General features: G+C 56.5%; 38 protein-coding genes and 3 tRNA genes. 16 read left to right on the plus strand and 25 right to left on the minus strand.

What is annotated here, in order from left to right:
* Window positions 1-52 precede the first annotated feature (52 nt).
* Entirely contained in the window at window positions 53-997 is a 945-nt protein-coding gene (locus HQL63_06445) for a hypothetical protein (protein MBF0176473.1), read from the minus strand.
* 99 nt (window positions 998-1,096) lie between these two features.
* Window positions 1,097-1,462 carry a hypothetical protein gene (locus tag HQL63_06450; protein ID MBF0176474.1) on the minus strand — a complete coding sequence of 122 codons (366 nt, stop codon included), beginning with the start codon at window positions 1,460-1,462 and terminating at the stop codon, window positions 1,097-1,099.
* A 558-nt stretch (window positions 1,463-2,020) separates the two neighbouring features.
* Here HQL63_06450 and HQL63_06455 point away from each other — a divergent pair.
* The 4 genes from HQL63_06455 to HQL63_06470 are packed head-to-tail and all read left to right on the plus strand — an operon-like array spanning window position 2,021 to window position 4,402.
* Window positions 2,021-2,224, plus strand: coding sequence for a hypothetical protein (locus HQL63_06455; GenBank protein ID MBF0176475.1), 204 nt, complete (start codon window positions 2,021-2,023; stop codon window positions 2,222-2,224).
* Window positions 2,221-2,673, plus strand: coding sequence for a DUF2924 domain-containing protein (locus HQL63_06460; GenBank protein MBF0176476.1), 453 nt, complete (start codon window positions 2,221-2,223; stop codon window positions 2,671-2,673). Before HQL63_06455 ends, HQL63_06460 begins: the two co-directional genes overlap by 4 nt.
* On the plus strand, window positions 2,670-3,998 hold the full coding sequence (locus tag HQL63_06465) for a recombinase family protein (protein MBF0176477.1): 1,329 nt from the start codon (window positions 2,670-2,672) through the stop codon (window positions 3,996-3,998). Before HQL63_06460 ends, HQL63_06465 begins: the two co-directional genes overlap by 4 nt.
* Window positions 3,995-4,402 (plus strand): hypothetical protein, encoded by a 408-nt coding sequence (locus HQL63_06470; protein MBF0176478.1) that lies wholly within the window; start codon window positions 3,995-3,997, stop codon window positions 4,400-4,402. Before HQL63_06465 ends, HQL63_06470 begins: the two co-directional genes overlap by 4 nt.
* A gap of 356 nt (window positions 4,403-4,758) precedes the next feature.
* Here HQL63_06470 and HQL63_06475 read toward each other — a convergent pair.
* The 10 genes from HQL63_06475 to HQL63_06520 all read right to left on the minus strand — a co-directional run bounded on the left by HQL63_06475 (window position 4,759) and on the right by HQL63_06520 (window position 17,041).
* Window positions 4,759-4,834: transfer RNA gene (locus HQL63_06475), tRNA-Ile, on the minus strand.
* A gap of 30 nt (window positions 4,835-4,864) precedes the next feature.
* On the minus strand, window positions 4,865-6,991 hold the full coding sequence (gene rpoD, locus HQL63_06480; protein MBF0176479.1) for an RNA polymerase sigma factor RpoD: 2,127 nt from the start codon (window positions 6,989-6,991) through the stop codon (window positions 4,865-4,867).
* A 52-nt stretch (window positions 6,992-7,043) separates the two neighbouring features.
* Complete coding sequence (locus tag HQL63_06485) at window positions 7,044-8,927, minus strand: DNA primase (GenBank protein ID MBF0176480.1); 1,884 nt, start codon at window positions 8,925-8,927, stop codon at window positions 7,044-7,046.
* A 22-nt stretch (window positions 8,928-8,949) separates the two neighbouring features.
* Window positions 8,950-9,399: a GatB/YqeY domain-containing protein gene (locus HQL63_06490; protein MBF0176481.1), complete on the minus strand. Its 450-nt coding sequence runs from the start codon at window positions 9,397-9,399 to the stop codon at window positions 8,950-8,952.
* A 369-nt stretch (window positions 9,400-9,768) separates the two neighbouring features.
* The gene (locus tag HQL63_06495) at window positions 9,769-10,281 is read right to left on the minus strand and encodes a hypothetical protein (GenBank protein MBF0176482.1); all 513 of its coding nucleotides are present in this window, start codon (window positions 10,279-10,281) and stop codon (window positions 9,769-9,771) included.
* A gap of 283 nt (window positions 10,282-10,564) precedes the next feature.
* Entirely contained in the window at window positions 10,565-11,482 is a 918-nt protein-coding gene (gene bla, locus HQL63_06500; GenBank protein ID MBF0176483.1) for a class A beta-lactamase, read from the minus strand.
* A gap of 115 nt (window positions 11,483-11,597) precedes the next feature.
* Complete coding sequence (locus HQL63_06505) at window positions 11,598-12,416, minus strand: OmpA family protein (GenBank protein MBF0176484.1); 819 nt, start codon at window positions 12,414-12,416, stop codon at window positions 11,598-11,600.
* 251 nt (window positions 12,417-12,667) lie between these two features.
* Window positions 12,668-13,699 (minus strand): tetratricopeptide repeat protein, encoded by a 1,032-nt coding sequence (locus HQL63_06510; protein ID MBF0176485.1) that lies wholly within the window; start codon window positions 13,697-13,699, stop codon window positions 12,668-12,670.
* A gap of 218 nt (window positions 13,700-13,917) precedes the next feature.
* Window positions 13,918-15,909, minus strand: coding sequence for a hypothetical protein (locus HQL63_06515; protein ID MBF0176486.1), 1,992 nt, complete (start codon window positions 15,907-15,909; stop codon window positions 13,918-13,920).
* Between the two features lie 292 nt (window positions 15,910-16,201).
* Entirely contained in the window at window positions 16,202-17,041 is an 840-nt protein-coding gene (locus HQL63_06520; protein MBF0176487.1) for a hypothetical protein, read from the minus strand.
* 342 nt (window positions 17,042-17,383) lie between these two features.
* Here HQL63_06520 and HQL63_06525 point away from each other — a divergent pair, with 342 nt between their 5' ends.
* From HQL63_06525 to HQL63_06550, 6 genes are all read left to right on the plus strand, one after another.
* Window positions 17,384-17,959 carry a PepSY-associated TM helix domain-containing protein gene (locus tag HQL63_06525; protein MBF0176488.1) on the plus strand — a complete coding sequence of 192 codons (576 nt, stop codon included), beginning with the start codon at window positions 17,384-17,386 and terminating at the stop codon, window positions 17,957-17,959.
* A gap of 305 nt (window positions 17,960-18,264) precedes the next feature.
* On the plus strand, window positions 18,265-19,458 hold the full coding sequence (gene alaC, locus HQL63_06530; protein ID MBF0176489.1) for an alanine transaminase: 1,194 nt from the start codon (window positions 18,265-18,267) through the stop codon (window positions 19,456-19,458).
* Window positions 19,459-19,566: 108 nt separating this feature from the next.
* Complete coding sequence (locus HQL63_06535) at window positions 19,567-20,883, plus strand: homoserine dehydrogenase (protein MBF0176490.1); 1,317 nt, start codon at window positions 19,567-19,569, stop codon at window positions 20,881-20,883.
* On the plus strand, window positions 20,876-22,057 hold the full coding sequence (locus tag HQL63_06540) for a hypothetical protein (protein MBF0176491.1): 1,182 nt from the start codon (window positions 20,876-20,878) through the stop codon (window positions 22,055-22,057). The genes HQL63_06535 and HQL63_06540 overlap by 8 nt, the downstream gene beginning before the upstream one ends.
* Window positions 22,054-23,844, plus strand: coding sequence for a single-stranded-DNA-specific exonuclease RecJ (gene recJ, locus HQL63_06545; GenBank protein ID MBF0176492.1), 1,791 nt, complete (start codon window positions 22,054-22,056; stop codon window positions 23,842-23,844). Before HQL63_06540 ends, recJ begins: the two co-directional genes overlap by 4 nt.
* Window positions 23,845-23,931: 87 nt before the next feature.
* Window positions 23,932-25,257, plus strand: a complete 1,326-nt coding sequence (locus tag HQL63_06550) for a 2Fe-2S iron-sulfur cluster binding domain-containing protein (GenBank protein MBF0176493.1) — start codon at window positions 23,932-23,934, stop codon at window positions 25,255-25,257.
* A gap of 201 nt (window positions 25,258-25,458) precedes the next feature.
* Here HQL63_06550 and HQL63_06555 read toward each other — a convergent pair.
* Window positions 25,459-25,533: transfer RNA gene (locus HQL63_06555), tRNA-Thr, on the minus strand.
* A gap of 162 nt (window positions 25,534-25,695) precedes the next feature.
* Here HQL63_06555 and HQL63_06560 point away from each other — a divergent pair.
* Window positions 25,696-26,211, plus strand: a complete 516-nt coding sequence (locus HQL63_06560; protein ID MBF0176494.1) for a YbjN domain-containing protein — start codon at window positions 25,696-25,698, stop codon at window positions 26,209-26,211.
* A 101-nt stretch (window positions 26,212-26,312) separates the two neighbouring features.
* A tRNA-Val gene (locus HQL63_06565) sits at window positions 26,313-26,387 on the plus strand.
* A 173-nt stretch (window positions 26,388-26,560) separates the two neighbouring features.
* Here the strand turns inward: HQL63_06565 and HQL63_06570 are convergent.
* On the minus strand, window positions 26,561-26,932 hold the full coding sequence (locus tag HQL63_06570; GenBank protein MBF0176495.1) for a hypothetical protein: 372 nt from the start codon (window positions 26,930-26,932) through the stop codon (window positions 26,561-26,563).
* Window positions 26,933-27,228: 296 nt separating this feature from the next.
* Here HQL63_06570 and HQL63_06575 point away from each other — a divergent pair, with 296 nt between their 5' ends.
* Entirely contained in the window at window positions 27,229-27,687 is a 459-nt protein-coding gene (locus tag HQL63_06575; protein MBF0176496.1) for a SocA family protein, read from the plus strand.
* 69 nt (window positions 27,688-27,756) lie between these two features.
* Here the strand turns inward: HQL63_06575 and HQL63_06580 are convergent, their stop codons facing one another.
* The 9 genes from HQL63_06580 to HQL63_06620 all read right to left on the minus strand — a co-directional run bounded on the left by HQL63_06580 (window position 27,757) and on the right by HQL63_06620 (window position 37,453).
* Window positions 27,757-28,008, minus strand: coding sequence for a hypothetical protein (locus tag HQL63_06580; GenBank protein ID MBF0176497.1), 252 nt, complete (start codon window positions 28,006-28,008; stop codon window positions 27,757-27,759).
* A gap of 221 nt (window positions 28,009-28,229) precedes the next feature.
* On the minus strand, window positions 28,230-28,391 hold the full coding sequence (locus HQL63_06585; protein ID MBF0176498.1) for a hypothetical protein: 162 nt from the start codon (window positions 28,389-28,391) through the stop codon (window positions 28,230-28,232).
* 156 nt (window positions 28,392-28,547) lie between these two features.
* The gene (locus tag HQL63_06590; protein ID MBF0176499.1) at window positions 28,548-28,829 is read right to left on the minus strand and encodes a hypothetical protein; all 282 of its coding nucleotides are present in this window, start codon (window positions 28,827-28,829) and stop codon (window positions 28,548-28,550) included.
* A gap of 5 nt (window positions 28,830-28,834) precedes the next feature.
* Window positions 28,835-30,088, minus strand: a complete 1,254-nt coding sequence (locus HQL63_06595; GenBank protein MBF0176500.1) for a tyrosine-type recombinase/integrase — start codon at window positions 30,086-30,088, stop codon at window positions 28,835-28,837.
* A gap of 441 nt (window positions 30,089-30,529) precedes the next feature.
* Window positions 30,530-31,465: a class I SAM-dependent methyltransferase gene (locus tag HQL63_06600; GenBank protein ID MBF0176501.1), complete on the minus strand. Its 936-nt coding sequence runs from the start codon at window positions 31,463-31,465 to the stop codon at window positions 30,530-30,532.
* Window positions 31,466-31,538: 73 nt separating this feature from the next.
* The gene (locus HQL63_06605) at window positions 31,539-32,534 is read right to left on the minus strand and encodes a glycosyltransferase (GenBank protein MBF0176502.1); all 996 of its coding nucleotides are present in this window, start codon (window positions 32,532-32,534) and stop codon (window positions 31,539-31,541) included.
* 89 nt (window positions 32,535-32,623) lie between these two features.
* On the minus strand, window positions 32,624-33,751 hold the full coding sequence (rffA, locus tag HQL63_06610; protein ID MBF0176503.1) for a dTDP-4-amino-4,6-dideoxygalactose transaminase: 1,128 nt from the start codon (window positions 33,749-33,751) through the stop codon (window positions 32,624-32,626).
* Between the two features lie 399 nt (window positions 33,752-34,150).
* Complete coding sequence (locus HQL63_06615; protein ID MBF0176504.1) at window positions 34,151-34,849, minus strand: GNAT family N-acetyltransferase; 699 nt, start codon at window positions 34,847-34,849, stop codon at window positions 34,151-34,153.
* A gap of 519 nt (window positions 34,850-35,368) precedes the next feature.
* The gene (locus HQL63_06620; protein MBF0176505.1) at window positions 35,369-37,453 is read right to left on the minus strand and encodes a hypothetical protein; all 2,085 of its coding nucleotides are present in this window, start codon (window positions 37,451-37,453) and stop codon (window positions 35,369-35,371) included.
* Window positions 37,454-37,869: 416 nt separating this feature from the next.
* On the opposite strand from HQL63_06620, the gene HQL63_06625 reads away from it, so the two are divergent.
* On the plus strand, window positions 37,870-38,193 hold the full coding sequence (locus HQL63_06625) for a hypothetical protein (GenBank protein ID MBF0176506.1): 324 nt from the start codon (window positions 37,870-37,872) through the stop codon (window positions 38,191-38,193).
* A gap of 51 nt (window positions 38,194-38,244) precedes the next feature.
* Here the strand turns inward: HQL63_06625 and HQL63_06630 are convergent, their stop codons facing one another.
* A complete protein-coding gene (locus HQL63_06630) occupies window positions 38,245-39,957 on the minus strand; it encodes a cyclic nucleotide-binding domain-containing protein (protein MBF0176507.1) in 1,713 nt (570 codons plus the stop codon).
* The gene (locus HQL63_06635) at window positions 39,957-40,973 is read right to left on the minus strand and encodes a cytochrome C554 (GenBank protein MBF0176508.1); all 1,017 of its coding nucleotides are present in this window, start codon (window positions 40,971-40,973) and stop codon (window positions 39,957-39,959) included. Before HQL63_06635 ends, HQL63_06630 begins: the two co-directional genes overlap by 1 nt.
* A 209-nt stretch (window positions 40,974-41,182) precedes the next feature.
* Between HQL63_06635 and HQL63_06640 the strand changes: the two genes are divergently transcribed.
* Together HQL63_06640 and HQL63_06645 are read left to right on the plus strand one after the other, a co-directional pair.
* Window positions 41,183-41,473 carry a DUF1640 domain-containing protein gene (locus tag HQL63_06640; protein ID MBF0176509.1) on the plus strand — a complete coding sequence of 97 codons (291 nt, stop codon included), beginning with the start codon at window positions 41,183-41,185 and terminating at the stop codon, window positions 41,471-41,473.
* A 35-nt stretch (window positions 41,474-41,508) separates the two neighbouring features.
* Complete coding sequence (locus HQL63_06645) at window positions 41,509-45,000, plus strand: mechanosensitive ion channel (protein ID MBF0176510.1); 3,492 nt, start codon at window positions 41,509-41,511, stop codon at window positions 44,998-45,000.
* Window positions 45,001-45,144: the final 144 nt, after the last annotated feature.

Here is a 45,144-nt window from a genome sequence, read left to right on the forward strand (position 1 = left end):
AGAGCGCGGCGGCGTTGGCCGATTGCGACCCGGTCGATGGCAATCATCCGGTTCATTGAGCCACCTCCGCAGATTCCGCTTCGTTTCTCGCGTGGACGTGATTCACCAGGACCGCGAGGGGGCGTTCGACCGCGCCTTTCCGGTAGGGCGTTCCGGCCAACTGGAATTGGGTGAAGGCGGTCAGCTTCAGCGCAGAGAGTTGCCGACCCTGAACGAAGGCGTTCCAGGCCAGCGCCACGGCCTTGATGTGGTCCATGATGTTGCTGCCGCTGGCGGGCGTACTGGTCAGGTAGATCAGCAGCGTCTTGCGGGGGTCGGTGCGGCGCAGGCCATCATCGGCGGCAATCCCGTTCCAGAAGTCGTAACCCTGGTTGGGTTGCCATTTGAGGGTCTCCAGGCCGACCGCCATCACGGCGGCCCGCATCAGGACCTTCTGGTTCTGCTTGACCCCGCCGCCGATGGCCGTGTGGTAGGCCTCGATGTGCTCCCGGTAGAGGTCCATGGCGTCCAGGCGCAGATCCCGGGAATGGGCGATCTCCACATCGCGGCTGATGGGGCTGTCCAAACCGGACATGATGATGCGCAGCGCCGCCGAGGCCGCGTTCTTGAAAGAGGCCGGAACGTTGATCTCGAGGTCGCTGGCCCGGATGGTGGCCGACCAATCCCGCCGCCGGTGAATGTCATGGCGGGCGTACAGCCGTGCGACCGTCTTCATGTCGTCCACAGGGGTGGTGAGCACGGTCAGGGGAATGGTGACGCCGCTCTTCACCACGGCGTGGAGGGTGTGGTTCCCGTTGATCAGGAACTTCTGCCGGCCAACCTGGGCGAAGTGGATGGTGGTGCCTTCGATGAAGCGGCCCCGGGCCATCTCCACGGCCAGGCGCTGGATATGCTGGTCCGACAGGTTGCGCTGCTTTTCGTAGGCGAAGGTCCGCAGCCAGGCATCGGCGTGTTGGGGGGTGACCAGAGTCAGTTCGCTGGTGACGTGCTCGTTCATCTCTTCCTCCTGAAGAAGATCCTGGAAAATCCGCACGTCAGGCCCGCCAGGAATCGGGCTTTTCGGACCATGAATCCTAGACGTGCGGAACCGTGCCCTTCAGATGGCCAGCAACATGGCCACTCGGGCGGGGCGTTGTTCGACCGGCCTGTTCAAGTGCCGGAGATAAAGCTCATCGATCTGCCGGGCGGCCTGTCCGGCATCCACGCCCATCAGGTCGCAGATGAATCCGAAGCCGCCGGGCTCCATGGAACGGCAGCGGAAATACCGCTTCAGGTGGAGCACCTCGGAACGGAAGAGCGGGTTGGTCCACAGGTCCGGGTCCTTCTCCACCTTCTGCACCAGCGCCTTGGCGTCCTTCACCGCCTGGTTCAGCACCGCGATCCATAGCGCCTTCTCTGTTCCCGGGGTCCGGGCGATCTCACCAGCAGGAGGGCTGTTCACGGTGATCTGCTTGTCCTTCATGGCCTTGGCCCCTTTGGGTTCAGGGTCGCTTGCGTTGCTGCTTTCCAATCCCGGTTGGTTGTGATTGCGAGCCGGGTTTGCCCTCTATAGCGCAACCCCAATGCCAGATGACTTTTTGTCAATGAAAGCAGCTATTTGAATGCGTTTTTCCGGGCTTGGAACGGGGGCATTTTTGAGGGAGGGTGGGCTGGCGCTGGGAGGAATGCGAAATGGAACGGATGGCCTGCAAAACGGAATGGAATGGCAGCGAATTGGAACGCCATGACAACAAAATGGAACGCAAAAGCTGCAAATCGGAACGGCATGGCCCGCATGGTGGAATGGCCAAAATGCCTGGAACAGGCCATGAACACTGCGCATTTCAGGCGGAGGGGGGCGATGGGCAATGCGGGCCACAGAATGGAACGCTGTGGCCTGCAATCTGGAACGGCATGGCCCGCATAACGGGCCGTTCTCACTTGAATGAAGGGAGGGCGGACTCAGAGATGGTCCGCTTTTTGATCTATGGAACGACGTGATTGCGAGCCGCTGATTGTTCCCACATCAGAGGTGATCGCCATGAGTGCATTGAAAGGAACCGGATTCCGCCCCCCCACGCCCGATCTGATGTCCGCCGAAGAGCGGTTGGACGAAGTGGCCGGCATCCTTGCGAAGGGTATGGCGCGGGTTCTGGAAAAGAGAAAAACCGAGCATTTACCACTGGATAAGACGCCAACCATACGCCCTTATGGTCCGAAACCAACTCAAGGAGAAGGACCATGAGCGACATCGATGTAATCAAACAGGTGGCCGCCCTGCCGGGGATGGCCACGCCGGAATTGAAAGCCCTGTGGACCAAGTACAACGAGACGGAGCCGCCTCCGTTCAACCGGACGTTTCTGGTGAAGCGACTGGCGTATCGAATCCAGGAACTGGCCTACGGCGGACTCTCGGAGGAGACCGAGAAACGACTGGAGGAGATGTCTGCCGACAACGGCGAGGCCACGCCTGCGAAAGCGAACAGGGAGCAGCAGATCCTGCCCGGCACCCGGCTGGTCCGGGAGTACAAAGGCAAGGAATACGTCTGCACCGTGCTGGAAGACGGGTTTGAGTACCAGGGGCGGCGCTTCAAGAGCCTGACGGGGGTGGCCAACTTCATCACCGGCACCCGGTGGAACGGCTACATTTTCTTCGGCCTCAAGAAGTACGTGGATCCCAGGAGGAAGTCATGAGCCCTCGGAAAACGGTTACACCGAAGGTCCGGTGCGCCATCTACACCCGCAAATCGACCGACGAGGGGTTGGACATGGAGTTCAACTCCCTTGATGCCCAACGGGAATCCTGCGAGGCCTACATCGCCTCCCAGAAGTCCGAAGGCTGGTTCCTGGTTCCGGATCGCTACGACGACGGAGGTTTTTCCGGCGCGAACCTGGAGCGGCCCGCCTTGAAGAGGCTGCTCGAACAGGTCGAAGCCGGCCTCGTCAACGTGGTGGTGGTCTACAAAATCGACCGGCTGACCCGATCCCTTCTGGACTTCGCCAAGCTGGTTGAAACCTTCGACCGGCATGAGGTCACCTTCGCCAGCGTTACCCAGTCGTTCAATACCACGACATCCATGGGGAGGCTCACGCTCAACGTGCTCTTGAGCTTCGCCCAGTTCGAGCGGGAAATCGCGGCGGAGCGGATCCGGGACAAGATCGCCGCCTCGAAACGGAAGGGGATCTGGATGGGTGGGCACGTTCCCATCGGATACATCGTCCGCGACCGCAAGCTGGAGGTGGTACCGGAAGAGGCCGAACTGATCCGGTTCATCTTCAAGCGGTACCTGGAGACAGGCTCCGCCCTCACCATTGTCGAGGAGTTGGATCTGGCTGGCGCGGTTGCCCGCAGTGGCAAGCCTTTTGACAAGGGCTACATCTACCGGATTCTCGGCAACCGCCACTACCTGGGCGAGATCCCCATGGGCGAACAGAGTTTCCCCGGGGAGCATGACGCGTTGGTGGATCAGGAAAGCTGGAACAAGGCCCAGGCGCTGCTTGCCTCCAACAACCGGCAGCGGGTTCGTCGGCGGCGCAGGAAGAGCCTGGCATTGCTGTGCGGAATCATCTACTGCCGCCACTGCGACCGCTCCATGAGCCCGACCTACGTTCGAAAGCGGGGGAAGGAATACCGCTACTACCTCTGTCAGGCGGCATCCAAGAACGGCCACAAGACCTGCGCGATCTGCAGCGTGGCCGCCAACGAGATCGAGTCGGTGGTGGTTCAGCAGGTCCGCACGGTGCTGCGTTCGCCGGAGGTGGTGGTCAAGACATGGCGGGCCGGGCGCAGGGCCGGAACCGAGATCCAGGAACGGGATGTCACCGAGGCGCTGCAACGGCTCGATCCGGTTTGGGATGAGCTTTTCCCGGCGGAACAGCAACGCCTGATCCAGTTGCTGGTGGCCAAGGTGGACGTGTTCCCCGACGCGGTGAAGGTCCATCTGCGCGCCGAAGGGCTGAATACCCTGGCCCGTGAACTGAACGACCTTTGGAACCAGAAGAAGGAGAAAGCGGCATGAGAGCGGAACTGAGCAGGGACGGATCCACCATCGTCATCACCATCCCCATGCACATGCGTAAGAGAGGGGGGCGGAGGTTGATCACCGCCCCCAACGGCATGGACGACCATCCCATTCAAACCAGGGACGACACCCTGGCCCGGCTGGTGGCCAAGGCCCATCGTTGGCTGAAGGACCTGGAGGCAGGCCGGGCGAGGTCCATCCGGGCGCTGGCGGAACAGGAGAAGCTGGACGACTCCTACGTGGCCAAGGTCCTGCGCCTGACCCTGTTGGCCCCGGATATCGTGGAAACCATTCTCGACGGCACCCAGCCGGACGTCCTGACCTGGCGGGAGTTGGCCAAGCCGTTTCCGCCGGAGTGGCCGAAGCAGCGGGAGCAGTGGGGCATCTATGCGCCGGCCTGAACGCCGGCGCGTTCCCCTCGGCGGGACGCCCCGGTTTGGACCCGGGGTGATGTTGGAGACCAATGGCCGATTCGAACCGGGCATTCATAAGCAAATACTGTTATTCATTGTAATTGCATATGAAAGAGTGAGTCCGAATTTCCCGGACTCACCGGGCCTGAGTCCACAGCTTTTTGAGAATATGGGCGGAGAGAGAATAAAATGGGGGCGAGTGGCGGGGGCGAATCCGGCGACGGGTATGGCGGTCACTCCGCGCATGCATCCGCTAACCATTGGAAACATTGAAGAATTCAGGCATGAAAAAACCGCCCCGAGAGGCGGTTCTTCACCAGGGAGTTGGTCCCTGAGTTTTTGAATGGTGGGCCCACCAGGATTCGAACCTGGGACCGACCGGTTATGAGCCGGCGGCTCTGACCGCTGAGCTATGGGCCCGCTTGGGGGGACATGATCGGGGCTTTTAGGTCAGGATTCAAGGAAACTCCTGAGTTTACGGGAGCGGGTGGGGTGGCGGAGCTTGCGCAGGGCTTTGGCTTCGATCTGGCGGATGCGCTCGCGGGTGACGTGAAACTGCTTGCCCACCTCTTCCAGGGTGTGATCGGTTTGCAGGCCGATGCCAAAGCGCATGCGCAGCACGTTCTCTTCGCGACCGGTGAGCGTTTTCAGGACGCGCCCGGTGGTGTCGCGCAGGTTGGACATGATCGCCAGGTCGGACGGGGAGAGCATGGATTTGTCTTCGATGAAATCCCCCAGGTGGGAATCCTCCTCGTCGCCCACAGGGGTCTCCAGGGAGATGGGCTCCTTGGCAATCTTGAGCACCTTGCGCACCTTTTCCAGACTCATTTCCATCTGTTCGGCAATTTCTTCCGGGGTGGGTTCGCGACCGATCTCCTGCACCATCTGCCGACTGGTGCGCACCAGTTTGTTGATGGTTTCGATCATGTGGACCGGAATGCGGATGGTGCGGGCCTGATCGGCGATGGAACGGGTGATCGCCTGCCGGATCCACCAGGTGGCATAGGTGGAAAATTTATAGCCGCGCCGCCACTCGAATTTGTCCACGGCCTTCATCAGGCCAATGTTGCCCTCCTGGATCAGGTCGAGGAACTGCAACCCCCGGTTGGTGTATTTTTTGGCAATGGAGATGACCAGACGCAGGTTGGCCTCGACCATCTCCTTTTTGGCCTGGGCAGCCTTGCGTTCGCCGTTGAGAACCTTTTGATAGGTTGCCTTCAGATCGGGGATGCTTTGGTCAGCCTCGATCTCCAGTTGGCCCAGGGCACGCTGGATTTCCAAAATTTTTTCGGCATGCTGGATGAAGCGTTGCCAGGCCTGATCTGGATTGCCGGCCATTTGCCCCAGCCACTCCAGGTTGCTTTCATTGCCGGGGAAGCTGCTCAACAAGGCGTTTTTGGAAACCCCGGTCTTTTCGACGATCTCCAAAATTTTGCCTTCCAGACCCCGGGCGCGATGGACAAAATTTTTAATCTTCTGCACCAAACGATCGCGCTGTTTCTGGGAAAATTTGACTTCGGACACCACTTCGATAATGTGTTTTTTGCAGTCGTCATACTTTCTTTGCAGACGTTTCAGCTTGCGGAGATCCTCTTCAGCCTGGGCTTGTTCCATCTCCGCGAGGATCTGCTTGAGATTTTCATTTTCCCGCGCAATGGTGTCGAAAGTCTCCTGGGTCTGGCGGATCAACTCCCGCATGCGGCCACCATCGTCTGCGGCGGGATGGTCGTGGGGAACGACATCATCGTCGACCAGATCGGCCAGGACATCCAGTTCATCGGGCTCCAGGGCTGCTTCCTTGATCTTGTCTTTGGTCGGGGTCTCCTCGGTACCCTTGGCGGCTGCCCCCTTCTCCGCCATGGGTTCCACACCCAGGACATCCAAAGATGGGTCACCATCGGCATCGGGGGTGAGGGGCTCAATCCGAACATCGCCGTCGTCCCGATCCTCTTCTCCTTCTCCGTCTCCTTCTCCCTCCTCCTCTTCTTCCTCTTCCTCGTCAAGGCCGCCGCCCTCTTCCAGAGTGGGAGGCGCAATGTCGAGAATGTCACGCAGGGAGATTTGATTGTCCCGCAACTTTTCCGCCAGGCTGATCACCTCCTGGAAGGTGGAGGGGGCATCACAGATGGCCGCAATCACCTCATTGCAACCGGCCTCTATACGCTTGGCAATAACGATCTCACCCTCACGGGTGAGCAACTCCACAGACCCCATCTCTCGCAAATACATGCGCACCGGGTCATCGGTCTTACCCAGATCGATATCGTCGATACCGACTTCCAGCGGGGAGCGCTTGCCGGGGGAGTCGATATCATCGATCTCCATCTCCTCCCCTTCGAGTAATTTATCTTCACCGATTTTTTCCAGGTCTTCCGCTTTTTCCTCCAAGGAATCTTCAGGTTCATCGACCAGACTGATACCCATATTGTCCAGGAGGGCAACAACATCCTCGATCTGTTCCGCCGAGGTGATGTTGGTGGGGAGGACATCATTGACCTCATCGAAGGTGAGAAAGCCCCGCTCCTTGCCGTGCTCAATGAGCCGCTTCATGTGGGTCCGGGAAATATCGTCACTCATAGGGCCTGTCCACACTGGGGGGTTGTTGTTGCTGCGTGGTGAACCATGGCGATCAATGCACAGTGGGTGCCATGGACCTTTTTTGATCAAGACGCGCCTTTTCTTTTTTGTACCCACTCAGCTGCATAAGTTCCTGATCGGTCCATACGCCCGTTGCTCGATTCTTTTCTTCCAGGCGTTGAATATCGCGGTCGATACGCCGGCGCAGGCAGGTATCCAGGCACCCCTCCAACTCTTTTTCAAGATCATGGGGCAAGGTCTCCTCCGCAGCCAGAACTGCTTGTGCCAGGGTGCGCAGTTCCAAAGTTGGAAGCGTTTCCAGGGCCAGGGGTGAGTCGTCATTCCACTCCAGTTCAAGGTGGATACACGCCTGCAACAGGGCATTCATATGCGGATTTTCCAATTCCAGTCGCTCCAGGTCATCCTGCAACTTTTGCATAAAAAATGGGCGACGGAGCAAAATGGCCAGCAGGGCCTGCTCAAAATTGCGCCCCGACATGGCCTGACGCGGAAAAAAGGCTGGGTGCCGACCCTCCTGCGGGGAGTGGCGGAAACGAGAGGGTTGCTCCCGGGAGAGCGTTCCGGGTGGGCGAACATGGGGAGCACCCAAAACCTGGGCTCCCGACAAACCGTAGCGTTGACCGACCTTGTCGGCAAACAGATCTCGCAAAAGCGGGTCGGCAACTTTAAGCAGTCGCTGGCGCACTTGGTGTACCAGGGCAGCCATCCCTTCCGGGGTGTCGATCTGGAGTCCCTGGCCGAGAGTTTCCAGCAAAAATTCGAGCAGGGGTTTGGCTTTGCGCAAACGTCCCTGAAATCCCTCGCTCCCTTCCCGGCGCACCACCTGATCGGGATCTTCTCCTTTGGGCAGAAAGATGAAATCGACGCGACGCGACGCTTCCAACCCATCCATGACCTGTTCCAGGGCGCGCCAAGCCGCTTTCTTCCCGGCAACGTCGCCATCGAAGCAGAAGGTCAGATGGTGGCAACGCCGCCACAACAGACGCAGATGATCCGGCGTCAGGGCGGTGCCCAAGGTTGCAACGGTGTTGCCGAAGCCATATTCGGCCAGGGTGATCAAATCCATGTACCCTTCGACCACAAGCACCCGTTTTTGCCGCTGGATCGCCTCCTGAGCCAGGTTCAGCCCATAGAGGACGTGGCCTTTTTGATAAAGTTCGGTTTCGGGGGTATTGATATATTTAGGTTCACCGGGTTCGAGCAGTCGACCGCCAAAACCCACCAGGCGCTGGCGGTGATCGTGGATGGGAAAGGTGATCCGGTTGCGAAACCGGTCGTAGCGATGTGGATGAGTTCCCCGGGGGGGGGCTCCTTTGTTACGTTCAGGGGCGTGGGTCACACACAGGCCGATTTTTTCCAGGTTCGCCCCGGCAGCGGTCCCACCACCGAAATGATCCAGGAGGTTGCTCCACCCCGGAGGGGCGAATCCCAGACCGAATTTTTGGATGGTCACCTCTTTGACCCCCCGTCCGGCCAGATAGTTTCGCCCCACTTCCCCTGCCGGCGCCGCGAGTTGTGCTTGAAAGTAGCGATTCACAGCGGCGAGAAGCTCATGCAGTTGGTGCTGATGGGCTCGGTGCGCAGCGGCATGCTGTTCCTGCCGGGCGGACAATGGATCCGGGTCCGGCAGTGCCAATCCCGCTTCGGCGGCGAGCATCTCCACAACGTCCTGGAAAGATGTTCCTTGGAGTTGCATAAGGAATTCAATGGCATCCCCTTTGACATCGCAGCCAAAGCACTTGAAAAAACCACGATCCCCCCGCACGTTGAAGGAGGGGGTCTTTTCCTGGTGAAAAGGACACAGTCCCACCCAACTGTTGCCTTTTTTTTTCAGGTGGACGTGCCGACCGATCAAGTCCACCAAGTCGATCCGCTCTTTGAGCCGGTCAAGAAAGCTGTCCGGGTAGCGCGCCATCCTGGGGCAGCCCCCTACTGGTTCAGGAACCGGAAAGGGCGGTTTTGACCAGGGCGGAGATTTGACCCAGGTCAGCCCGTCCGGCCACCCGATCTTTCAAAATTTTCATGACACGTCCCATATCCTTGGGGCTGTTGGCTCCACTTGCCGAGATGACCTGTTTGACGAGCGCCGCCAGATCATCCGCTGCCATCATTTGGGGCAGATAGGACTCCAGGAGGCTGGCTTCGCGTTCTTCGCGTTCGGCCTGCTCTTCCCGACCTGCCTGGCGGAAAGCCGCGACAGACTCCCGGCGCTGCTTGATCAAGGTGCGTATGACGCCATACATGGCCGCTTCGCCGGTATCCGTCTGGCCAGACTTGTCGAGATTGAGGAGAGCGGCCCGCAACATGCGGATGGCAGAGAGGCGTTCCGCATCCTGTGCCTTCATGGCCTCTTTCAAATCCTGGGTGATACGCTGGCGAAGATCCATAACCTCTTGCCTTTTGCCCTCGTGAAGAAATATACAGGGCTGCACTGGTAAGGTGGCTGAGTCAGGCCGCATCCGGCAGCGGCAACCCCCGGCGACAACTCCGGCCTGATGCGCACTGCCAACAGGGTGGAAGCTTCAGGCTCCGTCGGCTCTGGGCGGTTCAGAATCTGCGATATTCTGCAATTCTTGAGCCATAATTGTTTCTCTTAAAGCACAAAAGCCCCTCTCCAGGGGCTTCCAATGAACCCCCTTGTCTACTCCCCCTTGTCAAGTTTGTCAAGTTTTTTAAGGAAGACCGGAGCCGCACCAAAGGTGGCTCCGGTCAAATTCCGGGGACGGGACAAAGTCACGCGCCCGGCGCCCACCAAACTACCGGCGCTTCCAGGTCTCTGGGCTGAGGAAATCCTCTCCCTGCTCAATGCAATGTCCCTTCCAACCGGTTGTGCCATCCGGTTGCATCAAGCAAATAGTCGGCTTCTTCTCGTCCGCATAGGCTATGCCCATCACACCGCCAAGTTGGAACGCAACGCCCTTACTCTTACCTTCAGAATCCTGATAATTGACGTGAAAGGCCTCCCCTTTTTTGGTCACGCTGACGACGCCCTCAAACTTGCTCTTGTCTACGGCATCAACCCCAGTTACATCGTAACTTCCGGCAATATCGGCTGAAACGGCAGGGGCAGCAGCGGCGGCAGGGGCAGCAGCGGCGGCAGGGGCAGCAGCGGCGGCAGCAGCAGGAGCGGCAGCAGCAGGAGCGGCGGCAGGAGCGGCAGCAGGAGCGGCAGGAGCATCAGCGGCATCAACCCATGCCGGCATCGCATAAAGCCCCAGTGACAAAATTGCGGCAATCGAACAAAGCCGGGATTTTTGAATGCGCGTCATAAAAAGTATCCTCCCGTTGCATGGAAAATGTGGAACAACACCTCGAAAAATCGAAACCTGGCAAGGAATCAACGAAGCAATCAACCGATGCACCGGCGCATTCTGGCACGACAACACACGCTTCAACAACCCCCGCCGATCCCGCCTGGTTGCCTTCGCAGGCGTCCTGGTCACGAACGCGGAGAGCACGATCACGGCGATTCAGTGAACATCTGCCCCTCTTGTCGCCGCAGCAGGACAAGACCACATGACGGGATGCCGGATGCAGCGATACAATTCTGTTCTACACTGGACTGAAAGCCTGCATAATGATCTTGCCAATCTCTGCAACGACCAGGTCACGGGACGCACCCTTGAGAGGCGATTCCGTATGGTAGACAGCAACGGCGATCGGTGCAGCATGGGGGGGCAGCATGATCCCGATATCGTTCCGGGTGCCATTGTCGCCTGACCCGGACTTGTCGCCTACATGCCAGTCACTCGGAAGTTTGGCTCGCAGGAGCGTACCGGTTATGGGGCTGTCCAGCAGCCAACCCTTGAGTCGTTCGCGCGATGCGTCGGACAGAGCCTTCCCGCAAAGCAGGCGGATGACGTTTTGCACCATGGCCTCTGGCGTTGTGGTATCGCGCTCATCGCCAGTCAAGGCGCTGTTCATATCGGGTTCACTGCGATCCAATCGCGTCGTTTCATCTCCAAGGGAACGGATGTATCTGGTCCAACCCGCAGGACCACCCATCAATCCGAGCAACAAATTTGCAGCAGTATTATCGCTCCAGGTCGCCGCAGCCATGCAAACGTCTTCGAGCGTCATGAATCCAGCCGCAACGCTCTTGCGTGCAATCGGCGCATACTCCAGCACCTCCGCCTGGCTGAATGGAATGCGCTGGTCCAGTTTCAAGTATCCCCTGTCCACTAGGCTCAGGATCGCTGCGGCAGAGATCAATTTGTGGGTACTGCACATTGCAAAACGTTCGGTCGGACGCAACGCAATTCTGCCCCCCGACCCGGTGTCCAGTGCGACCACACCCAACCTGCCGCCACTCTTCGCCGCAACGGCGGCGATGGCTTCCTGGGCCTGATCCACTCTTGCAGCGGATACGGACGCTGGCATGGCCGATGCCAGCCTGGCATGAAACCCTGTCACTCCATAAGCAGCGCCGGCCATGATCGCCATGGCGAAACGTCGCCGCGTGAGAGACATGGTCATGCAAGATCCTTCCCTCTTCGATGCCGAACCGCATCCATTTTGAAAAACATCGCTTTATTCGTTGCCGGGCAATGAAAGGCTGCCGGGCCGGAAACATGACAAGCCTCTTTCATGGCGATTTCCGGGTCGGAATGTCCAGGACAACCCGGCGATTCTGGGCCCGGCCAACAGGGGTATCATTCGTGGCGACAGGTTGGGTCAGGCCAAACCCGGCAGCCTGCATACGCCCGGTGACCACCCCTTGCGCCACCAGGTGATTCAGTACAGCCTTGGCCCGTTTCAAGGAGAGATCCTGGTTGAACATCTCACCGCCCACGTTGTCGGTATGCCCTTGGATTGTCACACGCAAATCGGCATTCCGCTTGAGAATATCGACCACGTTGCGCAAACTCTCGTGGGTATGCGCGGGAATGGTCCAGGATCCCGTGGCAAAATTCAAATTGGGTATGACCCAGCAACCCCGGGCGTCGACAACAGCCCCGATCGGCGTTCCCGGGCAGGCGTCCAGATGATCCAGAACTCCATCCCCATCGCTGTCCAGGGGGCACCCCACTTTGTCGACAGCAACCCCATGAGGCGTATTCGGGCACTGGTCCTGGTCATCGATGACACCATCACCATCGCTGTCGCGTGGACACCCCACAGCATCCACGGGAACACCATAGGGCGTACCCGGGCAACGATCATCATTTTCCAGCACGCCATCCCGGTCGCTGTCGATGGCACAACCGCGATTGTCGACCGCCGCTCCCGGAGGGGTTGGCGGGCAGTGATCACGCACCAGGGGAGTCTTATCCTGGTCCACATCGCTCCGACGCCAGTCGTCTCCCGCCTGCGAAGGATTGGGCGGGGCCGGATGACAGGCCGCCGTGAGAAGAGCCGATAACAGCCATGCTCCCAACAAAACCTTCCGGCTCGGCGTGACCATGCAGTGACTCCATGCGTGCTAAACGACAAGGTTGAACAGGGCTGTGGGATACTCCCTGATTTGGCCCTTACGGTCAAGCCTGTTGAGCCACTCTTTTTTGCCTCTGTTGATCACGGCCCCCCTGTTCGACGAATCCCGATATCCACATCAGCTTCGTGGAACACAGTCTTGAAGGGCGGGTGAGATCCGCCAGACAATCCATTCTGGAACGACTGAAGCCCTGTGCGAACCGGATCCCGTTTCCGAATCGATCACCCGCCAGCCTGTTTTCGATACATGGTTGCCAGCGGATGCCCCGGCTGCAAAGCCAGAATACGGTCAAAATCGGCCAGGGCTTCCCTGGAACGTCCCAACCTGGATGCGGCCATGCCCCGCCGCAGAAGATATTCAATCTGGTCGGATCGTAAAGTCACAGCCTTGTCAAAAGCTTCCCATGCGGCCTGATAGTGTTCTCTGCCAAACAGGATGAGACCCCGACTGAAATGGGCTGGAGCGGCATCGGGCTGAAGGTTAACCGCCCGGTCAAAATCCGCCAGTGCCGGATCATTCTGTCCCATCTTTTGGTAAAGTTCGGCGCGGCTTACATGGGCCTGGAACGAACCGGGAGCCAAGGTGATCGCCCGGGTATAGTCGGCGATGGCCTGGGCGTTGTTGCCCAGTTTTTGGGCCAAATCCGCCCGGGCCAGGAGTGGATCACTCTCCTCGGGGTTCAACCTGATCAGGTGTCCCAGGTCGGTGAGTGCCTGCTCGGGACGTTGCATGCCCACCCAAGCATGCGCCCGTTCTTTCAGCAACGACACGTTGTCCGGCTCAAGAGCGATGGCTTTGCTCAAATCACGTACCCTGGCCTCGGGATTGCCTTTGCGGTCCCAGTATTCGGCACGGCGCAGCAGCGGATTGATGTCACCCGGATGTGCTGCGACATCGCGATTGTACAAATCCAGTGCAACTCCGTAGTCCCTGTTGGCCAACTCCCTGCGACCCATCCTTTCAAGGACCATGGCCCGGTTCTCAAAGGCCCGGGCCAACCAAAAGGGTTTCCGGGCAATGACAAAGGCAAATTTTTGTTCGGCATCCTTGACTTGTTCCAATTCCAGGGAATAGAGGCCACTGACCCAGACGTTGCGCAATTCCTGATCCGTTACCTCCTCACTCCGGGATGCAACAGCGCTCTCTTGCGCCTCCGCCATGCCTCCTGGCAAACAGGCAAGAGCCATCGTCAGAAGAAACATCCCTTGCAGGAAAGAGGGGAAAAGCCTTTGGCGATCGTGCATATGGAACATGATGACAGCCGATTTATCCAAAAGTCGAAACAGCCCAAAAAAAAGGAAACGGATCCCCTCCCTGCCCTGCCCTGCCCTGCCGGGTATACCTGATATCCGCCAAACGAGACCGGAGAGCCAAACGAGGCCCAGAAAACTCAAGAGATCCGAGCACCGCCCCGGGGCTATTCTATCATATCGAATGTCGAGATTTGAAGTGGGTATATTTCCAACCCGACTCACGGTGGGGAAGGTTTTGCCGGAGGTCTGGGCGTCACGGATTTTATTCCCACGTGATAGTTGTGGCATTCAAGGCAGGCATCGCCTGCCTTGTTTGGCCGGTGACACTTGGAACAGGCACTCTTCTCCAATTGGGCAAAGCCGCTCAGGACGACGGGGAGTTGCCCTGCCGGACTGCCTTGGGCAAGGGTTTTGGAGAAGGGGTGGCAATCCTGGCACCGGGGTACCAGGCTCTGATGTGCCCGGTGAGAAAATTTGCGGAACCCTTTGGCATGGGGGTGGCTGACGCGCCCCTGCCAGACGGGAAAGGCCTGTTCGGAATCCGTGCTGGAACCAAAGTGACACTTGCCGCATTGTCCTGTGGCCTTTTCGGAGACAAACATTTGAAAAAGGCGCTGCGCCGCCGCAGAAGCGTTTCGCCGGAAAAAGAGCGTGTCCAACCAGGCGCGCAGGAAACCATCTTCGTGACCGGTCGGCAGATAGTAGAGTGAAAAACCCTCCCGATACCATCCGCCCCCCTCGATCCAGGCATCACCCGCGAGAGGCCGCAGGGCAGGCGCCAAACCTGTCACCGGAGTATCACGCCGGGTTCCTGGCTTCTTCCCGGAAATGGCGTTCTCCTTGTCATCACCCAGGAGCCCCCCTTTGTCATCACCCAGGAACAGCCCCCCCTTGTCACCCGAAAGTTCTCCCTGACCACCACCAGTCAGCCCCTTCTGCTGGCCAGAGGCATCTTTGGTTCCAACTTCGGGTTTGCTCCCACCCGCAGCGACCGGCGCGGGAAGCAAAACGGAATCCGCAACTGGAATGGGAACGGGTTTTCCCTGGCGATGCAGTGCGATCTCCTCCAACAGGTGGGGAAACCACTCCTTTTGGACCGAGCGGATCAACTCTGCCGACATTTGTCCGCTCAATTGCGCCAAAGAGTGATAATCAGGCCGTTCCCCCAGCAAATGCTGCAAACGATTGGCCAGCGCCGGGCGACCATGGGCCAACAAGTCAAAAACCAGCTCCTTGATGCTCCAAACCAGGGTGGAGATGGCGGTGATCTGGGCCTCCGTTGCCGAGGCAAGATTCATGGTGTCCACGTTGCTCAAAAGGGAAAAAGCTGCCATGAACTCGGGCGAACCGGAAAAAAAGCTGGGCATGAAGGGGGTCAATTCGCCATCGCTCGCCGTGGGCCACTCACCGATGGCCACCCCACGGCGCCGCAACGCATCCACATCCAAAGGCGGCAGGGAAAGGGCCTTCAACCCCTTTGGACCTGATTGAAAAACTTCACGAATCTGGTCGATGTGACAGCTACCGCATGCTGGTTGAAAACGGATCGAGGAGACCATGTTGCCGACGTTGTTTTCAGGGTGGCACGTCTGGCAACGCTGAGGTGCCTTGTCGGCAAGTTTGCCTAAAAAATGTTTTTGAAAATGGCTCCGATGATCAAATTTGATGGAGGTCTGTTCCCGGTGGGGGTAGCCCACGAATGGTGGGTGATCCTGGTCGAAACGAGCCGTCGCTTTGCGGTGGCAGGAGTTGCAACGATCCTGCCCCCACCAACTCTCCTGCAAGGATTGACCTTGATGCTCCTGATGACAAAGCCCACACTCCAGAGGCTTCTCATGGCCCAGATCCGAACCCAGCAAAGGCGCCGCCATGTGCAGGGTAACAGGCAAAACCGGGGGAGAAGGCCACTCGGAAACCCTGGGCTCAAGTTTTTTTAAAAACTGTGGATCCAGGCTGTGGGGCGATTGGGCATACTCCCCCAGGGGGTGGCATTTCAGGCAACGCAAATTGTCGGGTTGAGGGTCTGATCGTCTCACAGCCAACCTGAGCCAGCTCCGCGGACCACGCTCGGCAGCCGCGTGACAGACAGAGCAATTTTCAATGGAACTGTGAAACGGATTCAAATGCCCCGGAGAGATAAACTCCAGCACCTTGGGGCCGTAGGTCACGAAGAGGACAAGACCCAACGCAGTCAGCAAAGACCAACGCACCAACACCCGGCGCCACCCATATAAATGGCGCAGTGGTTGGCAGGTGGGTAACGGACGACCACAATGGCCATCGGGCGATGGTCCCTCCTGACACCCCCCCCCGGCAAAGGGGGGCCGGGCACAATACCACCTGTCACCCCGGCGAACGGGTTGACATTCGCTTTGGCCACCACAATGACCCCGTCGGTCCGGTCCAGAACGGCAGGCCTTTCCTTCCCGCGCACGACCGCAAACCCAGGCGTGACCTGGACGTTCGTAGCATTCCGGGCTCGATTGGGGGTCGTCCATGCGGTCAGCCCTGAAATCCCAGGACATTCAAAACGTGCCAGGCCACCAGGATCCACATGCCAAAGGTCAAGGGGAGATGAACAAGCAGCCAGATTTTCATGGCCCCCTGCAACGTGCAGTGGTAGTCCAGATCATCCTTGCGGAGGACCAACGCCTCGATACGTCCCAGCACCTCCATCTCCCGGGCATCAAGGTACCGTTCCAGGCTCTTGATCTCATTCAGGAGAACAAATCGGGAACGGTTCCAATCCAAGAGATGTTCGTGGGGGTTGCACACCCGGCTGAAAAAGTCCCGCAGGCGAAATTCGTAAAATTCCGCCAGAGTGGTTGACCCGGTGGTATGGGCCAGGGAAACGACAGCCTGTTCCACCTCGCGCCTGGCCTCTTCCCGAAAGATGGAAATTCGTTCCTGGATGACCTCGACGCCTCGACGGGTCAAACGTTTCGGCACATTCCTGTACAGGAGGAAGCCCACAACGCCACTGAGCGCCACGAACCAGAAACAGAGCGCCAGGATGGTATCGAAAGCGCCACTGGGAATCCAATTGCCGACATGGAAGAAGAAGAGAGGCATGGTCACAGAACCCACCAGAATGTGCAGGCCAGTCCAACGATGCATGGCCCCAATCGGCAGCATGCTCAATCTTTTGCGAAGGGTGTGCAGAGTCAGCAGGAGAAGTGCGCCCAGCAGGATCCAGCCCGTGACATGGCTCGTGTTGCGCAGGCTGGCGCCAAGGAACCGCACCCCATAACCCATCAGGAGCAAAAACAAGATGGCAGGAAGCAACGTTCCGAACAGAAAACGGAACAGGGGATGCCTGCGTTGCCATAGATTGCCCTTCATAATCACCTCGCCCGACTGCCCCCCATGGAAGCCTTTGGCAGGGCTACGCCCTGAACCCCATGTATGGTCCACCCCGCATGCAAGGAATGAACTCTGTTCCGAACGCCAACTTTTTTCTATAGTGGAGCCCGTCGTCAAGACAATTTCATAGTGAACCCCAAAATCTGGGCAGCATGAGTGCAGTGATCCGTATTTGCCGGACTCCGTGCCTCAAAATAGCCTTGACGTCGGAATCCACTATGCTGAACGATGACAGGAAGCCCCCCTCCACCCTCGCCCGATGAAAGTCGCTGACGCAGCTTTCGCGGTAACGGCAACAGAAGAAAGCAGAAGGATCCCACAATGCAATGGTCAAACGTCATGCGTTCAGTGCACTCCTGGATGGGAATAATCGTTTTCCCGTTTGTGTTCCTGGCCGGGGTAACGGGTTTCTACCTCAGCAATGAAGACCTGTTTCCGACATCCACAATGTTCGAACATATTGAGTCCGGAGAAGTAATATGGCCAGAAAAAAAAGATCCACTCTCCCTTGAAAAAGCGATCACTCTGGCCAACTCTCAATGGAAGAATGGCATAACCGGAAAGGTAACCAAAAAAAAGATTAACGATAGAAATCAATACATCCTCTGGGAGAAGGGAGGCAATCAACGGATCGTGATCGATATTGACAATCACTCGTATTATGTAAAAACGAGCGATTACATTAAAAGACAATACACGCCTGACGGCATTCATCTGCATACGAAATTCTATATTTATAACATCATTGAACACATACACAAAGGCAGGCTCATGCACTGGGGAGCATTCAAGGTGGCTGTGGATGTCACGAGTATTGCGCTGGTGCTTTTTGCCATATCGGGGGTATATTTGTGGATTCGTCCACGTCTGAAGCGTTACTTCAGGAACAGGAGCTGAAGTTTCCTCTGCAAAAAAGTTTTTTCATGGATATTCACATCATCTCCCATATGGGTGACGGGCCGGATGAACACCCGGGCGCCACCCTGTTTCATGGCTTTCGCGGCAGGGCAGCAGAAAAAATTCCGAAAATTCCCAACTTTTCTTTGCTCTCTTTTGCCGGGAAACCGATACTGTCACGGCGTATGCAGCTGGCAGCCCCGCCGATTGAGGAGTCTTCCCATTTTTTTCGCCTCTTCTTGACAGGGGGAACTCTCCTTTCTAGAGTCTCACAATCGTCCACTAAAACGTAACACCGGAGCCTTATGGAAGAGGAATTTTTTCGCATCAAGCGGTTGCCGCCCTATGTGTTTGCCGTCGTCAACGAGTTGAAGTCCCAGGCAAGGGCACGTGGGGAGGATATCATTGATTTCGGCATGGGAAATCCTGACCACCCAACGCCCCAGCACATCGTGGATCGTTTGAACGAGGCTGCCATGGAGGGCCGCAACCATCGCTACTCCCTCTCGAAGGGCATTCATGGTCTGCGCAAAGCGGTCTGCGGCTACTACAAGCGGCGGTTTGATGTGGAACTGGACCCGGACCGGGAAGCCATTGTCACCATCGGATCGAAAGAGGGTTTGTCGCACATGGCGTTGGCCATCACCAACCCTGGGGTGACCGTCCTTGCGCCCAACCCGACCTATCCCATTCACGTCTATGCCTTCGTCATTGCCGGCGCCGACATTCTGCATGTGCCTCTGCTCAAGGCGGAAGATTTTTTCGATGCCCTGAAACATGCGGTCGAGCACACCTGGCCACGGCCCAAGACGCTGATGATCAACTTTCCGGCCAACCCCACCGCCATGGTGGTCGATCTGGATTTTTACGTCAAGCTGGTGGCATTCGCCAAGGAACACGACCTGATCGTGTTGAGCGACGTGGCTTATGCCGAACTCTGTTTTGACGGTTACCTGGCCCCCAGCATTCTTCAGGTTCCTGGCGCCAAGGATGTCGCTGTGGAGTTCTACTCCATGTCCAAGACCTACAACATGCCTGGTTGGCGCGTCGGTTTTGCGGTGGGCAACCAGAGATTGATTCATGCCCTGACCCGGCTGAAGTCCTACCTCGATTATGGTTTGTTCCAGCCCATCCAGATTGCCGCCGCTGTTGGCCTCAATGGTCCACAAGAGTGCGTCGACGAGATTCGCGAACTGTACCGGAGTCGCCGGGATGTCCTGGTGGACGGTTTGGCACGCGCCGGATGGGTCGTCGACAAGCCCAAGGCCACCATGTTTGTCTGGGCCCGCATACCGGAAGAGTATCGCAAGATGGGTTCTCTGGAGTTTTCCAAGCTGCTTCTCCAGGAAGCTAAAATTGCCGTGGCCCCAGGGGTCGGCTTTGGTAAATATGGTGACGAGTTTGTGCGCATCGCCTTGATTGAAAATGAACATCGGACACGCCAGGCGCTGCGGGGCGTGCGAAAGTTTTTCAATGCCGGGGGAGATGTGCAAACCTGAGGGGCATCGGAACGCCACGACGCAGTCGTAAAAGTTGTCTGACGGCTCTCACGACAGGGAGGCAGAGGGGACTCCCTCGGCCCATGAACGCTGAAGAGGGTAAGAGTATTGGACACGCTACGCATCGGCCTGCTGGGGCTGGGAACTGTCGGAACGGGAACGGTACGCCTGCTGCAAACCCACGAGCGCCTGCTTTGGGAAAGAACGGGCGTGCGCTTTCGATTGGTGCGTATCGCCGACCTGGATGTGCATCGTGACCGGGGAATCTCCCTGCACACCGTGGAGTTAACCCGGGATGCGCACGCTGTGGTCGTCGCAGATGACATTGATATCGTTGTCGAGTTGATTGGCGGCATCGATCCGGCACGAAACCTAGTGGAGTCGGCCCTGCGCCATGGCAAACATGTCGTAACCGCCAACAAGGCCCTGATCGCCCAGTACGGCAACGAGCTGTTGCTTGAAGCCGAAACGCAAAATTGTGAACTGGCCTTCGAGGCGGCTGTAGCCGGTGCCATTCCCATCATCAAGGCCCTGCGGGAGAGTCTGGCCGCCAATCAGATCGATCAGATTCATGGCATCCTCAACGGAACCTGCAATTACATCCTGACCGAGATGCGGGAAAAGGCCCTTCCCTTCGGCCAAGTCCTGAAGGCGGCCCAGGAAAAGGGGTACGCCGAGGCGGATCCTTCCTTCGACGTGGATGGCATCGACACGGCCCATAAGTTGGCCATTCTGTCGGCCATTGCGTTTGGCACCCCCATCAACTTCAAGGGTATCAGCGTCGAAGGCATTCGCCAGGTCACGGAAGTCGATATCGCCTGGGCCAGGAAGATGGGGTATCGGATCAAGCTGTTGGCCATAGCCAAACGCAACCCGTCGGGGCTGGAACTTCGTGTCCATCCAGCCATGGTGGCGGCTGACAGCATGGTTGCCACCGTCGAGGGGGTCTTCAATGCGGTGTTTGTGAACGGCGACTTTTCCGGAACGACCATGCACTCTGGCCGCGGAGCCGGAGAGAAGCCCACGGCCAGCGCAGTGCTGGGTGACCTCGTTGACATGGCCCGCAATCTCAAGGCCGGCATACGGCGGCGGGTACCTCTGTTGTCCACACGCACGGAACACCTGCAAACCATGCCGGTTCTCTCCATGGATGACCTGATTGGAGAGTACTATCTCCGTCTGGCCGTTGTGGACGAGAGCGGCGTTCTCGCCGAGATTGCCGATGTGTTCCGCCGGCATGCCATATCCATCAAGACCATCCATCAGGAGGGGCGTTCCAGCCAGGCGACGGTTCCTGTCCCTTTGGTGCTGGTCACCCATGAGACATCGGAACGGCGCATCCGCGCCGGATTGCAGGAGTTGGAGAGGATGGGATCAGTCCTGGAAAAACCGCATCTGATTCGCATCGAGAGCATTTTTGCCTGAGATCGCCAGGGAATCGGGTCGGACCGCCGTCGTCATTGTCATCGAAGGTTTGTCCGTCCAGGAAGATCCTCCCCTGCACACCCTATGCCCTCCGCTGGGCCGTTGGGTCTCCCGGGGTCGGCGTGGCATGTTGGCATGGCCTGCGGCAGGGTCGGATGCGACTCTGGAGAAACCGGGTCTGTTCGCCTTGTTCGGGTTGTTGCCGGAAGTTCTCTCTGGAAGGGATCTTCCGTCCGGGTATCACATGGCACGCGCCATGGGTCTGGCCGACGACGCAGGGCTGGGTTGGGCTGTCCTCGGCTTCACCCATCTGCGCCAGGTTCAGATGGATCTGCATGTCGTTTCCAGGCAGAGGACGGGACAGAACCAGGCGGAAGTCGCGGCCCTGGCACAGGCATTGGCGGAAGAGTACCTTCGGGAGGGTTGGCGGATTCATCCGGGCATGGGCATGGAGTTGCTGCTCTCGACAACGCTTCCTCTACAGGTTCGCACCTTCCCCTTGGCCCACCTGGAGGGGCGACGCACCCTGGATCTCCTGCCTCAGGGTGCCGATGCAGCTTCGTTACTCCGGCTTTTGACCACCGGGCAACTCATCCTCGCCCGTCACCCCCTGAATCAAGAACGCCAGGCGCAAGGTCGATTGCCCCTGAATACACCTTGGATCTGGGGCGTAGGCCGGGATCATGGGGAGAAAACGCCTCCCCCACCAACGACCCGGGGAGTATGCTGGAGTGCAGAACCTTTGGTGGCCAGTCTGGCACACAGCGACGGTTGGCGCCCCTGTCTCCTGGATGACGAAGAACAAGTGCCGACAGCGCTGCTCCCGGACATTTTGGACCAGGTTGCCCGAGGTGACCGTGCCCTGGTTCACCTCCAGGCGCCGGCCTTGCTGGTACAACACGGTTTGCCATCGCAACGAAAAAATCATTTGCGCATGCTCGGCGATCTTTTGCTTGCGCCTTTGGCGGCTGCCTTGCGTCCGCTCGCCGTACCTCTGGTGGTTCTTTCCGGGCCATGCCTGGCGCCTGATGGGATGGTTCTCCCCGAACCATCACCCTGGCTCATGCCACCCGAGGAAACGAGATCCACAAGACCTTGGTTTTGGCCAAAATGGAGTGGGAGAAGAGGAGACATTCTCGCCATGGCAAACTTTCGACAAGCGTGGATGGCATGATCGACGATCCGGCCACAACGCCCGGCGCGTCATTTCAGGGGCGCCTCTGGGAACAGCGGGAGCGTGCCGGATTGCACCACGAACATGTGGCGCGGGAATTGGGTATGTCACCGCTCCTGGCGCCGCTTTTGGCCTCACGCCAGATTGAGACCGTCGCGGGCGCCCAAAATTATTTACGGCCCGCCCTGGGCCAACTTGCAGACCCCTCTCTGCTGCGGGATATGGATCGTGCCGTCACCCGCGTGGCCCAGGCCCTACGGGAGAAGGAAGCCATCGCCATCTTTGGGGATTACGATGTGGATGGAGCCACATCCTCTGCGTTGCTGGTCCGCTATTTCCGGGCCCTGGGTGTATCTGTTCGTGTCTATGTTCCAGATCGGCTGGATGAGGGGTATGGACCCAACGTTCCCGCCATGCGGCAACTCGCCGCCGAGGGAACACGACTGATCATCACCGTGGATTGTGGCATATCCTCCTTCGACGCCATGGAAGAGGCCTCCCGGTTGGGCATGGATATCGTTGTCACCGATCACCACCAACTGGTCGATGATCGGCTGCCGGTCGCTGTCGCGATCATCAATCCGAATCGACGAGACGATACCTTCGCCCACAAGGAGTTGGCGGGGGTCGGTCTGGCTTTTTACCTGGTCATGGCCCTGAACCGGTATTTGCGCCAGCAGGGGTTGTTTGGCGGTCACCTCCCCGAACCCGACCTCAAACCTTTGCTGGAGTTGGTGGCCGTGGGAACAATAGCCGACGTGGCCCGCTTGACCGGCATGAATCGACTCCTGGTGGCCGTCGGCTTGCGGGACAGCGCCCGGATTCGCAACCCGGGGTTGCAGGCCCTGGTTCGCCAGGCGGGCCTCTCTCGAACTTCCGAGAAAGGGCTTTCGCCAGGACAGATCGGTTTTCAGCTGGGGCCACGCATCAATGCCGGGGGTCGCCTGGGTCAAGGCATACTCGGTTCGGAGCTGTTAAGCAGCGATGATCCGGAACGCATCGAGGAGATTGCCCATATTCTCGAAAGCGCCAATCGCGAACGGCAGGCCATCGAACAACGGATCCTGAACGAAGCCCTGACCATGATCGGCGAACAGGATCTGATCAACCGCCGGATGGGGTGGGTATTGGCAAGCCCGAACTGGCACCCCGGGGTGGTCGGTATCGTGGCATCACGCATCACCGAGCGCTTTTATCGACCCACCATGGTTGTCGCCCTGGACGCGACCAAGGGAGAGGGCAAAGGTTCGGGGCGCTCGGTGCGCGGGGTGAATTTGTTCGCCGCCGTTGCCGCTGCCGGCGGATTTTTACTGCGTTTTGGCGGACATCACGCCGCCGCCGGCCTGACCATCGCCCTGGAGCAACTTGACCCTTTCATCGAGGCCTTTGATCAGGCGGTGCGGACCCAAAATGATCCCAGACTGTTTCAACCCGTTCTCAAGTTTGATCTTCTCCTCTCCCCAACGGCCATGCAACAGGAGCTGATCCGGCACATGCAACGCTTTCAACCCTTCGGCATGGGCAATCCCGAACCGGTTGTCGTTCTGCCACAGATGCGCATCGAGTCATCGTCAGTCCTGAAGGAACGCCATGTCAAATGCCAGTTGGTCGACAACAAGGGGGGGCGCGTGGAAGCGCTCGGTTTTGGTTTGCTTCCAGGCCCTTTGGGAGAGCGGCTATTGACGGAACGCGGTACCGTCGATGTGGCAGGAACCCTTTCGATCAGCACGTTTCGAAATCGGGAAACGGTGCAATTGCACATCAAGGATGCACGTCTGGCCATGTGACCATGTGCGTACCTGGCCAGGCAAGAGGGCCAGGCTTGAGAACCTTCCGGAAAGGGCTTACAGTGTCGACGGGAGATTTTGTCCGATATGATGACATCCGATGCACTGACCGCTTTTTTGCAGGATCAACAAACCACCTTGCAAGGACTGGCAGGCACCCACCCCTTCCGTGTGGCCGGTTGGTTGCTGGTGGTCGGAATTGCCGTGCAAGTGGTGTTGTCCATTGCAGGGCAGATGCGTCGGTTGTCTCTCCAGGAGAAGCGGCAACGTGTCGAGATCAAACTCCTGGAGACACAGCTGGAAAAAGCAACGTCTCTGTACCACCTGGAGGTGGAGAGACAGGCCCGTTCCTGGAGCGGGGTGCGCAAGTTTCGCATCGACCGCAAGGTGCCCGAAACCCCCGGAGTCTGGTCTCTGTATCTGGTCCCACATGATGGCAAGCCTCTGCCGCCCTTCCTTCCTGGTCAGTATTTGACTTTTGTGGTGCGGGTTCCTGGTCGTGAGAAACCTGTCACCCGATGTTACTCTCTTTCCAGCCATCCCCAGCATTTGAACTCCTATCGCATGACGGTCAAGCAGGCCTTGGCCCCGCCGGGTACGCCGGGGGTTCCACCTGGAGAGGTTTCAACCTATCTTTGTACCCAGGCACAGGAAGGGGACATTTTGGATGTCAAACCCATCACGGGCCATTTCGTCCTGGATCCGGGTAAACAAAGGCCGGTGGTTCTGATTGGCGGGGGCATTGGGGTAACGCCGCAATTGAGCAAATTGATGTCCTTGTGCAGCGCCTTTGATGAGCGGGATGTCTGGTTTTTCCACGGGGTGCGCAACAGCCGGGACCATTTATTGCGGGGAGAGATTGAGGCGATCGCGGCCACATGTGACCACGTTCATGTTCGATTTTGCTACAGCCAGCCTTTGCCAAAGGATCAGCTGGGCAAGGATTTTCACCATGTTGGCCGCATCGACATGGCCCTGCTCAAGGCATCATTGCCCTCCAGCAATTACGAATTTCACATCTGCGGCACCCCCGGGATGATGCAAAATCTGGTGACCGGCTTGGCGCAATGGGGCGTACCGGATGATCATGTTCACTATGAAGCTTTTGGTCCCTCCAGCGTCAGCCGCACACCTCCAACCCCGTTGGCCGGAGCCGCGTCATTCACCGTCCTTTTTTCCCGCAGTGGCAGGCAGGTGACATGGCACCCGGAGGACGGATCCTTGTTGGATCTGGCGGAAAAAAACAACATCCCCCTGGATGGTGGCTGCCGAGCCGGAAATTGTGGCACCTGTGCGGTGGCCCTGAAATCGGGCCAAGTCAGCTACGTCCACGACCCGGGACAAACTCCCGATCGAGGCACCTGCCTGGCCTGTATCGCCGTACCCAAGGAAGATCTGGTCATCGATGCCTGAGAAAGCGCCCCCCCCCCAAAGGCGCAACCATCCAGCACCCCTTCAAGAAATGCCCGAGCACGAGGGCCTTTATCAGGGCTTCGTCCCCAGCCCACCGGAACTCCGTCCCGGACCTGCCAGGGAGCCAGACCCCGATGCTTTGCCGGGCGCTGAGTCATGACCCAAAAACAAGGAATGAGTGGACGCAAGCAATTGTTTTATTGGAGCCGCCTGTCGGAATTGAACCGACGACCTGCTCATTACGAGTGAGCTGCTCTACCCCTGAGCTAAGGCGGCGAAACGCGGGCATACTAAGCCCCGTCTCGCATCTGGTCAAGTGTTGCTCCTGCGTCAGCGGAAGAGAGAGGGTGAGAGCGTGGGTTGATCAACAGATGGAAAACGGGCAGAATGAAGGAGTGAGGGGGGAGGTGTCCACTATTTCCATGGTGATCGGTTTCCATGAGTCAGACCACGCGCAGGCCCACACCGGAGAATCCTGAAGAGCCAACGATCAACCCGATTGGCATGGTCGAGGAGTATGTGATCGATCAGGATTGGCACGCTGAGCGGATTGATGAGTTTGAACTTTGGGCCGAGATTCCCACCCAATGGGGAAATTTCCGACTTTGGACCACCTACCATGAAAACACCGGGTTTTTGCAGTTCAACTGTTACCTGACCCTGAAAATTCCTCCCCGCCTCTGGGGCCGCACCGCCGAGACCATGGCTCTTATCAACGAACGTATCTGGGTCGGTCATTTTGAGGTTTGGAACGAAGAGATGACACCGGTGCTGCGGGTCGTTCTGCCCATGCGAGGGGCACCCCTCTCCGAAGAGCAGGTCGAGGATATCCTGACCTCCATCCACCAGGATGCCGATCGTTTCTTTCCGGCCCTACAGTGGGTGATCTGGGGTGGAAAAAAACCGGAAGAGGCTGTTGCCACCGCCATGATCGAAACCGAGGGCGAGGCTTGATTTGTGACCCCGGTTTCCGCCCTGTACGCCACGTTGTGCATGGCGCACCGGGAAGAGGGGTTGACGGCACCAACAAATGGGACTAAGTTGGCATCCGCTTTGGGCGGTTAGCTCAGGGGGAGAGCACTACCTTGACACGGTAGGGGTCAGAGGTTCAAATCCTCTACCGCCCACCATTAAAAACAAACAGTTACGGCCACTCGCAAGGTGGCCGTTTTTGTTCTAGTACCCACATAGTACCCAGTTGGAAGAAATTCACCGGACACACACGGAAACAAAAAAAGGACCGGATCGCTCCGGCCCTGTCTCGTGTCCTGGGAGGTGCCGTCCCTGGCATTCGTTGGTCAGGTCAAAGGACTTTCAGTTTCGGCCCCAGCCAGCGGTTGATCTCCATCTGCCTGATCGAAATCCCAAGGCTCACCTCGGACATGGTGGTTCCCGCCGACACCAACACGCGGTTGATGTCCTCCAGGAAAGGCAACAGTTCGTCCGGCGTGATCCCCTGACCCTGGTCCTGTCTGGCGTAAATCAACGCCTTCAACTCATCGATCAAAGCCTGGCCATCGTCGTATGTCCGCTCCTTTGAAAGCCGGTGCTTCTTCTGGTAAGGCTCCGCACCCTGGGGAGGCATCAAGTTGGCCTCAATCCAACGCATCTTGCCTTTGTCAGAAACCTGAATCGTGATGGTGCGGGGGGACTGTTTGGGTGTGCTCGTGGTCATGGCTGTTTGCTCCTTTTCGGGGATGGATGAAAAGACCGGGTGCCGAAAACCGCAAACAGTCGGCGGACTTATTCCCCCGAGGGGTATTGTATTCGTCCACACCCGGCCATGACCAAGCACGCAAGGCGCGTACCCAGATTCAAGGCGCAAAAATACCGCTGGTCTGACGGGTGCGGTGTCCGCTGTTTGGTGGGGTTTTCGGCCCCGTTCCAGGAACCTATTCCCTGCCAGGGAGGAATGCAAGTGGATTTCTGCGGATGTTGTGGGATATCTTGAGACACAGGAGGGTACAAAACATGAACGATGCCGCAGGAAACATCACTTGCCTTAACGTTGCCAACTACTTCCTTTCCCTTGCCGATGAAGAGGCAGGGGATTTGATCTCGAATATGAAACTGCAAAAGCTTGTCTATTACGCGCAAGGCTTCCACTTGGCCATGTTTGACAAGCCGCTCTTTGCGGAACCTGTTGCCGCTTGGACCCACGGTCCTGTCATTCCGTTGCTCTACCAGAAATTCAAAGAGTTTGGCTCAGGACCAATCCCAAGGCCTGAAAGGGTGCTCGCTGACCGTTTCCCGAAGGAATTGTGCGATTTTTTGAATGAAGTCTACAACGAGTATGGCCAATATGACGCCTGGAAATTGCGCAATTTGACCCATGAGGAACCACCATGGCGGGAAACCTACAACCGGGAGCCGGGGGGGTGCATCCCTCTTGATGCCATGAAGGATTACTTCAAGACCCAGCTTCAGTAGTGGTTGGATATGATCAAGCATCGCGGAGGTCAAGGGAAAAGGATCAAGCCGCCTCCAAAAGGGTCGGGGTCAACCAACCAGGAGAAGCCGGTATTCTCCCTGGTTCATCTCCAGGACGGCCACGCCCTGGATGAATGCAACCAGGAGGAAAAGGCGGCCTTTGCAGACACGCTTTACCGTCTTTCCCGGTTGACGTGGGGAGAGATTCAAAACGCCCCTCGTCATGGTCTTGGGTCTGAAATTATTTCCCGCGACGCCATCAAAGTTGGCATCCCAAACGTTATCACGCCTGATGTTCGCATTATCGCGTTCCGATGTCATGGAAAGGCCCCCATGCTCGGATTCCGAGATGGCAGGGTGTTTCATGTGGTATGGATGGATCGTGGTTTTACTGTGTACAGCCATGGCTGAACCGTAATGATTGCTCCAGCCGCCCGCTCATTTCTGTCACCTACACCCGCACCCGCGAATTCCGCGTTCTAAACGCGGAATTGTCATCACTTGCTCGCGTTTCAAACGCGACCAAGCCAAACTCTTCCAAATCAGGCGGGGGGATGCTCCTCGATCATCTTCTGCAGCACTCCTGCCGCCGTGGCTCGAATGCGTCGCGTCTCCCGCAGCAACAGAGCCTGAATCTCGGCTTGGTTGGTCATGCCGGCCAACTCGGATGCCAAGCGACCCCCCAACCCGATAGTCTCCAACACGAAGTCGATACCCTCCACCCACCAATGTCCTGACGTTGGATGCCGACAAAGGATCATCCGCCAACCGGAACAGGGCAGCGACAATGCGTTCCCTCGCTCTTTTGTCCAGTGCATCAAGTTCCTTTTGTGCATGGGGTTCAATAACAACGCGCCAACTCATCCAACGGGACCGATGCCACGGGAGCGGGCATAATCTTCAAGGGAAATCCCCGGACGGCCTTGGCGTTCCCATATCTCCAGCCTCTCCCGAATCAAACGGGAGTCTTCGGCATCCTCAACTGTTTGCTGTGCCGTATCCGCTGTTTGCTGTGCCGTATCCGCTTCGGTCAGCAGGTGGTGGAATACCATCAGGAGGTAATCTTCCAAGGTTTGCCCGCTCTTGTTGGCCATGGCCTTCAACCGAAGTTCCATTTCGTCCGGCAACGTGACAGAAAACATGGTCTTCATCCTCCCTGGTTGGCACGAATCGAGATCACTTCGGCTTTTGGGGTGCCATTCAGTGCCGCAGCGATTTGACCAGAAATTCGGTCGGCGGCCACCTTGAGTGGATCGGCACTCAGATGGGCATAGCGTTGGGTTGTGCTGGCCTGGGTATGGCCCAGGAGTGCCCCCACGATGGGCAACCCCATTCCGGATACGACGCCAATGGAAGCAAACCCGTGGCGGGTGTCATGAATGCGAACGTCACTGAGTCCAGCCCTTTCCCGAATTTTGCGCCAGATGCGGGGAAGTCCCACCAGAGGTTGGCCATGGATGGCACCAGGGAAGCAGAACGGTTGTCCCTCGATGCGTGGTAATCCAGCCAACAATTCCAATGCCGCCGCCCCTACATGAACCACCTTGGCCCCCGTCTTGGAGTCTGGCAGACGCAGACAACCCCTTTCAAAATCGACATGCGACCATTGCAAAGTCAAAACCTCCCCCCGCCGCATGCCGGTCAACAACAGCAAACGTAACGCGGCAATGGCGGATGGATTCACCCCCTCTCGTTCAGCTTCCCTCAGTGCATCTCCCAGGCGGGTGAGTTCCTCACCGGTCAAAAATCTTTCCCTGCGTTCTCCAGGGAATTTTTTGATTCCATGGGTCGGATTGTCTGCCCGGAATCCCCTCTCTGTCGCAAAGACAAAAATGGCACCCAATAAACCCATGCACCGGGTTGCAGTTCCCTTGCCTCCGGTCACGATGGCCCGGCCACGCAGACCTGTCTTGATGTCGGCAGCTGTTTTGCCTTCGGCTACGGCACTCATGAAGCGTTGCGTGTCGGTGCGGGTAACCTGATCCACGCGCTTGCGTCCCAACAAGGGTTTGATATGGCGTTCGATCCGCCCCCGGTCGATGGACAATGTAGACGCCTTTTTGGTTGCTGTTCCTTCTGCCATGTACAGGTCACACAATTCCGCCACGGATGGCATGGACTTGATTTGCGCCTTCACTTCAGCAGGGTCTTCCCCTTTTGCCACCATTCCCAGAAGTCGGACGGCTTCCGTTCTTGCCTGGTCGGGAGTCCAAGGGGAACCATGAACCCCGATCACCAACCGCCGTTTGTTCCCATTGATGCGATATTGGACCAGATAGACCTTGCGCCCGGAGGGAGTGACCTTGAGACCGAATCCGGTCAGGTCTTCATCAAAAAGGAACAGGTCTTTGTCACCGGGTTGGGAAGCATCGACAGTGCGTTTATTCAATCTGGTGGCCATGAATTTTCCCTCTGGTATGGCGAAAAATCAGGGTATTGGGAATGAATTCCAGTACCCACATAGTACCCAACCAAAAGGAAATTAGCGAAAACAAGCAGCAACGTCAAGAAAGCAAATGATTGATATTGATGACATCATAGGGTGCGCGGAAACCACGGAAAACGGTATCCCTTGCTTTGACACGGTAGGGGTCAGAGGTTCAAATCCTCTACCGCCCACCATCGGGAGCAATAAAATGACGGCCACTCGCAAGGTGGCCGTTTTTTGTTTCGATGGTGCAACTGTTCACCACCCTTGCAAGAAAAACCTGGATATGAAAGCCTTTGTCAGGGCTTCGCCCCAAACCCCACCAGGACTCTGACCTGGACCTGCCAGGGAGCCACCCCCCTGGACCCCGAGCGTGGCCAAGTGGTGAATAGTGACTCAATGGCAACCATTCACTCAGGGTTCTGTGTGGTTGCCACAGGTAAAGCTCATCGGTGTTGCCCATCCGGGTGGCACGTATTTCAGAAGACCGAGCAACCCGCACAAGCGCAACCCGCCAAGAATCCTGACGAGCATGCTCCCCCCAGGAGTGGCGTCATGACGCTTCCTGAACAACTCGTCCGTAAAGACGCGATCCATGAACCTGTGCATGAGTCCGGGCTGAAAAGTCACCTGGAGACCATGTCGATTGGCCACTCTCTGGATGCGATGGCTGGTGACAAAATTGAGAGACAGCCAAAGCTCTTGGTTTGACGATATTTTCTTGTCGAAAATCCTTCTTGTGATACCGGGAAAACCGGGAAGCAAAGGCACTCCGAAATGAGGCTCATAGGGAAAAACATAGTTGGGGCACACATGCATCATCCTCCCGCCTGGCGCAAGGCAGGCGACCATGGCGGCGCACGCTTGTTCAAGATGGTCGATATGTTCCAGAACGTTGAAGGAAAAAACGACATCAAAGCGGCCATGGGTTTCAGGGTCCAGTTGTTCTGCGGTCACATTCAAGGGCTCTCTTTTTCCACCCGCGAAACGCCGGACTTCCATGGCAATTTTGGCGAACAGGTCAAAGAATCCCGCATTGGGCTCGAGGGCGACCACGTCAAAGCCATGCAACTCGATCCAGAGGGAGAGAAAACCGATGCCGGAACCTATTTCAAGGATTCTGTGGTGTGGAGACATCTGAAGACGCACGTCAACATAATAAAAAAGCGCCTCATTCATGTACGTATCCAGGATCGACAGCAGACTGGATTTTGGTTTGTCGCACAAAATCGCCAAGCCCGCGAGAAAATCGTCCTGACGAAATCTGTCAAGCCAGGCTGCAAACTCCCCCGGTTCAGGGAGGATCTGCGTGCCGCATGAACAATGAGCGGCAGGATCATCAGCCATCATGCCCCTCGATCCGGTTGCCCTGCAAACAGCGCATGATCATTCTGGCAGTCCCTGCATCGCAAACAGCGCATGATCATTCTGGCACCCCCTGCATCACCTGGCTCTGATGGGCACCTTGATTGTCACAAGAATCGTCAAACCCGACAGTTTTCATGATGACATAGGGAGGTTTTCTTGTGCTATTGAAATGTGTGCGTGCCATATACTCCCCGATGATACCCAATATAAGAAGCTGGACACCAGAGAATATGGCAACAATCGAGGCAAGAAAGGTGAAACCAGGCACAACACTGCCAAAAAAGAGAAACCTGACCAGGACAAAACCCAGGACAAGCAGACCAAAAATAGCGAACAGAAACCCCATCAGACCTGCCAGCCGCAGAGGCAGGACGCTGAAGCCAATCAGCATACTCATGGCCAGATCCAACAGCTTGGTCAGGGAGTAGGTGCTTTGGCCGGACAAACGCCGGGCGTGCGCAACCGGTATGGCGGCAAATCGGGTTGTCCCCCAGGAGAGCAATACATCCAGCGAGACATTGGGAGCGGCAAAATCTTGAAAGGCCCGACACAGACGCGCACGAAACACGCGAAATGGACTGACGGACATGGCATTCTTTGCACCCAAAGCAGGAACCATGGCACAACGCACCAGGGCTGAGGAGAACCGGCGCCATAAAGATTGTTGGTAATCCTGTGGGTAGCCATAAACCACGTCACAACCTTCTTCCATGGCCCTCAGCAATTTTTCCAACTCTTCTGGAGGATTTTGCAGGTCGTCATCCATGGTGGCGATCAGATCAAATCGGGCATGTCGGATGCCACACAGCAGGGTATTGTGTTGTCCAAAATTGCGGGACAGATGGATCCCTTTGATCCAATTGTGTTTTTTACACATGGCAACAACCACGTCCCACGTTTGATCGGGGGATGCGTCGTTGACCAGAATCAGTTCATAATCTTCCACAAGGTTCGGCAGAACCCCGGCCAGCCGCTCAACCAGGTGGGACAGAATGTTTTGGCTGCAATAAACCGGCACCACGACCGAGAGGTTCGTTATTTTTTTTTGCATCGCATCCCATCTCGCGCCAGAAAGTTGAAAATCACCTGTCTACGCATCCGTGCAAAAAACCATTTATAACAAATACAAAGACGGCCATGTTATTTGAATGACAGGATCGTCGAAATCACCTTCTCCTGATCCGCCTCACTCAACGTTGAATAGAATGGCAACCTGGCCAATCGGTCACTCATCTTTTCGGCAACAGGACAGTCACCCGGTCTGGCGCCATATTTTTTCCCCATGGGCGAGAGGTGCAACGGGATATAGTGAAATACACTCATGATGTCATGATCGGCCAAATGTTTGAAAAATCTCTGGCGTGTTTCCATGTCCTGAAAAATTAAATAGTACATGTGATAGGCTTGTTGACAATATTCTGGAACAAAAGGACGCTGCACACCCCTTGCATGGGCCCACGCTGCCAACTGTTGATCATACCTTGACCAAATGGCCTTGCGGGCGCTCATGATGTCATGTCGTTGCTCGAATTGGGCATACAGAACGGCTGCCAGGGCATCGGCCAGGACATAACTCGAACCCAGGTCAACCCAGGTGTATTTATCGACCATCCCCCGAAAAAATTGTTGCCGATTGGTACCTTTCTCCAGCAATATTTCCGCACGCTCAACGAGTTCCTGATCGTTGATCAGCAGTGCCCCTCCCTCCCCGCAATTGAAATTTTTGGTTTCATGAAAGCTTTGGGTAGCCAGGATCCCCATGGTTCCCAAAGGCCTGCCCCGATAGCTTCCGAACAAACCATGGGCATTGTCTTCGACAACCTTCACCCCGTGTTGCGCAGCGACAGAGATGATGTCGTCCATGTCACAACCCACACCGGCGTAATGGACCGCCACCACGGCCTTGGTGCGGGCCGAGATTTTTTGCATCCATTTTTTCTCGTCCAGATTCATGGTGTCAGGACGTATATCCGCAAAGATGATGTGGGCGCCACGCAACGAAAAAGCATTGGCAGTCGAGGTAAACGTGTAGGAAGGCACGATCACTTCGTCACCGGGTTGGATATCCAGCAACAGCGCAACCATCTCCAGGGCATCGGTGCATGAAGTGGTCAACAAGGCCCGATGGACGCCAAGTTCCCGCGCTAAAAATTGTTCGCAACACCGGGTGTAATAGCCACCGCCGGAAATATGGCCCCGTTCCACAGCATCCAACAGATATTTTTTTTCATGACCCGTGAAGGAAGGACGATTGAATGGAATTCTCATGATGGTTGCCTGAAATCATACATCGATGTGTGCCACAAACCGGGGCGGACCGGTCAAGGCCTGCGTGACGGACATCAAGCTACTGTCCCAGGCCGGGTGGGGAGTATGCACGCTATCAGCCCATTTATCCAGGACTCAAACCACCCGGCAACGAATCGGAATCCAGGGGGCTGGCTCCCTGGCAGGTCAAGGGCAGCGCCCCGTTTTGTTTTTGTACGCCCCCCTTCTCCCAGGCCTTTTTTGCGTTGTTTGCAAATAAGGCTCAAGGGGCGACGGGCAAGAATGCTGAAGGGGTGCTGAAGCGTTGTTTGCAAATAAGGCTCAAGGGGCGACGGGCAAGAATGCTGAAGGGGTGCTGAAAGCGAGGGTACTGAACGGCTACTCATTGGCAAGGCCGGCTCATATTTGTTTGTACCATTTATGATAGCACAACTCGGTTTGCTGCAATTTGAAACCGGCCTGTTGGTAGTAGTTTTGTGCGACACGATTGCGGCCTTGGGTCACAACCTGTGCGTGTCGGCAATGTGTGGCGGCAAAATGGTGCAGTGCTGTCGCGAGCAGACGGCTGCCCCATTTGTGGCCTGCAGCATAGGCCTTGACGCCCACCAGACCAATATGCCCGACCTCTTCCCGCACTTTGACCGTCATGAACCCCTCGCCCTGAGGCGTCATGAAGACAACATCATCAAATGCACCCGCAATTGATTTTTCAATCCACACCTTGTACAGCTCTTCCGCCTTGTCCCGAGGAAAATGGGGATCAACCTGGTATCGGGTCATGTTGAACAGGCCTTCGATGCCAGACAGAATGGTGGGGCAGTCCGCCGGCGTGGCGCGGCGAATCGCACCATCCGCCGAAATGGGTTCCAATGGACGTGCAAAAGCCAGACGAACGTCCACACAGTGAAAACCATTTTGCTCGGCAAACCGAATACTCTGCTCCTCTGCACAATCGCAGGCAAACTGGACCAACCGGACTCGATTTTCCTGACAAAATGGCTGGACGGCCTGCCAGTCATCCGGACTGTGGCAAGGAGGGCGCACCGCCGCCACGTTGAATCCAAAAAATTGGCAATCCCACTCCAGCAATTCAATCATATATTGCATCACCCTGTAAACTTGCCTCAATGCTCTACTGAAAAATATGGAACAGTTTTTTTGCATCCTCGGTTGAACAGGCAACGCAAAATAAAATACATGCATATCCATAACACAATACCAAGAACAAAACCTCTCAGAGTCATCCTGCCGCTGATTTGCCATATCAGGATCGACATCATGACTACAACACTGAAGCCAGCAACGGACTTTAATATATACCCGATCAATTTTATAATTAACAGTATAGCGTAATGATCCCGCGCAACGTGACGATCATGTTTTCCTGCTTCCGTTAAACAGTCCGATCTCTTCATGATAAAATAAATAACGCCCAGAACGGCCAAAAAAAGAACCGACACCAAAATTTCTTTGAATAAAGCATCCAGCATATATTCAACAAAATAAATCACAAGACTCCCCATGATATCCAAACAATTTGTTATGAACAACACCTGACACTGCCAAAACGTCCCCGGACGCGGTACCCCACCACCCTCGGATATCCATCCTGTTCGGTTATGGCCATTTGGCAAATTTTACAAGATTGGACCACTTGTATGGTGGATCGAACTGGAGAATCACCTCTCTGGCGTTGGCTGGTATGATCAGACCGGTCAGGGCGTGATAGACAGGGAATACAGGCGCACGATTTCCATCGATGGACGCGACCCAAAACCGGTTGTAGGCCTGGGACCAGACCAGGATACCCGGCCCACCAGATCGAACGTGAAGCACAGTACGATCCGAGGCACGTTTGACAATGGTCACCTCACCACCCTGCACATCGAAGTGCGTTTTCTGCAACTCTTGCAAAACGGCCTGGCTCACATACTTGTTGCTTCCATCAAGCAAAACTTCCCGGCGCAGCTCATCGACACTCATGCCCTCCAAGGCATCCAGAAGCGACTTGGCATCCGGGAAAGTGCGCACATGATCAACCAGTCGAAACCGGGGCAAAACAGACTTGTTCTCGGCAATAAAAAAGTGAGGGGAGCGACTGAAGGCCCGGTGCAGATTGTGGCGCCAACTTGCGGGGGTCGTTCCCCGCATGATCGACTCCACATCCTGACCGGAACGCATCAGCAGGTCAGGATGATGCAAAGGGGTGAGGGAGATGAAGTATTTTATGTTCAGCAGGGAGAAAATGGGCAACCTGTACCTTTGGGAAAAATCCACCCCCTCTGATTGGCGCAAATCGCCATCCAGATCGAGATTCAACGTGGCCCCGATACCACGTTCCTTCAGGTCACGATCGGCCCGCCACCACAGTTCGAGGATGGCCTGGGAGTGCATCAGGGCCGTACCCCCTGCCGTTTCCAATTTCAGGGCCTGCATATCGTCATGGATGATCCAGTTGGAATTACTGACCCGAAAAGGGTGTTGCGACCTGTCAACATTTTCCTGCGCCAGGGCAAGAACACCAGGATCTTCAAATCGCGTAACGGCGCTTCCCGTCAGGTTCAATCGCCACGGAATATCGGACTTGGCACCCAAAGTCTTCAAAAAAATAAAGAACAAGCAAACCATGAGAACAAGCGCCTTGGGAATATCGAGCCCGATCCATTTCAATTTAAAAACAGGATCGGGAAGATTGTCATAGGCGGCGGCAGCACACACCGAGAGGAGAAAAAAGAAAGGGAAAAGCATGAAATAAAAACGGAACGAACGAACAAAATCCAGACTTTTCGGCATATCAGGTTGGATCAACTCCAACAACACAATGACAACAAAAACAGACAGCAGTGATGCGACAACTCTTTTAAAAACAGGGGATGTGCGAAACAGCCTCAGGCCCAACACAGACAAGATAACAACCCCTACCGCAACATGGGACACCAAAAAAAGATCTGTTGAAATGCTTTTCAAAAAAGAGTAATAAACATATTGTTCACTAACGCTTTTCCGGAAGGAGTCCTGGGAGTTCAGAACGAGATCGAAATAATCAGGCAGACGCACGACGAACACCATCACGGACATCAGAAGAAAGAGCACCCAAATCCTCCATCCTTTCTCCCGCTCCACGATCAAAAACCAAAAAAAAGCAAGAAACAACGCCTGATTTTCAAGACCCGGATTGGTCAGCAATCCCATGACCGCCCCGAAACTCAGCGTGGACAAAATTTGCAAAGGCCACGAAGTCATCCTCTGAATATGGCCAAACCCCAGAAGCAAGAGGGGCAAAAAAATAGCATAGCCCCACAACATCTCGGGCATCTGGAGGTAGGAGGTGAAGAGCAACGCCCCCAGCGCCGATCCCATGGGATCCAACTTCAACCGCAACCCGACCAGATAAGTGCAATAAAGGGCAGCACCGTACTGCATGGCTTTGGTCAATGCATAGCTTAACCAAAAGGGCAAGACAGAAAAACCGAAAAAAAATTGGTCGAGACTCGAAGACAGTCGGGGAATTCCAGAAATATTCAACGGGTTCCAACGATCAGAGAATGAAAAATAATCCATGAATGGGGTCGTATCAAACAACGGAATGACAGAGTATGGACCAAGAATATAGTTTTCAAGAAGAATCCAGAGCAAATAAAGAAAAAGGAGCGCCACGGGCGACGGCCACCCTTCTGGCTTGCGTACATCGGCTGCCATCATTCTCATAATCCCTTGCCAACGAGAGCGTCACCATGTAGAGCCCGTCAACCCAAACTCAGAATCGATCGACTCCACCCCAAAGCTCGTGTTCAATCCTAACAAAGCGCATGCACCATTGTCAACTTGACGCCGTATCCGACCCGGGGCAATCGTTTGAACATCTCAGGCTCTCTGGAGAATGCTTTTCAGGAAGCTATCACTCCATGCAGCCATTTTCCTTTTCACCCGAAGGCTTTTCTTCGAAGGCGTCTGTCGTAGCAGGTTCATTGCCATCTGTTTGATAACGGTGAAATTTTCTGGCGAATGGTCTTTCCTTGTGCGGCACTGATCATCGGTAAAGACACAGATCCATGAGCGCCTCCTCTGGTTGTTGCCAAAGTGCTCATTTTACCTCAAGCAACCCACATGAAACAGCGATGAGCCAGCATAAGCTCCCGCACAACACCGTGGGCACAACGGATCAGCTTTGTTTCCGGGATGCCACCCATCGTTTGCGATGTCTTCTGCCAGAAGAGTTTTCGACACTGAATTCTCTGGTCAATCACGACCCCAATCTTCTCATGCTGGTCGGCGTCCTCCTGCGGGAACGGGACTTTGGCCGGGATCTCTCCTTGAAGATCAATCGTGTCCAAGAGTTCAGCCCTCATCATCCCGACAGTCCCACGTGGCATATCCCTCTACCCTTCGTCATCCCCACCCGTGAGGGCATGGTGCTGACTTTGGGTGATTCCCCACGGTGACCCGGGGGGTGAAGGTCACCATGTGCCGGGTGCGTGGTGCCAGGGACTATGTTAACGCCACCCCATCCAGTGCCGCAAATTGCGGGTGTCCCACATGTTGGCCCGCAGCAGGGCATGGCGTGGACAGGCGCGTTGACAAGCCGGCCCACCCCACTGTTCCAGGCAAAGGTCACATTTGGTGGCCTTGAGGATGGGAAGTCCTGTCTCCCGGTTGTGCTGGAAACGGCCACGCGCGTCCCGGGTTTCCACCATCAGAATGGTTCCGTAAGGGCAACTGTTGGCGCATGTACCACAACCGATACAGGTCCGGTCGTTGATGAGAACCTCGCCTCCCCGTTCATGGCGATGAATGGCACCGGTCGGACAACCAATCATGCAGACCGGATCCAGGCAATGCATGCAAGCGGTGGCCACCATGACAGCGTCGTGGCGGCGTCCCTGGCGCACGAAACGGGGGTTGTTGTCGTGGGCGCGGGAACAGGCCCGGACACACTCGTCACACCGCACACAACGATCCAGGTTGATCAACATGGCCGCCGTTGCGTTGATGTAGTGATACTCCACCAAAAACTCTATCAGACCAACATCTTCCCTGTCCAAGCCCTCGAATACCGTGCCGCTGCGGGTGGTCAGCGCCGATGGGGCAAACTCGGGTGTAAGGTGTGGCAGAACATGGCTTTGCAAAATCTCATAAGGGATGCGTAGCGTCTGGACGTAACCAATGGCGCGCAACGAAAAAACGCTCGGCGCCGGTTGCCCGGTGCGCCAACGTTGCATCGCCTCGGCCAGACCGTACATACGGTTGCGGCCCAAAAAACCAACCGTCCGATGACCATGATTGAATCTTTGACTGATACGGGCAAATCCGGATTGAATCAGGATCAGGCCGTCGAACACTTCCCCCTCTGCGATGATCAGGGGTTCCTGGGCCAGGCGTTCACTGGGCGACTCCCCTTGCGGACGCCAAAACGGGTTGTTGGTGTCGGTTTCACCGTAGACCTCGGAGAGGGCAGCCTGTTCAAGGTCGGTCAACAAAGCCTGATCCAGGTGGCGACAGACTGGCGTTTCGCGGAGATGTGCCTTCAGGGAACGCTCACGATACAACTGGTTCATGTGCTCACGAAAACGGGCATCATGACGGCGAAAGTCCCGCAATCCTTGCCAACGGATCTCCAAAATCTCCACGTCCGTGGCTGCAACCACTGAGACCGAGCGGGGGAATCGACCAAGGGCGCCAATCTCTCCGAACAAATCCCCATCTTTTAAAATGACGGTGGCATGTTTTTGCAGCAACTGATCCGTGTCGGCCAGATTGACCCGGATGACACCATGTCCATCGCCCGTGACGGCATGTGCGCCATCTCCTTCCCCCTGGAAAAGGTGGTGGGTGGCCTCCGGCATACGGGAGTCGTTCCAAATCTGTCGCAAGACCTGAAAGAGAGACTTGCGCTTGGGTGCGGCCCGCCCCAGACGTTCAGACGGCAACCCCGGCGGCAAAATAACCGCCACATCTCCCTGGACCACAAGAAATGCCGAACTGCCGTAATCACCAGCGCGCACCACCAAATCGCCACGCCGATACTGGACCAACCGGGTCTCGTTGCGCACCAATCTGGGCAATGAAACCAGAGTGGGGAAGCTTTCGGCATCCATATTACGAAACAGCGGCAAAGAGAGGATACGAGCAACCTGCTCCGGGGTCATTTCTGGATCCAGAGGGTTGTCCCACCGGTCCATTTGGTGAATATGGACTGTCCCGGCCACTATTTTTCCGGATACCAGGGGATGACCGCATCCACGGCGGCCAGTTGATTCCCATCGGCGCGGGCGACAAACTGTTTCCCCTGCGCAGCGATGGCATCGGCAATGGGATCGAGTTCACTGCTGTTGTTCAACTTCAATTTAACCTTGCCCGCTTCGGCGACGATGGCTTTCACTTCGGGAATATCGGCCTTGTCGCTGACCTGCTTCATGCGTTGGGCAGCCTGCTTGGCCTGTTTGGCCATTTTTTGCACAAACAGCCCTTCCTGAGTTGCCCGCCCGATGGCCCGAATCGTATACTCCAGTTCCAACGCCAACCCCAGGACATACATGACACGACGCCGGGCCGGAGGCGCATAGCGGTTCTCCTTGCCCTGCATCAGATTGTGACGGATTGGCTTTCCTTCCTCACCCACCTTGCCCTGGGTCCAGGAGACCAGTTCGATCAGGCTGCCAGGCACATGGCCGCCCGTATTGACAAGTTTTTCCTCAAACCCCAGATGGCAGTCGTAGCAGGCGCGCACCAGGGGGTAGAGATCAACAGGTCGCACCAACCCCGCAGCGGCGGATTTGGCCAGGCGCTGCTGTTTGTGCTCTGGTGTCTCCTGGTCACGTTTGACATCCTTGCCCCCAAAATCGCCATGAATATCGATCCAATTTTTGGCCGGACGGTGACAGGCCTCGCAAGAAACGCCAGCGGTGGCTTGCGGATGACCGTTGACCATTTGCATCGTGTAGTGGCAACCCTGACAAGGTTCAGCCCGGCGCATGCTCCCTTTGAGACCCAGATTGGTCAAAATCTCGCCCACTTTCTTTTCCTGCTCCAGGGTACGAAACGACGCAGCGTGTTTGGTCTCGACCCAGACAGCGGATTCATCCTTGTGGCACTCCTTGCCACAGCTATCGGGGCCTTTGATCAAAGCCGGGTCGGGCGACCCTGGTCCGGCGAAGCTGGCTCCTGTCAACAAAAGGCACCCGCAAGCAAACAGCCAAGCCAGAAATTTTGCTGATTTTTTCATGGTTACGGTCCATCTCGTTGGTGAAGGATGCAGGGCGTCCTTTGATAACAAACTTTAGAACAGTTTGTAAAGTATGACACGCGCCACAGTCTGGGCAATCGCATTTGAAGATTCGTTGCCGGGTGGTGAAGAGTGACCCATTTTTTTTCCATGGCAGTCAAGTCTTGTGGTACGCTGTCGCCGTCATCCATTTTGCTGGAGATCCAGACATGACCGCTGCCACTTTCGACACACATGCTTACGTCAAAAAGCTGCGAGCCGTCGGGTTCACCGAAGAACAGGCCGAGGTGCAGGCTGAGACCCTGTCCAGCATCTTCAAGACGAACCTGGATGAACTGGCCACGCGGAGGGATCTCAAAGAACTTGAATTGACCATCAAGGCTGAACTGCGCAAAGACATTGAAACGGCCAAGGCCGAAACCATCAAATGGATGTTCGGTGTGGCTGCTGGGCAAGCGATTTTCATCTTCACCCTGCTCAAGATGTTCCCCGGCAAATAATAATCCTGTTTTTCATTTTGTCCCTTGAAATGGCTATGCAACACTTTTCATTCAGGAAGCTTTTTCTCCTCCTGGCAACATCGGGATTGCTTCTTCTTTCCGGGGTTGGGCAGGGCGCCGAAAAAAAAGTGCCCAGCGCAGGAAAGAGCGACGCGAAAACGTCTGTACCGAATGCAACTGACCCAAAGAAAAATGCCGCGACACCCGAACTGACGGCGACGACGCCCCTGTGGCGCTTCAAGGCGCCACAGGCGGAACAATTCAGTACGGTTCTGGGGCTGTTGGCCAAGGAACTCGAAGGGATCGCCGCTGATGCAGCGTCGGACAGCAAGGAGGGGCGGAGGCGCGTTGCCCTGCAAAAACGGAGCGAGCTTCTGGGCGGGTGGCAGGAGGTTCTGGCGCGTCGGCAGACCCTTGAGGCTTTGTCCAATATGGAGCCCGCCAACGTGACGGAAGCGGAGAAGCGGCTCCAGGAACTGAGAAACCATTCACCAACCACGCCGCCCGTACCGGAAAACCCAACCCCGGATGCGCTTGAAAAAATACAAGGCGCCCTGGCCGACCGCAGCCGGGATATCGAAGCCGCCGCCCTGTCGGTCAAACAGGCGCAGCAACTGTTGCAGGAGACGCCACAAAAAATGGCGCAGGCCAAGGAAAAGGCCAAAGAGTCCGCAGAGTTGGCGACCAAAATTGCCAAAATGTCGGACAAGGCCCTGGAGAGTGGCAAGTCACTGACAGATTTGCAAACAGGCAACGCCGAACTTGAGCAAAGATTTGTCCAGGACCAAATAGCCCGTTTTCAGGCGGAGGAGATGTACGCCAAGCTCTCCCTGCCCAGGCGGGAAAAAAATTTGGAGGTGGCCCAGTTGCTCCTGGAATTGGAGCAAAAACGTTTCAACCTCTACCACGAGGCGCTGGATCTCCGCCTGGAGAGGGAGCGGCAGAACAGAGAGGCCGAACTCCAAAAAAAACTACAGGCCGAAGAAGAAGCCAACACCCCGCAACAAAAATTTTTAACCCGCCTGGAAACAGAAATTCTCCAGGTGCAGAGAAATATTGCCGATCTCCAACAACTGCGCTCGGGTGTCGTGCGGGAGATATCGGAACAGGAAAAACGCCTGCAAGCGGAAAAATCGGAGTTGGAAAATCTGAAGGCCCTGGTGCGCCAATACGGTTCGCAGGGACCGGCGGCTGAGCTGCTGAAAGGAACCTATCGTCTCCTGAAGCAGCGCCATCGCGATCTGCGGTCAACGATTCCGGTCCCTCTGGAAAAACAGCAGGAGCGACTCCAGGAACGACGCCTGGACCTTGCCACCCGGCAGGCCGCCGTGGACGATGAGTGGCTGCGGGAAAAAGATAACCTGCTCAGGCATCTGACGGAAAGGCAGCGGGAAGGGTTCGCCAGACAAAGCCAGAAATTGCTTGATGATTATCACCACACCCTCAGCGAAGAGAAACGACTCGCTTTCGAGGTATCGATCGAGTGGCAACGCCTGGCCCTGCTGCCGCATGACCGGCAAGACGTTTTGGATGAACTGGAATCTTTTGTCCTGGCGAATGTTTTTTGGATCCAGGATGCCGATCCGTTCAGCGGCAAGCTGTTTCGTACCGCATGGCAGGAGGTGATGGCGACGGACAATCCCCGCTCCCTGCGGCAGGAGTGGAGACGCCTGGCCGACCCGGAAAACTGGCAGGAGTTGGTACTCTCCCTGAAAACGGGACAGGGGGCTGTCATGTTGGGAAGCACCCTGGTCGTTCTACCCTGGATCCTTTTCTTCCTTTACGGGCGTCTGCAACGATCCGCCCGAAGTGTGCAAGAGCTGTCGAAGGTGCAACACGTCGTTCCATCCTTTCGCGAACATCCGTTCCTGATTGCCACCTTGCAGTCCACCTTGATGCCAGCCTGGTTGTTGTTGGTGCTTTTGTTGCTGCGGCCTTTCATCCAGGTCGTGGGTTATCAGGAACTTTTGGAAAGGGGGGTGATCCATCTGAGCCTCTTTCTCTTTCTGTGGTCCATGCAACGTCGTCTCCCGCAGCTGGTGGGTTGCACCCTGTACGGTTTCAGTATCCCGGAAGATTTGGTGCGATCGCTGCGCACAGCCGCACGCATTGTCTTGTGGGCTTTTTTACTTTTCATGTTGCCCCGGACGCTCCTGGATGGATCCCCGTTTGCTCTGCGGGTGTTGCCGCGCATCTTTTCGACCTTGTTCGCGATGGCCCTGGGGTTGGTTTTTTACCTGCTGGTGCGGCCAGGATCACCCTTGCTTCATCACACCCTGCAAGGGATTGCCCCTGCCAAAAGTCAGAGCGAGCAAAATGGGTCGTTGCGGCACCCCTGGATCAGTTGGGTGTGGTGGTCATTGATGGCAAGCGTCATCGGTTTGGATGTGACCGGGTACCGTTTCGGGGCCATGCACCTGGCGCGCAATAGCATACTGACTTTGGCAACCGTGGTCATTTTCATGGGGATCAGCCGTTCATTGGACCGGATTCTGGAACGTCTGGATGAACGCCAGCGGGTCTCTTCACCACCGCCTGACGACTCCGGAGCGGTGGCAGAGTCGCCCCACGCACACGGCAACGTGCGTCGTTTCGCCCGCCCGTTTCTGCTTTTGTCAGGGTTGTTTCTGATCGCTTCCTATTGGGGCGTGAATGAGCAGGCCTTGACGGCGCTGAGCCAGATCAATCTGTACAGCGTGACCGGGACGGAGGGTAAAATCGAATTCGTCACGGTGGCAGACCTCGTCCGCTTCGCTTTGACGTTGATTCTGACCTTCTGGTTGCTGGCCAACCTGTCGGGTCTGCTGCATTTTCTGATTTTCTCCCGTTGGCAGGTGGCGGAAGGATCGCGTTACGCCGTGGTGATGATCACCCGCTATACCATGTTCATCTTCGGCATTTTCATGGCTGTCTCCTGGATGCGACTGGATCCGGGACGTCTGGGCTGGCTCATGGCCGCCTTGGGTGTGGGGCTTGGTTTCGGTCTACAGGAGATCGTGGCCAATTTTGTCAGCGGCATCATTCTGCTCGTGGAACGTCCCATCCGCGTCAGCGACCTGATCACCGTTGGAGAGGTCACTGGCACGGTGACCCAAATCAACATTCGGGCCACCCGGGTACAAAATATCGACAACCAGGAGATTTTGATCCCCAATCGGGAATTGATCACCCGTCAGGTGACCAATTGGACACTCTCCAACACCTCCATCCGGTTGACCGTTCCGGTCGGTGTGGCCTACGGCACTCCCATTGAAAAAGTTCGTGAAATCCTGTTGGCTTTGGCCCGACAACAACCGGAAGTGATGGCCACGCCACCGCCCCGTGCGCTGTTCATGAGCCACGGGGAGAGCTCCCTGAATTTTGAGCTGTGGGTTTTTCTTCCCCGGACGGACCTCAAGATTCCCATGCTGGACCGGCTCAACACCCTGATCAATGCGGCATTCGTGCGTGAGGGTATCGAGATTCCCTTTCCGCAAAGGGATATCCATGTACGATCATGGCCTGTGGCGTCGGGAGAGGCGTGCTGAGAGGGGGGCTGGCCAAAACGATGACCAAGGCCTCGTTGTGTATCAGTTGGCCTGACATCTCTGGCCAGAGTATGTCTGCACCAGTCTCGGGTGGTGTCCTACGTTGACCTAACTGGTCTAGCCGGGAACAAAACCCACTCTTCA

The organism is Magnetococcales bacterium, assembly GCA_015231175.1.
Taxonomy (GTDB): Bacteria; Pseudomonadota; Magnetococcia; order Magnetococcales; family DC0425bin3; genus HA3dbin3.

Excerpts from the sequence above, each read along its gene's own strand:
- HQL63_06445 (MBF0176473.1), bottom strand. The coding sequence starts at position 997 with ATGAACGAGCACGTCACCAGCGAACTGACTCTGGTCACCCCCCAACAC.
- HQL63_06450 (MBF0176474.1), bottom strand. The coding sequence starts at position 1,462 with ATGAAGGACAAGCAGATCACCGTGAACAGCCCTCCTGCTGGTGAGATC.
- HQL63_06455 (MBF0176475.1), top strand. The coding sequence starts at position 2,021 with ATGAGTGCATTGAAAGGAACCGGATTCCGCCCCCCCACGCCCGATCTG.
- HQL63_06460 (MBF0176476.1), top strand. The coding sequence starts at position 2,221 with ATGAGCGACATCGATGTAATCAAACAGGTGGCCGCCCTGCCGGGGATG.
- HQL63_06465 (MBF0176477.1), top strand. The coding sequence starts at position 2,670 with ATGAGCCCTCGGAAAACGGTTACACCGAAGGTCCGGTGCGCCATCTAC.
- HQL63_06470 (MBF0176478.1), top strand. The coding sequence starts at position 3,995 with ATGAGAGCGGAACTGAGCAGGGACGGATCCACCATCGTCATCACCATC.
- rpoD (MBF0176479.1), bottom strand. The coding sequence starts at position 6,991 with ATGAGTGACGATATTTCCCGGACCCACATGAAGCGGCTCATTGAGCAC.
- HQL63_06485 (MBF0176480.1), bottom strand. The coding sequence starts at position 8,927 with ATGGCGCGCTACCCGGACAGCTTTCTTGACCGGCTCAAAGAGCGGATC.
- HQL63_06490 (MBF0176481.1), bottom strand. The coding sequence starts at position 9,399 with ATGGATCTTCGCCAGCGTATCACCCAGGATTTGAAAGAGGCCATGAAG.
- HQL63_06495 (MBF0176482.1), bottom strand. The coding sequence starts at position 10,281 with ATGACGCGCATTCAAAAATCCCGGCTTTGTTCGATTGCCGCAATTTTG.
- bla (MBF0176483.1), bottom strand. The coding sequence starts at position 11,482 with ATGTCTCTCACGCGGCGACGTTTCGCCATGGCGATCATGGCCGGCGCT.
- HQL63_06505 (MBF0176484.1), bottom strand. The coding sequence starts at position 12,416 with ATGGTCACGCCGAGCCGGAAGGTTTTGTTGGGAGCATGGCTGTTATCG.
- HQL63_06510 (MBF0176485.1), bottom strand. The coding sequence starts at position 13,699 with ATGTTCCATATGCACGATCGCCAAAGGCTTTTCCCCTCTTTCCTGCAA.
- HQL63_06520 (MBF0176487.1), bottom strand. The coding sequence starts at position 17,041 with ATGAAGGGCAATCTATGGCAACGCAGGCATCCCCTGTTCCGTTTTCTG.
- HQL63_06525 (MBF0176488.1), top strand. The coding sequence starts at position 17,384 with ATGCAATGGTCAAACGTCATGCGTTCAGTGCACTCCTGGATGGGAATA.
- alaC (MBF0176489.1), top strand. The coding sequence starts at position 18,265 with ATGGAAGAGGAATTTTTTCGCATCAAGCGGTTGCCGCCCTATGTGTTT.
- recJ (MBF0176492.1), top strand. The coding sequence starts at position 22,054 with ATGATCGACGATCCGGCCACAACGCCCGGCGCGTCATTTCAGGGGCGC.
- HQL63_06550 (MBF0176493.1), top strand. The coding sequence starts at position 23,932 with ATGATGACATCCGATGCACTGACCGCTTTTTTGCAGGATCAACAAACC.
- HQL63_06560 (MBF0176494.1), top strand. The coding sequence starts at position 25,696 with ATGAGTCAGACCACGCGCAGGCCCACACCGGAGAATCCTGAAGAGCCA.
- HQL63_06570 (MBF0176495.1), bottom strand. The coding sequence starts at position 26,932 with ATGACCACGAGCACACCCAAACAGTCCCCCCGCACCATCACGATTCAG.
- HQL63_06575 (MBF0176496.1), top strand. The coding sequence starts at position 27,229 with ATGAACGATGCCGCAGGAAACATCACTTGCCTTAACGTTGCCAACTAC.
- HQL63_06580 (MBF0176497.1), bottom strand. The coding sequence starts at position 28,008 with ATGACATCGGAACGCGATAATGCGAACATCAGGCGTGATAACGTTTGG.
- HQL63_06590 (MBF0176499.1), bottom strand. The coding sequence starts at position 28,829 with ATGTTTTCTGTCACGTTGCCGGACGAAATGGAACTTCGGTTGAAGGCC.
- HQL63_06595 (MBF0176500.1), bottom strand. The coding sequence starts at position 30,088 with ATGGCCACCAGATTGAATAAACGCACTGTCGATGCTTCCCAACCCGGT.
- HQL63_06600 (MBF0176501.1), bottom strand. The coding sequence starts at position 31,465 with ATGATGGCTGATGATCCTGCCGCTCATTGTTCATGCGGCACGCAGATC.
- HQL63_06605 (MBF0176502.1), bottom strand. The coding sequence starts at position 32,534 with ATGCAAAAAAAAATAACGAACCTCTCGGTCGTGGTGCCGGTTTATTGC.
- rffA (MBF0176503.1), bottom strand. The coding sequence starts at position 33,751 with ATGAGAATTCCATTCAATCGTCCTTCCTTCACGGGTCATGAAAAAAAA.
- HQL63_06615 (MBF0176504.1), bottom strand. The coding sequence starts at position 34,849 with ATGATTGAATTGCTGGAGTGGGATTGCCAATTTTTTGGATTCAACGTG.
- HQL63_06620 (MBF0176505.1), bottom strand. The coding sequence starts at position 37,453 with ATGATGGCAGCCGATGTACGCAAGCCAGAAGGGTGGCCGTCGCCCGTG.
- HQL63_06625 (MBF0176506.1), top strand. The coding sequence starts at position 37,870 with ATGAGCCAGCATAAGCTCCCGCACAACACCGTGGGCACAACGGATCAG.
- HQL63_06635 (MBF0176508.1), bottom strand. The coding sequence starts at position 40,973 with ATGAAAAAATCAGCAAAATTTCTGGCTTGGCTGTTTGCTTGCGGGTGC.
- HQL63_06640 (MBF0176509.1), top strand. The coding sequence starts at position 41,183 with ATGACCGCTGCCACTTTCGACACACATGCTTACGTCAAAAAGCTGCGA.
- HQL63_06645 (MBF0176510.1), top strand. The coding sequence starts at position 41,509 with ATGCAACACTTTTCATTCAGGAAGCTTTTTCTCCTCCTGGCAACATCG.